General features: G+C 58.1%; 48 protein-coding genes, 1 tRNA gene and 2 pseudogenes (1 of these 51 running past the window's edge). 11 read left to right on the top strand and 40 right to left on the bottom strand.

Annotated elements, in window-relative coordinates:
- The 7 genes from HPY55_11155 to HPY55_11125 form a co-directional block, all read right to left on the bottom strand.
- On the bottom strand, positions 1-1,443 hold the 5' portion of the coding sequence (locus HPY55_11155) for a sodium:solute symporter family protein (protein ID NPV71180.1). The gene continues 132 nt to the left of window position 1, outside the view; the window shows 1,443 of its 1,575 coding nt (coding positions 1-1,443); the start codon lies at positions 1,441-1,443; the stop codon falls past the left edge of the window.
- A 19-nt stretch (positions 1,444-1,462) separates the two neighbouring features.
- Positions 1,463-1,609 carry a hypothetical protein gene (locus HPY55_11150; GenBank protein NPV71179.1) on the bottom strand — a complete coding sequence of 49 codons (147 nt, stop codon included), beginning with the start codon at positions 1,607-1,609 and terminating at the stop codon, positions 1,463-1,465.
- A gap of 65 nt (positions 1,610-1,674) precedes the next feature.
- Positions 1,675-2,478 (bottom strand): 3-oxoacyl-ACP reductase FabG, encoded by an 804-nt coding sequence (locus tag HPY55_11145; protein NPV71178.1) that lies wholly within the window; start codon positions 2,476-2,478, stop codon positions 1,675-1,677.
- A 60-nt stretch (positions 2,479-2,538) separates the two neighbouring features.
- On the bottom strand, positions 2,539-3,987 hold the full coding sequence (locus HPY55_11140) for a 4-hydroxybutyryl-CoA dehydratase (protein NPV71177.1): 1,449 nt from the start codon (positions 3,985-3,987) through the stop codon (positions 2,539-2,541).
- A gap of 75 nt (positions 3,988-4,062) precedes the next feature.
- The gene (locus HPY55_11135) at positions 4,063-4,926 is read right to left on the bottom strand and encodes a glutaconate CoA-transferase (protein NPV71176.1); all 864 of its coding nucleotides are present in this window, start codon (positions 4,924-4,926) and stop codon (positions 4,063-4,065) included.
- A gap of 15 nt (positions 4,927-4,941) precedes the next feature.
- Positions 4,942-5,877 (bottom strand): CoA transferase subunit A, encoded by a 936-nt coding sequence (locus HPY55_11130; protein NPV71175.1) that lies wholly within the window; start codon positions 5,875-5,877, stop codon positions 4,942-4,944.
- 284 nt (positions 5,878-6,161) lie between these two features.
- The gene (locus HPY55_11125) at positions 6,162-8,126 is read right to left on the bottom strand and encodes a sigma-54-dependent Fis family transcriptional regulator (protein ID NPV71174.1); all 1,965 of its coding nucleotides are present in this window, start codon (positions 8,124-8,126) and stop codon (positions 6,162-6,164) included.
- Between the two features lie 702 nt (positions 8,127-8,828).
- Between HPY55_11125 and tcmP the strand changes: the two genes are divergently transcribed.
- Complete coding sequence (gene tcmP, locus HPY55_11120; GenBank protein ID NPV71173.1) at positions 8,829-9,320, top strand: three-Cys-motif partner protein TcmP; 492 nt, start codon at positions 8,829-8,831, stop codon at positions 9,318-9,320.
- Positions 9,321-9,451: 131 nt separating this feature from the next.
- Here the strand turns inward: tcmP and HPY55_11115 are convergent, their stop codons facing one another.
- On the bottom strand, positions 9,452-10,129 hold the full coding sequence (locus HPY55_11115) for a radical SAM protein (protein ID NPV71172.1): 678 nt from the start codon (positions 10,127-10,129) through the stop codon (positions 9,452-9,454).
- A 249-nt stretch (positions 10,130-10,378) separates the two neighbouring features.
- Between HPY55_11115 and HPY55_11110 the strand changes: the two genes are divergently transcribed.
- Entirely contained in the window at positions 10,379-13,141 is a 2,763-nt protein-coding gene (locus tag HPY55_11110; GenBank protein ID NPV71171.1) for a site-specific DNA-methyltransferase, read from the top strand.
- The gene (locus HPY55_11105; protein ID NPV71170.1) at positions 13,138-16,248 is read left to right on the top strand and encodes a DEAD/DEAH box helicase family protein; all 3,111 of its coding nucleotides are present in this window, start codon (positions 13,138-13,140) and stop codon (positions 16,246-16,248) included. Before HPY55_11110 ends, HPY55_11105 begins: the two co-directional genes overlap by 4 nt.
- Before the next feature lie 82 nt (positions 16,249-16,330).
- Here HPY55_11105 and HPY55_11100 read toward each other — a convergent pair whose 3' ends face one another.
- The 7 genes and pseudogenes from HPY55_11100 to HPY55_11070 form a co-directional block, all read right to left on the bottom strand.
- A complete protein-coding gene (locus HPY55_11100) occupies positions 16,331-17,953 on the bottom strand; it encodes a hypothetical protein (GenBank protein ID NPV71169.1) in 1,623 nt (540 codons plus the stop codon).
- A gap of 81 nt (positions 17,954-18,034) precedes the next feature.
- Positions 18,035-18,610: an AAA family ATPase gene (locus HPY55_11095; GenBank protein NPV71168.1), complete on the bottom strand. Its 576-nt coding sequence runs from the start codon at positions 18,608-18,610 to the stop codon at positions 18,035-18,037.
- On the bottom strand, positions 18,585-19,319 hold the full coding sequence (locus HPY55_11090; protein ID NPV71167.1) for a hypothetical protein: 735 nt from the start codon (positions 19,317-19,319) through the stop codon (positions 18,585-18,587). Before HPY55_11090 ends, HPY55_11095 begins: the two co-directional genes overlap by 26 nt.
- Before the next feature lie 2 nt (positions 19,320-19,321).
- Positions 19,322-21,352, bottom strand: a complete 2,031-nt coding sequence (locus tag HPY55_11085; GenBank protein ID NPV71166.1) for a hypothetical protein — start codon at positions 21,350-21,352, stop codon at positions 19,322-19,324.
- Positions 21,353-21,843: 491 nt separating this feature from the next.
- Entirely contained in the window at positions 21,844-22,284 is a 441-nt protein-coding gene (locus tag HPY55_11080; GenBank protein NPV71165.1) for a hypothetical protein, read from the bottom strand.
- A 200-nt stretch (positions 22,285-22,484) separates the two neighbouring features.
- Positions 22,485-23,284 (bottom strand): annotated as a pseudogene (locus HPY55_11075) (AAA family ATPase).
- 67 nt (positions 23,285-23,351) lie between these two features.
- A pseudogene (locus HPY55_11070) lies at positions 23,352-24,568 on the bottom strand (DDE-type integrase/transposase/recombinase).
- A gap of 486 nt (positions 24,569-25,054) precedes the next feature.
- Between HPY55_11070 and HPY55_11065 the strand changes: the two are divergent.
- The 3 genes from HPY55_11065 to HPY55_11055 all read left to right on the top strand — a co-directional run bounded on the left by HPY55_11065 (position 25,055) and on the right by HPY55_11055 (position 26,279).
- Entirely contained in the window at positions 25,055-25,456 is a 402-nt protein-coding gene (locus tag HPY55_11065) for a hypothetical protein (protein NPV71164.1), read from the top strand.
- 64 nt (positions 25,457-25,520) lie between these two features.
- Positions 25,521-26,024: a hypothetical protein gene (locus HPY55_11060; GenBank protein ID NPV71163.1), complete on the top strand. Its 504-nt coding sequence runs from the start codon at positions 25,521-25,523 to the stop codon at positions 26,022-26,024.
- A gap of 170 nt (positions 26,025-26,194) precedes the next feature.
- Positions 26,195-26,279: transfer RNA gene (locus HPY55_11055), tRNA-Leu, on the top strand.
- Positions 26,280-26,430: 151 nt separating this feature from the next.
- Here the strand turns inward: HPY55_11055 and HPY55_11050 are convergent.
- The 7 genes from HPY55_11050 to HPY55_11020 all read right to left on the bottom strand — a co-directional run bounded on the left by HPY55_11050 (position 26,431) and on the right by HPY55_11020 (position 34,221).
- On the bottom strand, positions 26,431-27,309 hold the full coding sequence (locus tag HPY55_11050; protein NPV71162.1) for a hypothetical protein: 879 nt from the start codon (positions 27,307-27,309) through the stop codon (positions 26,431-26,433).
- Positions 27,310-27,419: 110 nt separating this feature from the next.
- Positions 27,420-28,412, bottom strand: a complete 993-nt coding sequence (locus HPY55_11045) for a TAXI family TRAP transporter solute-binding subunit (GenBank protein ID NPV71161.1) — start codon at positions 28,410-28,412, stop codon at positions 27,420-27,422.
- 131 nt (positions 28,413-28,543) lie between these two features.
- A complete protein-coding gene (locus HPY55_11040) occupies positions 28,544-30,490 on the bottom strand; it encodes a TRAP transporter permease (GenBank protein ID NPV71160.1) in 1,947 nt (648 codons plus the stop codon).
- Complete coding sequence (locus HPY55_11035; GenBank protein NPV71159.1) at positions 30,475-31,797, bottom strand: MmgE/PrpD family protein; 1,323 nt, start codon at positions 31,795-31,797, stop codon at positions 30,475-30,477. The genes HPY55_11040 and HPY55_11035 overlap by 16 nt, the downstream gene beginning before the upstream one ends.
- Positions 31,798-31,832: 35 nt before the next feature.
- Positions 31,833-32,054 (bottom strand): hypothetical protein, encoded by a 222-nt coding sequence (locus tag HPY55_11030; GenBank protein NPV71158.1) that lies wholly within the window; start codon positions 32,052-32,054, stop codon positions 31,833-31,835.
- A 27-nt stretch (positions 32,055-32,081) separates the two neighbouring features.
- Positions 32,082-32,717, bottom strand: a complete 636-nt coding sequence (locus HPY55_11025; protein NPV71157.1) for a corrinoid protein — start codon at positions 32,715-32,717, stop codon at positions 32,082-32,084.
- A 55-nt stretch (positions 32,718-32,772) separates the two neighbouring features.
- Positions 32,773-34,221, bottom strand: coding sequence for a trimethylamine methyltransferase (locus HPY55_11020; GenBank protein NPV71156.1), 1,449 nt, complete (start codon positions 34,219-34,221; stop codon positions 32,773-32,775).
- A gap of 228 nt (positions 34,222-34,449) precedes the next feature.
- Between HPY55_11020 and HPY55_11015 the strand changes: the two genes are divergently transcribed.
- Complete coding sequence (locus tag HPY55_11015; protein ID NPV71155.1) at positions 34,450-35,241, top strand: IclR family transcriptional regulator; 792 nt, start codon at positions 34,450-34,452, stop codon at positions 35,239-35,241.
- 285 nt (positions 35,242-35,526) lie between these two features.
- Here the strand turns inward: HPY55_11015 and dat are convergent, their stop codons facing one another.
- The 11 genes from dat to HPY55_10960 form a co-directional block, all read right to left on the bottom strand.
- On the bottom strand, positions 35,527-36,375 hold the full coding sequence (gene dat, locus HPY55_11010) for a D-amino-acid transaminase (protein NPV71154.1): 849 nt from the start codon (positions 36,373-36,375) through the stop codon (positions 35,527-35,529).
- A 72-nt stretch (positions 36,376-36,447) separates the two neighbouring features.
- Positions 36,448-37,617 carry a beta-aspartyl-peptidase gene (locus HPY55_11005; GenBank protein ID NPV71153.1) on the bottom strand — a complete coding sequence of 390 codons (1,170 nt, stop codon included), beginning with the start codon at positions 37,615-37,617 and terminating at the stop codon, positions 36,448-36,450.
- Between the two features lie 67 nt (positions 37,618-37,684).
- Positions 37,685-39,076 carry a Na+/H+ antiporter NhaC gene (nhaC, locus tag HPY55_11000; GenBank protein ID NPV71152.1) on the bottom strand — a complete coding sequence of 464 codons (1,392 nt, stop codon included), beginning with the start codon at positions 39,074-39,076 and terminating at the stop codon, positions 37,685-37,687.
- 350 nt (positions 39,077-39,426) lie between these two features.
- Entirely contained in the window at positions 39,427-41,565 is a 2,139-nt protein-coding gene (locus HPY55_10995; protein ID NPV71151.1) for a sigma 54-interacting transcriptional regulator, read from the bottom strand.
- A 142-nt stretch (positions 41,566-41,707) separates the two neighbouring features.
- Positions 41,708-42,703 (bottom strand): transposase, encoded by a 996-nt coding sequence (locus HPY55_10990; protein NPV71150.1) that lies wholly within the window; start codon positions 42,701-42,703, stop codon positions 41,708-41,710.
- Between the two features lie 216 nt (positions 42,704-42,919).
- Positions 42,920-43,075: a transposase gene (locus HPY55_10985; GenBank protein ID NPV71149.1), complete on the bottom strand. Its 156-nt coding sequence runs from the start codon at positions 43,073-43,075 to the stop codon at positions 42,920-42,922.
- 251 nt (positions 43,076-43,326) lie between these two features.
- Complete coding sequence (locus HPY55_10980) at positions 43,327-44,028, bottom strand: FadR family transcriptional regulator (GenBank protein ID NPV71148.1); 702 nt, start codon at positions 44,026-44,028, stop codon at positions 43,327-43,329.
- A gap of 27 nt (positions 44,029-44,055) precedes the next feature.
- Positions 44,056-45,333 carry a TRAP transporter large permease gene (locus tag HPY55_10975; GenBank protein ID NPV71147.1) on the bottom strand — a complete coding sequence of 426 codons (1,278 nt, stop codon included), beginning with the start codon at positions 45,331-45,333 and terminating at the stop codon, positions 44,056-44,058.
- A complete protein-coding gene (locus HPY55_10970; GenBank protein ID NPV71146.1) occupies positions 45,330-45,803 on the bottom strand; it encodes a TRAP transporter small permease in 474 nt (157 codons plus the stop codon). The genes HPY55_10975 and HPY55_10970 overlap by 4 nt, the downstream gene beginning before the upstream one ends.
- Positions 45,804-45,863: 60 nt before the next feature.
- A complete protein-coding gene (locus HPY55_10965) occupies positions 45,864-46,934 on the bottom strand; it encodes a TRAP transporter substrate-binding protein (GenBank protein ID NPV71145.1) in 1,071 nt (356 codons plus the stop codon).
- Between the two features lie 13 nt (positions 46,935-46,947).
- Positions 46,948-48,237 (bottom strand): FAD-dependent oxidoreductase, encoded by a 1,290-nt coding sequence (locus tag HPY55_10960; GenBank protein ID NPV71144.1) that lies wholly within the window; start codon positions 48,235-48,237, stop codon positions 46,948-46,950.
- Positions 48,238-48,401: 164 nt separating this feature from the next.
- Between HPY55_10960 and HPY55_10955 the strand changes: the two genes are divergently transcribed.
- On the top strand, positions 48,402-48,581 hold the full coding sequence (locus HPY55_10955) for a hypothetical protein (protein NPV71143.1): 180 nt from the start codon (positions 48,402-48,404) through the stop codon (positions 48,579-48,581).
- On the opposite strand, the gene HPY55_10950 is transcribed toward HPY55_10955, so the two are convergent.
- From HPY55_10950 to HPY55_10930, 5 genes are all read right to left on the bottom strand, one after another.
- Positions 48,550-48,840 carry a transposase gene (locus HPY55_10950; GenBank protein NPV71142.1) on the bottom strand — a complete coding sequence of 97 codons (291 nt, stop codon included), beginning with the start codon at positions 48,838-48,840 and terminating at the stop codon, positions 48,550-48,552. The genes HPY55_10955 and HPY55_10950 overlap by 32 nt on opposite strands.
- Positions 48,841-48,855: 15 nt before the next feature.
- The gene (locus HPY55_10945; protein NPV71141.1) at positions 48,856-49,029 is read right to left on the bottom strand and encodes a hypothetical protein; all 174 of its coding nucleotides are present in this window, start codon (positions 49,027-49,029) and stop codon (positions 48,856-48,858) included.
- Between the two features lie 186 nt (positions 49,030-49,215).
- Positions 49,216-51,117 (bottom strand): TRC40/GET3/ArsA family transport-energizing ATPase, encoded by a 1,902-nt coding sequence (locus HPY55_10940; protein ID NPV71140.1) that lies wholly within the window; start codon positions 51,115-51,117, stop codon positions 49,216-49,218.
- Between the two features lie 59 nt (positions 51,118-51,176).
- Positions 51,177-51,539, bottom strand: a complete 363-nt coding sequence (gene arsD, locus HPY55_10935) for an arsenite efflux transporter metallochaperone ArsD (GenBank protein NPV71139.1) — start codon at positions 51,537-51,539, stop codon at positions 51,177-51,179.
- Positions 51,536-51,976, bottom strand: coding sequence for a helix-turn-helix transcriptional regulator (locus HPY55_10930; GenBank protein NPV71138.1), 441 nt, complete (start codon positions 51,974-51,976; stop codon positions 51,536-51,538). The genes arsD and HPY55_10930 overlap by 4 nt, the downstream gene beginning before the upstream one ends.
- Positions 51,977-52,531: 555 nt before the next feature.
- Here HPY55_10930 and HPY55_10925 point away from each other — a divergent pair.
- A complete protein-coding gene (locus tag HPY55_10925) occupies positions 52,532-53,377 on the top strand; it encodes a transposase (GenBank protein NPV71137.1) in 846 nt (281 codons plus the stop codon).
- A gap of 508 nt (positions 53,378-53,885) precedes the next feature.
- On the opposite strand, the gene HPY55_10920 is transcribed toward HPY55_10925, so the two are convergent.
- The gene (locus HPY55_10920; GenBank protein NPV71136.1) at positions 53,886-55,145 is read right to left on the bottom strand and encodes a hypothetical protein; all 1,260 of its coding nucleotides are present in this window, start codon (positions 55,143-55,145) and stop codon (positions 53,886-53,888) included.
- A 344-nt stretch (positions 55,146-55,489) separates the two neighbouring features.
- Between HPY55_10920 and HPY55_10915 the strand changes: the two genes are divergently transcribed.
- Positions 55,490-56,512, top strand: coding sequence for a mechanosensitive ion channel family protein (locus HPY55_10915; protein ID NPV71135.1), 1,023 nt, complete (start codon positions 55,490-55,492; stop codon positions 56,510-56,512).
- Between the two features lie 66 nt (positions 56,513-56,578).
- Here HPY55_10915 and HPY55_10910 read toward each other — a convergent pair whose 3' ends face one another.
- The gene (locus tag HPY55_10910; GenBank protein ID NPV71134.1) at positions 56,579-56,944 is read right to left on the bottom strand and encodes a transcriptional regulator; all 366 of its coding nucleotides are present in this window, start codon (positions 56,942-56,944) and stop codon (positions 56,579-56,581) included.
- 139 nt (positions 56,945-57,083) lie between these two features.
- Here HPY55_10910 and HPY55_10905 point away from each other — a divergent pair, with 139 nt between their 5' ends.
- Positions 57,084-57,329, top strand: a complete 246-nt coding sequence (locus HPY55_10905; protein ID NPV71133.1) for a helix-turn-helix transcriptional regulator — start codon at positions 57,084-57,086, stop codon at positions 57,327-57,329.
- Positions 57,330-57,671: the final 342 nt, after the last annotated feature.

Raw genomic sequence — 57,671 nt, 5'->3', positions numbered from 1 at the left:
GAGGCTCTTCCAGCGCTCTTCCTCTTCAGGCGTTTTCCGGGTAGCGTACGACAGGCTGATGAGAAGCGCAAAGCCGATGAGTACCCCCCATATGGTAGGGTGCGGCTGGAACCACTTGTACTTGGTCCACGTGTACACCGCGAACACGGATACCGGCACGCTGATCCAGAGCGCGATCTCCACCGCTTTGGCTGTCAACCTGTCCCAGAATATCCCCAGGGCAAGGGCTGGGAAGTAGCCAAACGAGAACACCATGCCCGTGATGGTCCCGGCGATGACGAGCAGCCACGGCTTCTGAAACGCGATTATCGCCGTGGCTATGGCGATGAGCACGAGCCCTATCCTGGTGATGGCGATGATCTGCTGGTCCGTTGCTCTGGGGTTGATGAGTTTCTGGTAGAGATCCCGAGCGAGGCCCTGGGAACAGGTCATGTACTGGGCGTTCGCTGTCGTGGTTCCCGCCATGAATGCCCCCATCAGGTACAGGCATCCCAGCAACGGAGGGGCCACCTTTATCGCCGCGTGCACGGCCAGGTAATCCGGTTTGACTGTGCCCGGCTTCACAAGGCTCACGAGCGCCACGAACCCGAGGTAAAGGAAGAACGTGAGGGTGGTCCCCGAGATGAGCGTGCCTATGGCGCCTTTGTAGATCTGTTTAGTATCCTTCACGATGAAGGACTTGGCGATGAGGTGCGGGGACGCGCCCAGGATGATGACCCACGACAGGATGTTGCCCAGTTGCTGGGCTGTAGTCGCGCCGGACTTGCCAAGGAGCGTCCAATACGCGGCGCCGTGAAGGTTTGCGGCACCGGTTATCGCGGCGTGGAGTCCTCCCGCCATTCTCACCATGTAGATCGGCCAGAGGATGCCCGCCAGCATGAACGCCGTGAAGCCAAATGCGTCTATGACGACGACGGACCACTGGCCGCTGATAAAGATACAGACCATCACGACGAGGAGGTAGAGCACTACCGCTGTCTTATAGCTCAGTCCGAACATCTGCTCGAAGATGATCGCTCCGCCGGTTACCTGCAGGACGATGTAGAAATAGGTCCCGACGATGAGGGCCAGTACGGCCGCAATTCTAACCCTCTTTGAGCAAAACCTGTCCTGGAAGAAGTCGGGAATGGTCAGGTATCCTGCGCGCCTTAAGCTAGGGCCGAGTACGAAGGTAAAGAAAACGATGCCAGTGACGCTACCCATGAACCACGACTCGATAGAGAACGGACCCCACCCCGCCCAGACGAGGCCCGCCCCGCCCAACAGAGTCCACATGCTCATCCATGCCGCAGTTGTAGTGCAGGTGAATAGTACCCAGTTTGCCGTCCTGCCCATCACATAATAGTCGGACAGACCCTTTACGTACTTCTTTACGATCCAGCTCAACACGAAAGACATGACTATTGTGAGACCGATTGCGAACGGGTAGTACCATGCAGCCATGTTTTCTTCAACCTCCTATCTACCCCTTAGGTCTCCACACGCAATTCGGGTCATCGGTTCCCTTGGTCCTAAGCAGGATCGCGAACATGATGATCGTCAGGTACGTGATGCCACAGAAGAATAGCGGGCTGAAGAACGCCCAGAAACCGGGAAGGTTGTCGGCCACCTGCTGTCACTCCTTTCCTTGTGTGAATCATCGTGTGATTCGCAGGCGGGACTGCGGCCGTAACCCTAGAGGGTCAGCCACCCGCCATCAACGAAGATGGTCTGCCCCGTAACGTAGCTCGACGCCTCCGACGCAAGATAGATAACGGCCCCTGCGATTTCCTGTGGCTTGGCGAATCGTGCCATCGGCGTTTTGCGTATGAGATCCTCGTAGATTCTTGGAGCGGATTCCCTGATGGCGAGGGTCATGTCGGTTTCGACGTAGGCAGGCCCAATGGCGTTGACCCTGATCCCGTATCTCACCCAATCAACCGCCATCACTTTGGTAATGCCGAAGATGCCGTGTTTTGCCGCGCAATACGCAACCAGCCTTGGGAGAGCGACTGTTCCTCCGACAGAGGAGATGTTGACTATTGATCCCCCTCTCTTCTGGGATATCATCAGCCTGGCCACCTCGGTACTGCAAAGGAAGATTCCCGTCAGGTTCGTGCGAAGCACCTCATTCCATTCCTCCACGGTCATCTTCTCAGCGGACTTGAGGTAAGGGCTGATTCCAGCGCAGTTGACCAGCACATCCACCGTGCCGAAGCGATCCGCGGTGGTTGCCACGAGGCGGGTGACATCCGACGGGTCACCCACGTCCGTAGATATGCCAAGAGATCCCCCGCCCCCGGTCCCAATCTCGCCGGCTACCCTCTCCGCGTCAGCCAGGGTGCGGCTGGTGACAACAACCCTCGCTCCTGCGCTGCCAAGGGCGAGGCTGATAGCCCTGCCGATGCCACGCGTGCCGCCGGTTACTATGGCAACCTTGTTTCTGAGGCTGAACATGTCCAGGCTCATGTACTCACGTATCCCTCCTACGGAATTCACGCGGGACTTCCATCTGTGCCGCCAGGGCGACGAGAAAAGATCCGCCGCCCGCACAGGGTCTCAGGGCTCTGCTGGTTGCCGGATGCCGGCCAACGCTTCGGCGAGCTTCTTCTTAAAATCCAGGTTTGACTGCCTGAGGATCATGATCCGCTGCGCCTGTGGTGATCCCGCTCCGTGCATGGATTCGGCCAGTGCCGTGCCACCCGTCATGTTCTCGATCAGGCGGGCCATGCGGAACCGCTGCTCCGTGGGGATGTGCGCGGCTCCCCTGAAATACTTCTCGACGTACTTGCCGACCTCAGGGCTTCTGAGGTCCTGCTCCGATGGGAGGGTGGCTATGAAACCGCCAGCTATGTCGTGGGCTAGCCTGCAGATCTCGTAGATATACCGTGTGATGTTCTGCTTTACGGTGTTGGCGAGCAACGCATCCACGAAGTACGCTCCGGACGGGGTCCTCTGGCCTTCGCACGAGCATGCGATGGACCCGCCGTACAGGGTTTCGGCGAGGTGGCACATCTCAACGATCTTGTCTTTGACGTGAGAAGCTTTTGCGGCTCCGTTATACTCGGCGATTGCAGCGGTGGCGCCGATGATCACATCGCTGACGCCCACCTTGCAGCCGCCGTAGTTTTGCCGGTGGTAGGAGGCGAAGCGCTCCACCAGGAGCCCTGCGAACTGGTATTCACCGCACATGAATACCCGTTCCCAGGGGACGAACACGTCGTTGAGCACGGTCAGGGCCTCGCCGCCGACGATCCCGAACTTGGCATTACCCTGGTCGACGGTTCCTTCCATCTTCCTCGAATCGTTGGTCTGGCGACCGAAGATGTGTATTACCCCGGGCGCATCAACGGGAAGAGCGAACGCCACGGCGTAATCCCTGTCCGCCTCGCCGAGGGCGATGGTCGGCATGCAGATAAATTCGTGAGAGTTTACGATTCCCGTCTGGTGTGCTTTTGCCCCGCGAACCACGATACCGTCCGCGCGCTTCTCCACCACGTGGACGAAGAGATCCGGATCAGGCTGTTGACTCGGTGACAGCGACCGGTCGCCCTTTGGGTCAGTCATGGACCCTGCGCACATCAGGTCCTCGTCCTGCACCGTCCTCAAGTACTTGAGAAAACGCTCATGATACCTCGTGCCCAGCTTTTCGTCCATTTCGTATGTGACCGTGTACAGCGCATTGAGGGCGTCGAATCCCACACACCTCTGGAAGCATGTGCCGGTTCTCTGCCCGATCATCCGAAGCATCTTGACCTTGTTAATGAGGTCCTGGGTGCTCTGGTGAATGTGAGTGAACCGGTTGATTTTCTTGCCGGTGAGGTGCGAGGTCACGGTCATCAGGTCTTCATGTTCGGGTTTGAACGCGAGGTGGTGGGTCATCGCAGCTGCACTTACATGGGGTCTTACTAGCGGATGATCGATTAGGTTCTCGAGGCGCTTGCCAAATGCATAAACAACCGGTTCAAGCTTCTTGAGGCTCTCAACATACTGCTGTGCAGTCTTCATTCTGATTAACCCCCCTAAACATGCTGTGTCCAGCCGGCCGATCATCCCAAACCATGCGGGAGCATCATGGAACTGTCAAAACAGGCTGGCCAGCCTTTCAAAGGATGTCTCGAGCATTTTCACGTACCGTTCGAAGGAGAGGCTCTTTAGACCGCCACCCAGATAGATCTTCTCAAGGTCGATGGTGCGGGTGATCTCCAGCATCTCCACCGTCGGGGGCTTTGTAGTTTCCAGGTCTTTGGCAACCTTTAGATCCCATGACACCTCCTTGCGGACGTCATCGACAGTCACTCCGGGGTGTACGCTGGCGAGGTACATCTCCCTGGTCTCAGGATCAAAGCGGAATACGCACTTATTGGTGATCACTGCAGACGGTCCACCGCCCGGCAGTCCCACGGCTTCGCGGGAGCCGGGTCCTGTGATATACCCGGGGGAGGTTATGTAGTCGACTCTCTGGAGGAATCTTCGTCTCTGGAGAGGGACCATGATCACTGTGCGTCCGGCTGAGGAGGCGATGTCGTTGGCTCCCCCGCTGCCGGGGAGGCGCGAGGCGGGCTGGTAGTAGCTGCCTTCGCCGAAGATCGCAGTACTGTTGAGGTTGCCGTAGATATCTACCTGGGCTCCGCCTACCATTCCGACGTCGAAGAAACCGTTCTGTTGATCGGAGAAAAGCCTCCACAGCGACGTTGTGCACAGTGCCCGCTCCATGCAGGGGTTATCTCCGATGCCCAGGATAATGCGCCTCGCACTAGGGCCAATGCAACCGGCTTCGACCGCGATGATCGCTGTTCTGGCGTGCGTCAGCTGGGCAACCATTGCCCCCAGGCAGGGAATGCCCACGCCTGCAAACACCTTTTCACCGTCCTTGATCTCCCTGGCCGCAGCCGCTACCAGCAGTTCCTGGAGGCTATAGTCCTTCGCGTTAGCTATCTGGCTCATTCTTTTCCCTCCCTGCTATACAAGAGGTTTACAGAACTTTCGCTCCAGCCGGGTCAGTTTCTGTAGCCTGTCCCACCCGACCTTGCTGCAGTAATCCGCGTGGTCCTTGCACCCGTAAACCCACTTGTCCAGCCATTCCAGGAAGCCGTCCCTCGTTTCAATCTGGGCCATCTGCTCCATGTGAAATGGGATGTCGTACGCGTACGAGTATGGCATGTTCCACGGGTGACAGGCGTAGGGCAACTCGACTACAGCGTCAACGCAGTACTCGGGCAGAATAGTCAGATTCCCGGTCCTGCGCACCTCGTCGGTCGATATTATCTCTTCACAGGTGACGATGGTCCGCTTGGCTGCCCGTCCGATGTTCTCGAGGTTGGAGGAAAAGCTCAGCATCTGGGCGTTACCCCTCTTATCACACCGGTGCACGTGTACTACCGCCACGTCGGGCCGGGCGGCAGGGACCAGTGTGACCGGTTTCCCTGAATAGGGGTCACTAGTGGTCCTGATCTTCTCGTTATATTTCGGGATGTCGGAGCCCGCGAGAGACCGTGTGGGCATGAAAGGGATCCCCATGGCCCCGGCGAGGAAACGAAGACCCATAGTGTAGTTGGAGTATTCCTCGACCTCGATCGGGCGGGGCACGTGCTCCTCCACAGCGCGCCGGTAGTTGACCGCAAGCCCTGCCACAGCGTAGCCTATCCAGGCCACTTCCACCTTCTTTGCGAGTCCCGCGCCTATCAGCATGTCGGCTGCTTCACACGGGCTATCACCGATAATGGTGAGGTCCTTCTTGCCCTGGCGAATGATTTCGTAGGTTTGGGCCACGCATTGTTCTCCACCCATACCGCTGAATGTAATCGAGTCTCCGTCGTGCACGTACGCTGCGATCGCCTGGTCCAGGGTCATCCTTTTGTCCGCTCTCGACCTACCTTTCAGTGGCTCACCCTGCATGTGCACTTTCCTCCTCATGTCTGGAACTGCATTATTTAAACTGGACCGAAAAGCCACCGGCGGATCGCGCCGGATCGATAAGCAGGAGAGGGCTACCTGGGTCACGTGGTAGCAAGGTCAATGCCACCGGAGTTCAAGGAGGAGAGAACTCGCAAGAGGCCTGCAGACAGGGGGAAAAGAGCGCGCCCCCGCGGCGGGGGCGCGCTTTGAGGGCTGTATCATATTGCTGCACTCGAAACATGGTGTGTCACTCTGGGACAGAGGCGGCTCTTACCCGACGAGATCTATCCGATCCGGATGTCGTATCGCGCAAGTTTTCGGTAGAGGGTGCTTCTGGAGATTCCAAGCTCGGAGGCGACTCTGCTCATGTTTCCCTTGTGCAGTTGGAGCACCTCAATAATCGCGTTTCTTTCGAGGTTCTTCAGCGGTCTTGCCCCAGGAACATGCTGACGATGGTCACTCGTCGAAGGCAATCTTACTGCGTCCGGAAGAACGCAATTCCCGTTCGTAAGGTTGACTGCGTGTTCGCAAACATTCTCCAGTTCTCGAACATTCCCAGGCCATTCGTAGTCTCGCAACAGCGAAAGGGCATCCGGGTGAATCAGGTCCACGATCTTCCCCAGGCTCCTGCTCGCGCGAGAAATGAAATGCATCGCCAGCAAAGGGATGTCATCGACGCGGTCACGAAGCGGCACCATCTTGATTGTAAGAGTATTCAGGCGGTAGAAGAGGTCTTGCCTGAACCGGCCCTCTCTAACCAGATTGACGAGATCCCTGTTGGTGGCGGCAATGATCCTGACATCGACTGGCACGACCTCGTTGCCACCTATACGGACGATCCTCTTCTCGTCCAGCACCCTCAAGAGCGCGACCTGCATATCAACTGGCATGTCTCCTATTTCGTCCAGCAGGATTGTCCCTCCGTCCGCCAGTTCGAACTTGCCAGGGCTCCCACCTCGCTTTGCGCCGGTGAATGCTCCCTCACTGTAACCGAACAGCTCACTCGCAAGCAGCTCGCGCGGCAATGCCGCGCAATTGATCGCTACAAAAGGCCCGGCCCTTCTCACGCTCGCGTTGTGAATGGACTGCGCAAACATTTCTTTCCCGGTGCCGCTTTCGCCGAGCAGGAGGGCGTTTGAGTCAGTCTGGGCCGCCATGGCGGCCTCCTGAACGCACTTGAGGAATTCCTTGTTCTTTCCGATCAGGTCTCCAAACGAGAACCGCGCTCTGGCTCCCACCATTCTATTGACCAGCTGGTGGATGCGCCGAATCTCCCGCAGTATTACGATGTTTCCTACGATGTGATCGTTGAGCGCCCTGAGCGGTCGCGTACTTACGGCGCACTTGATTTGTCCCTGCTTGGTTTGCACGGCCACCTCTTCGTCGGTCAGCTCAACGACGTTTTTCTTGTTGACGCTGAACGAGAAAAACCTCGTGAGAAGCGGTGATTCAGCGAAGAACGGGCGGAGCTGAGTGCCGACGATCTGGTCCGACCCCATCCCAAACATCCTGCACGCTGCCTCGTTTGCCTGTGTTACAGCCCCGGTCTCGTCGATTGCGAGTACCCCGTCGGACATGGACTGGAGCATGATGGTCTTGTATTCGTCCGCGAGCTTGTATTGTTCCCACAACTTCCCGGCCATGAGGCTGTACTCTATTGCGTGTGCTGCGGCGACAACCATGCCGAGAGTATGAGGATGGACCTTCTCGACCGTGGCAGTCATGTCAATGACTCCGATCATATTGCCGTCCGGGTCGCGGATGGGGGCTGCAGAGCATGTCCAGTGGTGCGAGCACCTACAGTAATGCTCTCTCCCTACCACCTGGAGAGGTCTCCGTGTTATTATGCAGGTACCGACGGCGTTTGTTCCTGCGGTCTCCTCACTCCAGTCCGCGCCCTTGATGAAGTTTCCCCTACTCGCGGAACCCGCCACGTCTTCGTCCCCGACGACCCCAAGGAGATAGCCGTCTTCGTCCGCCAAGACGACGATGAAACCGGACCCTTGCACCAGCGAGTGCAGGTCCTCCATTAGCGGCAGCGATATGGATATCATTTGCTGCCTGCGCTCAAGTCGCCTCTTCAACTCTTGCTGTTCGGCGAGCACGGGCGCGACAACCTGGTAGGGGTCTACCCCGGCGAGCCTGCACCTGTTCCATGAATCCAGGATGCACCTTCTGACGCCCGGTGGCTCGGCAATTCTCCTCACCACATAGTCTTGCCACGCCCTCAAGAGTTCGTCCGAATTCACGTCGAGATGCACCTCCCGGCTGCGCCAGCCGCCGATGCGAAGGTTCGGACTTGCGTGCCGACTTGACGGCGAGTGCTATTTCTCCGACTCTTGAGGCTAATCCTTTACGGAGGGAGTCGGGTAGGAGGCGGGTTCGCCCCGCCGTCCTCCCACACCACCGGACGAGACCATTCGCCTTGCCTCGGGCAACTGTATCGATCTCTCCGTGCTATTCGCGAGCCTCTTGGAAAGCCTCTCGATGTAGCCAGAAATCGTGCTGGTCCCAGGCCATGCTCTCGTCGGATGGTCTGAGATGGGAACCAACAAGGTATTCTTTCTTGAGACAACCCTGATCGGTAGGGCTTCGTTCGACGAGGCATGCGCCCGTGGGGCTGAACTGATGCGCGGATTTAACCCCCAAGGCCAGGGTTATCGTCGCATCAATGTGACGCAATACCGAAACGCGGGCTTTCTGCCGATACACTAGACTCACTGCGTGGAGATTGGCGTGGGCCAAGGAATGCCCTCACCACCTACGCCTAGGAGGACCGCCATCCATCTTGCCGCATACCCTAACCGCGCTACCAAGGACACACTTCTCCAACTGCAGTTGTTGCACTGGGATCTCTCCAGAGTACGGCAGAACCCGGCCAAGACGCCCTAGACTGTTACGGACACGCCCGGCTCTACCTGGGGGACTGTAATATCATCATCCTGACAATCATGCACGACATCCACCCCGCCGCCCCGACACTGGTCGTGCTAGACCCCACCGGAGTCATAGGCCAGGTGCAATGGGCCACCATCGAGACTATTGCCAAATGGAGAACCGAGATCTTCCTCAACTTCCCGTATCACATGGCGGTCCAGCGCCTGTTGCCGAATCAACATGAGAAACTCACGGATGAAATGGCGAAGAAGCTCGATGACCACTTGCCGCCTGGCTGGAGATCGGTATACGACCAGTGCGTAGGAACCGACCGACGCTTCCTGGCCCGAGGGTTTCTGGAACTCTACCGAAAGGGACTCCAGGAACTCGGCTACACTTACGTTTTCGGGTCCAGCGTCTTCAAGACTGATGCGGGTCTGCCCTTGTACTATCTTATCTGGGCGGGCCGGCATCAGGTGGGTGCGAACATCGCGAAGCACGTGCTGTTCAAGCAGTTTGACCCACAAATCCGATTGCTGGCTCCGGAAGACGACTGGCTCGCGTGAGCCCTAGGGAGTACAGTTGCAGCGGTCGAACCGCCACCCTAGGGCGTGCCAAACCTCGTCAGTTTCCTTGCAGAGGGCTGGGGTCTGCCCCAGCCACTCTGCCGCTCGCTCGTAGATGGCAATCCGGGTGGCTATTGGGTACCGCATTCGGCCATCGGGCGATCTCTGCAAACCCTTTCGAGGAGCCTCCCTAGCGTAGTTATGGAGCCCGGGGTATTGGCGGAGTGTGCCCACGGTAACAAGCTCTGGCTGGGGATACCGGCTTCCTCGATGATAGGATCGAGGCGAATCCTGACCCGCCACCCAAGGTCCCGGAGTTTTGCAGCCTCGAGGAGTCTCTCTTCTCGAGATGGACAGAGTGGCTCGTACAAAGCCGAGGCAGCGGTGGAATTCACTGAAAAAGACACTATAATCTGTGGGCTTGGGTCACGCTGGGTCAGGACCCTTGTATTCGTGCTCTTGGTGACCAACAGCAGGTACTTGTTGGTCTGGCCTGCGAAGTAGTCTATGGCCGAATCCAGGAGGGGCGGGGTTACCGCCAGGCTATCAGCCAGCTCACCCGTCGAAAACACGCCACCGGGGGCGGCGTCAAGTTCGCTTTTCACCTGCTCCCACCCATTGTTGAACAATACCGGGGCCTTGTTCCCCCTAAAGGTCAGCCGGAGGTAGCAGTAGGTGCAGTCATATGGGCATCCGTTCGACAGGACCAGCTCGTGGAAATGGGGGCAGTTGACGCCCGCCGGGGTCTTGTCGAACAGCTTGACGAAACGGCTTTTTCTCTCCCGCTGAAGCGCCACGGCTGCAACCATCGTCCGATCCCTCCTGCCCCATAATTCGGTAATGTATCAGGTTTCACCTACATCCCGGTGAAGGCCTACCCTGACTGCACGTGATGCTCTGCTGGCAATGATTCCCTCCCAGTGCAGGAATTCTGTACGCGCGTGCGTAAGAAAGGGACAGTGTGCGCGTTACCGTAATGGTGACGGTTCAGGGGAAATGAGACCGCAATGAGGACGCCACCAGACTGCAGGCCAGAATTATTGAGGAGGCTGGGTCAGATGCCAAGACGCCCTACTGCAGGCACTGCCTCGCCTGAGAAAGCCGATAACTACCGGTACCCCACCGCAGACAGCCTGCTGCGGCCAGATGCTGGGACACAATCCCAGTTCAAGAAGAGGAAGCAGCCCGTTGTCTACCGCTACGATTCTTCCCTGTCGCCTGCTCTCGACTGGGACAGTCAGAACCCTGCCCGCGAACTAGGCGAGTGGCTTCTGGGCGCAATCGAAGAGGCGGCCCAACTGCCTCCCCCTCACCGATTCCCTGCCCCGAAGGAATTCGCCGGGGGGAGGTACAGGGTCCACGATCTCGCGGAGGCAGTCAGGATGCTAAAGAGCCTGGGCAAGCCGTTCCTGAACTGGGCGGGTAAGGCGGAACGTCTTTCGTTCGATGTTCCGACGCTGCCGCTGTTTGTCCACGAGCGGCTGTCAACCATGGGCATAATAGAGACTCTCAAGTCACACAGGAAGCCCGGCGTTTCGGAACAGCTCAGCCTGCTGAACCTGTTCGGGGATCCCCAGCATCCGGTAGTGGACCAGGTGCTTCGCGCGTACGAATACCGCGACGCATGGGTGAACCGCATGATCCTGGGTGACTCCCTCGTAGTAATGAACTCTCTCCTGCACTACGAGGGCCTGGGCGGCCAGGTGCAGATGGTCTATATGGATCCCCCGTACGGCGTGAAGTTTGGTTCAAACTTCCAGCCGTTCGTCCGCAAGAGGGACGTCAAGCACAACGACGATGACGACATGACCCGCGAGCCCGAGATGGTGAAGGCATACAGGGACACCTGGGAGATGGGTCTGCATTCCTACCTGACGTACCTGCGCGACCGCCTCCTGCTGGCCCGCGAACTCCTGACCCCAAGTGGCAGCATTTTCGTGCAGATCAACGACGAGAACGTGCACCACGTTCGCGAACTAATGGACGAGGTCTTTGGCGCCGACAACTTCGTATCGCAGATCACATTTCAGACTACGTCGGGTTTCGAGACCTCTACAATTGCATCTCTTGGCGACTACCTACTGTGGTATGCTCGCGACCGCGCCAGAATCAGGGCCCACAAGCTCTTCGATGAACAGCCCATCGTCCCGGGAGAGGGAAATGCAAGATGGGTCCTGCTCCCCGATGGGTCGTACCGGGGTGTTACGGCTGCCGAGCAGCGGGGGGAAGCGCAGATACCGGAAGGAGCGCGGCTGTATAAGCCCGATAATCTGCAGTCGCAGGGAGCCGCGGCGGAGCCGCAACCATTCGAATTCGAGGGCAAGACGTACTATCCCGGCCCGAACTCTCACTGGAAGGCCAATTACCCTGCCGGCATGCAGCGCCTCGCAGATGCAGGGCGAATACACGTCGCCATGAACAGCCTTCAGTACAGGAGATTCGCAACCGATTTCTCATTCACGGAGCGGGGGAACATCTGGACCGACACGATCACGGGTAGTTTCACCGATGAGAAGGTGTACGTCGTCCAGACCAACGTCAAGGTCATCGAACGCTGCGTCCTCATGACAACCGAGCCGGGCGACCTCGTACTCGATCCGACCTGCGGCAGCGGCACCACCGCATACATGGCCGAGAAATGGGGCCGCCGCTGGATAACGATAGACGTGAGCCGCGTCCCTCTGGCCCTTGCGCGGCAGCGGCTGTTGACGGCGACGTTCCCGTACTACCAGCTCAAGGACGAATCCCGCGGGCCAGCCGGCGGCTTTGTGTACAGGCGCAGGCAAAACCGCAAGGGCGAAGAGGTAGGCGGCATAGTCCCCCACATTACGCTGGAGAGCATCGCGAACGACGAGCCCCCAAAGGAAGAGGTGCTGGTTGACCGCCCCGAGGTGGACACGGGAGTCACCAGGGTCACCGGACCGTTCTGCGTCGAGGCGACGATCCCCACCCCGTTCAGCTGGGAAGAGGAGGACCTGCCGCAGATTGCTGCGGACAGCCGCGAGCAATATGGATCGTTCGCAGGCCGTATGCTCGAAGTGCTCAAAAAATCGCCGGTGATTCACCTTGGAGGCGGGAAAACAATTACGCTGGAAAACGTGCGCCTTCCGGCCAAGACGCTGTCACTGTCTGCCGAAGCGGTCGTCGCGAACGGTGACCGGAAGCCTGTGGCGCTGGTCTTTGGGCCGGAGAACGGTGCCGTGAGTGAGAGACTCGCCTTTGAAGCCGCCCGCGAGGCTCACGCCAAGGGGTATCATTCATTGCTGGTGATCGGATTCGCAGTGGAACCCAACGCGCGCAAGCTCATCAACGAGTGCGAGGCCGTCGTGGGGATCCCCGCGGTCTACGTCCAGGCTACCCCGGACCTGATGATGGGCGACCTTCTCAAGAACATGCGCAGCAGCCAGATATTCAGCGTATGCGGCCTTCCGGAGATTACTCTGCGCAGGGCCGCTGCGAAACCCGGCGACGATAAGCAGGTGTTGTATGAGGTCGAACTCCTTGGTCTGGACGTTTTCGATCCAGTGACAATGAAACCGGAGTCGCTCAAAGGCAGCGGAGTGCCCGCATGGTTCCTGGACACCGACTACAACGGGCTTTGCTTCCACGTGTGCCAGGCATTCTTCCCCAAGACCGGAGCCTGGGAGAACCTGAAGAAAGCCCTCAAGGGCACGTACGACGAGGGCGTCTGGGACCACCTGGCGGGGACTGTAAGCGCGCCCTTCGAGACAGGCGAACACAAGCAGGTCGCCGCAAAGGTGATCGACCTCAGAGGGAATGAACTGACCGTCGTGCAGCGCTTCGAGGAGGCCGGGGCATGAGCAGCTACGAGGTCCCCCAGCCAATACTCAACTCCCCCTACGAAGAGCCGCTTGAACACTGGTACATAAGCGAAGGCGCTCCCGCTGAAAGGAGGCCGGGACGCAGACCGGCCGGTTACTTCTACCGAGACCCGGCTGCCCCAGGCACGGATGCAGAGCACGAAGCTCACAGTCAGTGGGTCGAGATTCCCCTGGTTAACATGATCCGGCAGCGAATGAAGGAATGGCGCAGCCAGGGCTGGCCCGGGGTGACTCGTACAACACTCGAATTGCTGAACTATTGGCGCCGCGAGGGGCGGGAACACCGCCTCTTCTATGCCCAGCTCGAGGCGGCCGAAACCATCATCTTCCTCACGGAAGCAAGATCCGATTTTCTCCAGGGTATCGATGTGCCCCTCGACGAACCAGGCGACGAACAGAAGGCCAGCGGGTACAAGCCTTTCAGTCGCTATGCCTGCAAGATGGCCACAGGGACAGGCAAGACGACGGTCATGGGCATGCTGGCAGCGTGGAGCATTTTGAACAAGGTCAATGACAGGGGCGACCCGCGGTTTTCCGACGTAGTGCTGGTCGTTTGCCCAAACGTGACTATACGGAACAGGCTGCGCGAGTTGGACCCGGCCGAAGGTGAGGCCAGTCTATACCGCACGCGCGACCTCGTCCCCCGGCATCTCATGGCCGACCTGACCAAGGGCAGAGTACTCGTGACTAACTGGCACGCGTTCGAGCCGCAGGGCGTGCATGTCGGTGGGGTGGGCGCCAGAGTTACCAGAGCCGGCGTGCCCGTCAGGCTCAGGGAGACAATCACAATAGGACCGGAGACGACAACAGCGCGCGGAAGGCGCTATCTCACCCTGGCGGAGCTGAACAGGCAGGTCGCTGCCGACCTCCTCACCATTCTGAGCGAGGAGAAAGACAGGCACGGCAACCTGAAGAAGGTCCACGTCGAGTCAGTCAAATACGTTGAGAGCGATACCTCCCTGGTCAACAGGGTGCTGGGCCGCGAAGTCGGGGGAAAGCAGAATATCCTCGTATTCAACGACGAAGCGCACCACGCTTACCGGATCAGGCGATCCGAAGCGGACGAGTCCGAACGGGACGTGTTCGGCGAGGAGGACGAGGGCGAGGAGTTCTTCAAGGAAGCGACGGTTTGGATAGAAGGTCTTGACCGCGTCCACAGGGTGCGGGGGATCAACATGTGCGTCGATCTCTCCGCCACCCCTTACTATCTCGGGCGAGTCGGGCGCGACACCAACCGAGCGTTTCCGTGGGTGGTGAGCGACTTCGGGCTCACCGACGCGATCGAGTCGGGCCTGGTGAAAGTCCCCCAATTCGCCGTCCGGGACACTACGGGGGCCCCAATCTCGGGGTACTTCAACATCTGGCGATGGATCCTGCCTAAGCTCACGCCGGCCGAACGGGGCGGGAAGAAGGGTGGCCCCAAGCCCGAAGCCATCCTCAAGTACGCCAACACCCCGATCGCCATGCTTGCCGGTCTCTGGGAGGAGACTCTTCTCGAATGGAGGGAATCGGGCGACCCACGTCCTCCGGTATTCATCATCGTGTGCAAGAACACGAGGATCGCGAAGACGGTGTACGAGTGGTTGGCCGAAGATCGCCCACCGGTGGGCGTTGCGCGGGCAAGCATTGGAGGCTTCCACAACGAGAACGGAGTCTTGAACACGATCCGGGTCGACTCCAAGGTAGTCCACGAGACCGACAGCGGGGAGGCTAAGTCTGACGAGGCACGGTGGATGAGGTTCACCCTGGACACCGTAGGCAAGACGGAGTGGCCTGCGGACCGCCAGGGAAGGCCCATATACCCGGAAGGCTTCGAGGATCTCGCAAAGAAGCTTGGGAGGCCCCTGCATCCGCCAGGCCGCGATATCAGGTGCATCGTGAGTGTAGGGATGCTCACGGAGGGTTGGGACTGCAAGACCGTCACCCATATCATAGGGCTGCGACCGTTCATGTCGCAGCTCCTGTGCGAGCAGGTGGTCGGGCGAGGGCTGAGACGTTCTAGGTATGATCTCGATGGGCGAGGGCTGCTCACTGAGGAGGTCGCGAAGGTCTTCGGCGTGCCGTTCGAAGTCATCCCGTTCAAGGAGAACAAAGGCACAGTTCAGCCCCCTGTCAAACGCCATCACGTATGCGCATTGGCGGCCAAGGCTGCCTACGAGATCAGGTTTCCCAGGGTTGAGGCGTACTACCAGTCCATCCGCAACAGGATAACAGTCGACTGGGACTCAGTGGCCCGGCTGACCCTGGATCCAACGCGGATCCCTCCCGAGGTCGAAGTGAAGGCCGGCGTGCCCAGCAACAAGGGCCGCCCTTCCCTCTCGGGCCCCGGCAGGATCGAGACGGTCGACCTCAACCCGTTCCGGGCGGGTCACCGGTTCCAGGAGCTGGTCTTCGAACTCGCCGGCGAACTGACGCGAGTCTATGCTAGCCAGCCGTCGTGTGAGATACCCACACACGTCCTGTTTCCGCAGATGGTCGGGGTGGTCAGGCGCTATTTGCAGGACAAGGTCGTACCCATCCGTCCCGCCGAGGTCACGGACGTATTCCTCTCACCGTATTACGGGTGGGTAATCGAACGCCTGATGGAGGCCATCAAGCCCGACGTGTCGCTGGGTGAGACCCCGGAGGTCCCGAGGTACGAGGCTAGCCGCGGCCCCGGTTCAACGGCAGAGGTGGACTTCTGGACAAGCCGCGACGTCCGGGAGGCTGCCCGGTGTCATCTCAACTACGTTGTGCTGGACACGAAGGTTTGGGAGCAGTGCTCGGCATACGTTATAGACAGGCACGAAATGGTAGATGCGTTCGCCAAGAACGCCGGCCTCGGATTTGCCATCCCCTACCTGCACAACGGTCAGATGCACGACTACGTTCCTGACTTTATTATCCGCTTAAAGGGGGAACCCCTCCGCCACCTCATCCTGGAGACCAAGGGTTATGACGAGCTGAAGGAGGTCAAGGCACAGGCCGCGCTGCGCTGGGTGAACGCCGTGAACGCCGAAGGGATCTACGGGCGCTGGCTCTACGCCGTGGCATCTGGACCTGGAGAGGTCGCACGCACCATCGAGGCTGCGGCCAACTACGCATAAGGGGGAACTGCCCTTCGCACGGGCCAGGCAGTCGCTTGCAGCGCGTCCCCGGATGCGCCGCGGGCCCTCACCGGGCTTGAATCTAGGCAAATTCCCGCTCCAGCCGCCTCGCGAGCAGTCGTTGAAGTTTCTCCTTTGCCCGGCTGGCCGAAGCTCCAGCTCGAATGCTCATCTCCTCAATGGTGGGGCCCTTGCGAGGAGTCCAATTCACGAACTTCAGCACTCTGAGACTATGACCCTCCGGCGGGATCAGGAAGTCTAGCAGTCGGTTAGTCATGTCCTCGTGATGGCTTACGACAAAGATCTGCCTGCGAAACGCTTTCGTCGCCCCATTCGTGCCCTGCCCATCGCCGTAAGCAATGCGCCGCAACAGCGTCGCGAGCCTTGGGAGGTTTGTCATATCAAGAGCCGACGTGAAATCGTCGAATGCAATCACGTCGAACCACAGGATATCACGCAGCGCCGCGTTCAGCGCAATGACCATCGAGACCGCAATCTGGACTCTCTGACCATAGGAAAGGCTTGAAAAGCCTCTGCCATCGTTCGTTCTGACCTCCCATGGGGCGGTCTTCCCTCTTGATGATGACCTACCTTGGTAGAGATTGACCGGTAGCACTCCATCCACATTTCTGAGGTGGCCCAAGACATAGTTCACATCTCGCGAAAATTGCTCCCGCACATCCGGTGGCACAAGTCCCATGTTAACGAGCACGCCTTGCTTGCCGGTCTCTCTGTCCATCGCACGGGCAAGCTCTTCCGCGGTGGTCTTAATTCTGTTGTATCGATCGTCTCTCCGCAGCGTTTCCTCTCTGTCCAGAGCCTGCCGCTCGATTTCGATCCACCGGTTGACACTGGTAATAACCCCATCGATTGGCGCGCTGTCAAGAACAGGTTGGGCAGCTGCTCCGGACGACACCATCTCGGCTAGATCCCGTCCAGGTACCTCCTCGCGTCCTCCAGCGGCAATGTCTGCAAGAATGGCACGAAGGTTGGGCAGTCTCTCACTGGCGTCGTGCAGGCGTCTGGAAGCGCTGACCGACCTCGAGATCCGATCGATCTCCCCTGAAAGCCGGGCTTTCTCGGCTCCAAGCCTCATTCGGGTGTCCCTGACCTGCACCAACCATTGCGATAACGTATCATCGGCAGGGACGCCCCCTGAATCGAGCGCAGACACCGCCGCCTTGACCCAGTTGACGACGGCCTCTGGCGGCTGCATGAACGGATCCGAGCACTGGGGCAGCAATGACCAGGCAGGGCCGTTTGTCCGGATAGACCTCAGCACGTCCTCGAGGCCGACGCCCGAACCCGACCAATCCTGAAAGTGCCGTTCCAGAGACTGCATTTCGCTCAAATGGGTCGTGGCATCGGCCTCTTGACGATGGAGGTCATCTAATTCGCGCTGTTTGGCCTCCATCCGCTCGGGTGACACAATGATGGTCTCGTCCAGGATCCCGCCCAACAGTTGAGTCAAGTCTGCCTGACTAGCCCGCAAGGCAACGGTCTCCAGGAAGAGCCCCCGTGTGCGTTCCCAAAACCTCTTGATAGCCTGCAGTGCGCTCAACGGGTCGTCGCCAGCGGGCCCCGCTACCTTCTCGTCTAGGGAGGTAAGGCATTTCTGGGCGGATTTCGCGAGTATCCTCGGCCACGATTGCTTTAGACCAGCCCGCGAAGCGAAAAGCAACGAATCAAGAACCGGAGGCTCCATGCCGACTCTCTCCAACAGCCGGGACGCAGCCAGCCAGGCATCTTCAAACTGTCGGGCAGCCTCTATTCGGCGAGATTCGACCTACTGTTCAGTGGGTAGATCCCTCGATAGCCTGAGTCCTCCAATCTTAGCGTTCAGGTATTTCACTCCGTCCTTGATCGCACTCTGAATCGTGGAAATGCTCGCCGTGCCACCAAGCAGGTAATCCTCCAGCCGGATGAGAGGATCCTCTTCCTCGAACAGACGGTTCAGTGCGTCCTGATAGAAGAAACTCGCCCGCACGGCCACCTGTCTCTCCTCCGATGTGGCGAGAGCCCAGGGCGCATCGCCATCGTCGGAAGGGCGAACGGCCCCCGCATCAGCTGGTATCTCCAATATATACTCAAAATTGGACTGCTCCGAATCCGATGTTCTCATCCTGATCTGCCCAGGCTGGGGGGCACTACCTCTCCCAAAGCTGCAGAGGAAGGGCTCCCGATCTGGGTCGCGCACACCAGTGAGCGCCACGCACAGCGCATCGATCAGGCTTGTCTTCCCAAAGCCGTTTGCCCCTGCAACCAGTACGATATCGGCATCTGTGTTGACGGTTGTGGGGGTCACGAACCCTTTCACCCCGTCAACGGTCAGTCTCTTAACCCGGCTTATCCTGCTCGTCACGCCTCTCACCTTCTTTCTCGATCACAGCCCAGCGCTCGTCGACCCAGTGCCTGAATCTGGCCTCAGGACTGACTCCAGCCGTTTTCAGGCGGCCTCCCAGACCTTCCTGCTCGACGATCACGTCCTTCACCAGTTCGAGCAGATCCCGGTGGGAACCAGGACCAGAAGACCGTATCCTGTCATCCAGATTGCTGACGAGGGCATTGGGGGTAATCGGGTCCAGTCGACTGCGAAGGTCGTCGCCGCGGAGCTCGCCCAGGAGGTAGGCGGCAACCTGCAAAGCCTCGCGACCATCGGCAACCGGGGTAATCGTGAAGGCCCCTCTGTGCCAATCCTGGTCCGATGCGGCTTTCTCGATTTCTTCGCGCAGCTTGCCTTCCTCCCCCACACAAACCACGCAATGGCAAGGGAGTTCGAGTCCCACCTGCTCGGCGCAGCTGCTTACGCTTCTCAGCAGTGGGCCCAGGTCCCTTACATCGTGCCAGCTCGAACAAACACCGTCACGAGGTCCACTCTGATCCGATGCCCTGTGTACTACTACCACCAGAGCCACGTCACTTGCGTACACCCGGATCTCGAAGAACTCCTTGTGGTCTTCGACTTTCACGAACCACCCGTCCTCTATGGCAATTTGGTACTGCTTCAGCCTCCCCCATTCGTCACATGGGCCGGTCTGCGCCGAAACGAACTCTTCTTCCGCCTGCTGCACTGTCATCGCCTCCAGCGACGTTCTGCTCTGTCGGCCACCCTCACTCGTCCGCGATATGTGGTGTCTGCAGCGTTAAGGAGCCGATCCCTGATCTTCTCCGACAGACCACCGTAACCAGCCGACCGAACGACATCAGTGAGAGACACCTGGTACACCGTCGCCAGGCCTACTTCAGCCGAATTCACGTTCGGATCGTCCTCCGAGACACTCTCGTGACAGGGCACAAGAATCCTGACTTCCCGAGGCTTGGACCACTGCCCCACGACGACCTGCACCGCCCAACAACAGTCCTGGGGAAACCCATCAACTCTCTCCCAATCAGTGAAGGCGGATCCAGGATGGGCCAGGAACACCGGCACGTATCCTTCGTCCACGGAACCGCCGTTTGCCAGTCGAAACCAGACCCCGACACCGTTCTTGCGGTCAACCAGACCCTGAAGTTCTCTCCAATCCATCTGCTCTACGGCCTCCCCGCCGCCAGAGGCCGCTCGCTCGCCACGCCTACGTTCCCGTGCAAATGCCTGTGCAGCCACATAGAGCAGCACAAAATACGCCGGGATGAGCAGGTTCCTGTCTCTGACTGCAGCGTACCAGGCCACGTCTGGGCCCCTTGGGCACCTACGGTGTCGCACCCACCACAGGTCTTCGGACAATCGGGTCATGCCGCGGTCGTTCAGGTCGAGGAACTCTGGATACTTGCCAAAGTAGGGCCCCCGTCCCGGGCCCCGACCGTCCGGCGGCAGCAGCCAGTCCATCACATCAAGAAGCAGGGGGTAGCTTGCAGGGTTTACCCCCTGCAAGTACCTGTGGAACGGCGAGCCTTCGTCAAGCGCGCGCCGCAGGAGGCACCAGAACGCCGCCGTATAGACGCGGTTCCAGAACAAGTCTGCTGGGAGTTGGGACTGTGTCTTGGCACGGCGCTGACTCACCTCGATGATGGGCAGCAGCGCCTGCTTCCCAACGCACCCGTCGTTGTTGCTTGGTGAATGGTGTTCGGAAAAGAAGGACACTTCGCTACCCAAGAAACAGTTGCCCTCGCTCACGATCTCGGTCTCCGAGCACTTCACTCCGTGGCCGCTGGCATAAGCCGCAAGCATCTGCTTCTGCTCGAAAGTCAGCGCGTCAAATGCATGTACGAACAGCGCGTTCGACCTGTCCCACGCTGACGATGCTGAAGAGGTCGCAGTGGCTTCGTCACCCGAGTGATTTGCAGGCGACATCTCTTCCATGACCTGCAAGACGGTGAATCGAACCTGCGGTTCCGGGCTGCCAAACCCGGAAAAGACAATTGTCTTGCATCTCAACCTGTCCTTGAGCAAGTCCCTAGCCCAGTGTCGTTTTCTCCAGTCCTGCAGCTGCCGCTCGGTCAGCAGGATCCCTTCCACGTCCACCACAGCGCCTTTGTTTGGACGCAGACAGTCGGCGCACCCATTAGTGTGGTATACCTTCAGGTGTGGGTACGCTGCAGCCCTCGACCCATCGCTCTTCTCTTTCTCCCTGTAATGGTTCAAATAATAAATGAGCTTGTACGGTTGCCCGGCACGCTCGTACTCATCGTAAAAAGTCTGCTCGTACGCCCTTGAGACGCACGTGTCGAAGTTGGTAGTGATGATTTCGTCCACCAGGCCTTCTCTAGCGAGGAAGGCGATGTACCGATGCGCGGGTTGCGGAGACAAGTCGTCGAATTTGTGGATCTCCAAGATGTTCCTCACTAGGGTCTCGCGATTGTTCCCCGGGTGCTTCAATAGGTACTCCTCACACAGATGCGCCAGGGAGCCACGGTACCTGCATTTCGCCTGATCTGGGCATTTTTCTTTTCCATCTCTGTTGCACTTTGCCGCTTTATCTGGGTATACTTCCCTACAAACACGAAAAGCCATCACCCCAGTATCCGCGATGTGCTTGCCCTCACATTCAGCACAGTACGAAACGCCAGCGCCCAAAAACGGCACGACAACACCGTCAAGCACTCTTTGAATGAGCCTCTTGAACTTGCGTGCAGTGTGCGCCCACGCCTCGTCCACAGTGCTCATGCCGCCCTCCGATACGGGTCTCTTTCGTCAACCAATTCTGAACACCCTGGGATTTTCCTCTTTCTGGACAGTCACACGTGACTCCGATCATAAGCCTCATAGCCGCGGCCATATCAATGACCGGCAATCATATCAAGATCCTTTTCTCGGGCCATTTTGTCTCAGTTTTTCATCCCTGACAAGCCTGGCCAGAAGGCGGCCGGCTTGCCTGGCCCCAGTCTACACAGTTCGGCGGTTTCGGCCCGGGTAATTCGAAACACATGCGAGGCTCCAACCAATCAGCATCCCTTCGGAGGCAAGGGCTAGGTCGGAGAGGGGGTCTGCGGGCAGTTCTTAGTTGAGATCGTGAGACATGGCTAGGTAAAGCGCTTGGTTTAGGCCGAACCCCAGTGGACTGAACCGTGCCCGGCCCAGGGGCATGGACAACGTTTTTGCGAGCCCAAATGTGGACCACCCAATGCGGCCGTCCCGTTTCGAGGGACAAAGCCCTGCTAGGTCAGTACTGGAGGGTTCTGATTCAGGATTTTGACCACCATCATCGGCACACTGTCTTCCCACCGCTTCTTGGCCAGTGCGCGAATAGAATCGGCCACCTCACTGGGACCAACCAACACCCAGCCGCGTTGTTCGAAGTAAGCGCGTATCCTTGGCTCGTCAGATCTATAGACCTTGCCCGCAACAAGGACGTATTGAACAGTGACGCCTCCTGTGACGAGCCCATCCCGGGTAAACAGATCGAGCAACCGCCGTGTCACTATTTGGCGGTAGCGTTCATAGCTAAACAACTTGTACCGGCCGTTCAGGCTATTGTATGTTTTGCAGGCATCTTCGTACTTGACCCCAGGAGAATCCAGGTAAGACTTGACCTCGATTATTAGTAGCGTGTTGTCCCCGGGCTTGAAGGCGACCAGATCGAGTTCAGGCGTAGGCATCGAGGGTTTACCTATTGTTGTCTTGCACAATAAGTGTCTTGCGTTTTTTCAGACTTCTTGGGTCAGGCAAGCCGCCTGATTCTGCAAGCTTTGCGGGCTGTGTGGCACATGGGCCTGGCGCGGTTGCAGGATTAGTGACTTGCAGAGTGTCTGGCGCTGAGCAGGGTTGGGCCGGCCCGCGGGGAGCCGGCCCCGACGCGTCACAGGCCATGTTCGACAGCCGCCAGGCGGACCGCTTCTTCGTTGACCTGCTTGAGTCCTCTCTGGCAGCCATAGACCAGGGCAGTAGTAGCAAGGTTGTTGATCAGGCGAGGTAGGCCACGGCTGACTGTGGCAATAGCCTCCAGGGCGGACTCGGAGAAGATGGGATAGTTCGCCCCAGCGAGTTTCATCTGGTGGTCGATGTAGGCGTTGACCTCCTCCTTCCCCATGGGCTGCATCTTATATCGCGTTATGATCCTCTGGCTTAGCGGCTGGTGGTGAACAAGGGAGAGTTTGGGCCAAGTTGAGGTAGTCCGCAGAGAACGAGCACGAACGGATTCGCTGAGTCCATTGCGTAATTGAAGAGCAGATGGAGGTCCGAAAGGAAGTCCGTACTCGCCAGGTGCATCTCATCCAGGACGATGAACGGTGTGACTTTCTTGCCCTGGTAACCTGACAGCACGGCGCCCTGGATCTGGTGGAACACGTCGATTCTCCGGGAGGCCGGCTCGATATTCAGGCTCAAGGCCAGGCCACGGTAGAAATCGCGGACGGTGACAGTGGATAGCGGGAAATAGATCGGATTGTACAGCGCTGGGTTGAGGGACGAGACGAAGGCCCTCAAAGCGGCTGTCTTGCCCGAACCTGGCTCACCGACAAGCAAGCCTATGCCCCTGTTGTCCCTGAGGTAGCCGAGCCTCGCCTGGCATTCCTGCTGCGAGGATGACGGGAACATGTCGGCGGCCTTGATTTCCTTGGTGAACGGCCTGCCGGCCAGGGAGTAGAAGGCCCTATACACCGCCTGCTCCCTCCTTCCTCTTCAGCGCCTCACAGAATGAGAGCAGCGGCATGTCCGCCGGCGGAGAGGTTCGGTTTCTCTTCACCAGCGCGTTGTCGGCGATTCTCACCGGAGTCCCCGTCCCCAGGAACTCGTCGTCACGGTACAGGAACACCTGCTCCAGGTCGTTGGGGTCGAAGCGGATATCGATGCGCTGGCCCACGAGTTCAGCAGGAACCTCGAAGAAGGCCCCCATGACGGATATGGTGGAGTCCTTGTTCACCCGGCGAGCCTCCCTTTTCAAAAACAACTTCCTTACAGCGTCGGGGTCGGAGACCAGTTTGATGCTGTTTGCCTGGGACAGGTATTTATCCAGGGGTGACATGCCCAATGAGGAGTGGACCCGGCGGTGGTAGTCCTCTTCGAGCCATCGCCAGAACGCCTGGTTGAGGTCCTCGATTGAACTTGGTTCGCCGATTGTGGGAAGGAATCTCTCCCTTACCGTCTTGAAGAAGCGCTCAATCTTTCCCTTGCTGGCTGCGTCGTACGGCTGTGTGTGCGCAATGATCGTGCCCATCCTGGCCAGCGCCTCATGGAACAGTTTGGAGCGGTAAACCTTGGCGTTGTCCAGATAAACGGTCTGGGGATGCCCCGCCGGACGACAGCCTCGATGTACACCCGCTTGAGCGCGTCGAAATCCTGGTCGATGTCGAACCTGCCAAAGGGCACGAGCCGAGAGCAGTCGTCGATGAATGCGAACAGGCTGCTCGATTTCCTCCGCCCATCCACGAGTATGTATGGACCAACCATCATGTCGCCCTGCCACAATCGATTGACCTGCTCGAAGGCGAACTTCTTGCGCTCCCTGGTGGACGCGGGCGCGTCGGGAACCCTCACCAAGCCGTGCTTTCGAAGGAGCCTGTATACCGAGTAGTAAGAGGCGTCGGCTCGGAGGAGCGCTCCGGAGCGGAGGAGTTCCTCGTAAAACAGGGTGACAGTGGCCAGGGGACTCTCCCGCCTGGCGGCAAGTATCTTATCCTGCAACGGCTGCGGGATGGAGCGGAAGGAACCGGAGTCCTTTCTCCTCTGTGGCTTCAGGGCGTCCAGCCCGTCCCGCCTGTACTCCCAGAGCCAGCGCCTGACAGTGCGAGCGCTATACTGTCGCCGGCCGTAGTGAGGGACGTCGTACATGGTCGAGGCGACTTCATCGAGGTACGCCTTGACGTCGTCAACCTGGTTATTCAGGATCGGCGCCAAAAGGGAAAAACGATACAGGGCCACGTCCGTCTTCTGGTCTTCGCTCAGGGGCAATTTGAACACCTCCAGCCAATTCGTAGGAGTTTCTGGAGGTTAACCGGTTAACCCCACGCACAAAGACATTGTAAGGGCGCAGCCTGTACGACCGCCACGCAAATGTTGTGTGGGGAAACCCCACTTGCCAAGATGGTGGGCCGGTCTGTTACAATGAAAGCGCCATGAAGTTGGTTAGGATCCGGATGGAGAACTGACCGTTACCGACTGGGGAGTCTGGCAGCGTCAGCATGCTCAACCGGTCCACTAGCTTTATGGCCCTTTCGTTCTCGTCGTCGGGCAGGCGCTCGCGGCAGCCTGCGTCTCTCAGTGCAGAGACGATGGCCAGGACATTGCGCTGAAACCTCTTTCTGTAGTGATAGGCGCTCTGGCGGTACGGCAATAACCGTCGCCTTGAGAACATCACCCGCAACTTTGCAGGATTACCTCCCGGGTATGCTGGAAACGGGGCAGGAGGAAGGACGGCAGAAGGGAAACCGTGTGGCAGCAGGATTTGCAGAGGTACCTCATGATGGATATGCGGTACTCAACGGCGCACGGCAGGGCGTTGCGGGGATAAAAACCATGGCGTTCCAGCGGAATGCCTGCTCCGCACACAGGACACTCGAGAAGCAGCGGAAACACAATGGAGCTAAAGTTCTCGACATATTCCTTGATTCCCACCCCGAAGTCCCAAACGATCTGCATGTGGAATCGAATACCTCCCCAGAAGCCAAAGATACTGAAAGAATCCTAGCACACTGGAGAGTCTTGCCAAGCGCCTCCGGTGACAACCAACCTGCAACCGGTAGCCCCGGATCAGGGTCATCTACCGTGCAAGGCTACACCCCGTTACCGATATATCGGAATAATGTTGTTGACATTATCGCCAGACACTGGTAGCCTGACTAGGCTGAACGGCGATATCGCGCCGTAATCAATCTAGATGGCTGAGGGAGGGCTACCAATGACTGAGAAGGCGACTTTCGAGCAACTACTAGCGTCAGTCGGCCAAGGTGACCTCGAAAAGTTGGAGCTCAAGCGGACCAACTATCTCCAGGAGAAAACCAAGGTCCAGGAGAAACTCGCCAAGATCAACAAGGAGCTGCAAGAGGTCGAGTACCAGATTAGCGCCCCGATCAAGAACGCGATCAAGGCTGCCCAGCTACTCGGGATCGACATACCGGAGAAGTACAAGGCCATGAACGGTAGCGCCAACGGTGAGAACCGGAAGGTAGTGTACTACTGGGAGACGAGCGGCCAGATCCCGTTCCAGGCCGAAGTGAGCCGGGCAATGTGGAGGCTATCGAGAGGGTCGAACGGTAAGGCTGGGAAGAACGGCGAGGGCGTTCTGTCGGCGGAGGAGTTCTGGGCGCTCACAGGGCTCGAAGAGGCCAAGATTCAGGTTGGCGACAAGCATACCGTCACCCTGCCAAATGGCAAAGAGGTCATGTTCCAGCGCATGGCGTAGAGCGTAGCCCCTCTATTGGGCGCCCTGGGGTCAACCCCGGGGCGCTCGCTGTTTTCTGGACTCTGGCTCGACTGTGATTTGACTCAAACTACCCCCGGACGTGTGGGGTTAGCAGACGGTGAGAAGCTCATGACAGACCCAAAACCCAGAATAAACCGGCCATTGTACGTGTCGGGATGGCGGAATTGGCAGACGCGTACGTTTGAGGGGCGTATGGTGAACACCGTGCGGGTTCAAGTCCCGCTCCCGACACCATATCGAAGATTGGCGGGGTTTCGGTCAGGATGATGGCCGAGACGCCGTTTCTGTTTTGTTGGGGCGTTGGGGTCTGGGAGCCTCTCGCTCTAAATCACCACGTTCTCGGACTATTCAGGGTCTGGCCGAAAACCGTATTCCATAAGACGCACTACCCGAGCAAAGGCTTCACGCGTTCAAGTCCCTGGGGACCGAATATCATGCTAAGGTAGAGGTTTCTCTCAGGGTACGCCTCCCTGATAGCCCTGAGATTTGAATACGGCTCGAAGCTGCCGAAGTCAATGTCATACCCCACACACTCAGGAAGTAAGTATGCGAGTTTTTGAGACATCCACGCTTCGAGGATGACCTGTATCCCTGCATCGTCAGCCACCTTAATCATATCCCTCAACGCCCGGTTGGCTGCACTGATGCGTGAGTCGCTTGATTCATTCATGGCTACAGGCTGCGATATGATGAACGACGCGCCTACCGCTAGCTTGCGTTCCAGTTTCTCCATTTCTTCTTTTGGCGGTTCGTACTGGTTGAACGCCACTCCGATCGTAAACTGACCCGGATACGCACTCCTGATATACTCGATAAGCTGGACCGAAGTCACCGCCCTTATCGTCGCCGGGTCATAGCCGAGGTCCTCGGGTCTCAGCCTCGGCAACCTCTCGCTCCCGTCCCCTGACACGCACAGCAGGTACTTAACCCCCTGCCGAATCGCATGCTGAAGCAGGATGTCCAAGTCCTGCTCGTTCTGATCCACCGCCGGGTCATATTGCTCGTCAGTCTTCCTGTGAAATGTGTTGAGGTGGATTATGAGATTCTCCGGGCCAACCGGCAGGTCGAGCATGCCGATGACTTCGGGGCCGGTGTAAGAGAGATTCCCCATTGGATTATCCGTTATCGATATGACGTAGTCGTTTACAAGGAACAGGCGATACCTTTGCTCGAACTTCGCCAGGTCGCCTTCTATGTCGGCCGAATTCTGCCTCGGCGTCAGCAGTTCCATGAAATGTTTGTCAATGACCTTCTTCGCGCTCATCTCCCCGGCCTCCCCTCGCCCACAAGTCCGGCGCCCCCGGGTCTGCGACCGGCACCGGAAACGGCGGACCTCCCGCCGACGGGTGGTCCGCCGTTCACCCTCGTTTGTGGCTATTTGAGCAATCCTGCTTCCTTGAAGAATCTCTCGGCACCCGGGTGTAGCGGGATTCCTTTCAATCCGTTTAGCGCCGTCTGCAAGCTGATATCTTTGCCCCTTACGTGAGCTTGTTCAAGCATCTTCTTGTTATCAAAGATGGCCTTGAGCAGGCTGTAAACGAACTCATCCGAGAGGTCTGCGCGTCCGATTAGAATCGCGGGGATGGCTATTGTGGTTACCTCCGTATCGAGGCCCTTGTATGTCCCGCCCACTATCTTCATCACGGTGCAATACGGTAGCCGCTGGGTGAGGTCGTTAATCCTGGCTTCATCTATTTGTACCAGCGATATCTTGTTCTGCGACGTGAGGTCCATTATGCCCGCTGTAGGCACCCCTGCCCAGATGAACCCTGCGGCGATGGTGCGGTCCTTCAAACCGTTGGCAGCCTCAGAAAAGCCCAGGTAGTCTTCCGTAATGTCGTCATAGGTCATGCCGTATAGTTTGAGGATCTCACGGGCCATCAACTCGGTGCCGCTTCCCATGTCGCCCACGGCCACTTTCTTGCCCTTCAGATCATTCACTGTCTTGATGCCCGAATCCGCCAGGGTCACGATCTGTACGGCCTCCGGGTAAAGGCTGAGGATGGCTCTGGCGGACTCGACTTTCTGGTCCTTGAACGCTCCGATCCCCTTCACCGCATCATAGAATACGTTTGCTGCCGAGAATGCGAGGTTCGCGGAGCCGCCCTTAATGAGGTGAATATTGGCAACCGACCCTCCGGTAGTCTCCACCGAGCAATTTGCATTCTTCATCTTGGTGTTTATTACGGAGGCTATCGCACCTCCGAGGGGGTAATAGACTCCCGCCACTCCGCCCGTTGCGATCGACAAACGAAGGGGACCGGACTGCTCTTTCGGCTTCTCTGCTGGCTTGGTGCAGCCACCTACCCCGGAAAGCACGAAACACACCATGCTCAGGGCCAATAGTGCCGCGACCGGCTTTCTCATTGCACTAACCCCCTTATAGAGTACGCCATACTGGAGAACGGCCCTCACTGCGAGATCCCCGCCTCACGCTTCGTCGGCATTCCCACCTCCTCGCCTACCCGGAGTCTAGCCCTCCTGTCGTTTCACCGGCGCTATAGAGTCGCTCCGCAACCTGCACGATGGTGCCTGTTTACTCGGCCCTTCTGGCTCAGGTACACCAGGAGAAGCAGTACCAGCCCCACGAGGTCCGTTACTATTCCGAAGCTGATGAGAAGAAGGGCCGCAACAAACGCAGCCACTCGTTCGTAGAACAGGCAATCCGTTAGCCAGTAACCGCCAAGACTCACACCCAGGCCCACGATGCCCAGGAGAGAGCTGATAACCGCCAGGGCCATGTCCGCGATCGTCACGTTGAGCATGAGCAATGCAGGATGGTACACGAACATGAACGGCAGCAATAGACCTGCGAAGGACAACCGTAGCCCCTGAAGCGCTGTTTCGACGCCGGGGGCGTTGGCTATCGCCGCCGCGCCGTATGAAGTCAATGCGACCGGTGGAGTCACCTCCGCGATAATCCCGTAATAGAAGATGAACATGTTTGCCGCTATCAGCGGGACGTCGAGGGTTACGAGCGCGGGGACGGCGATCGTCGCCAACACGATGTATTTCGCGGTGGTAGGCAGGCCCATTCCTAGAAGGATAGAGGCGACCATGGTTAGCACCAGGGTGAGCGCCAGATTCCCTCCGGAAGCCTGAAGCAGCAGGTCGGCCAGCTTCAGCCCAAGGCCCGTGAGGGTGATGACCCCTGTGATAATCCCGCAGGCGGCACAAGCGCTGGTTACCGCAATGCAGTTCAAAGCCGCCTTTTCCAGGGTTTCGACCATCTTCCTGAACGTCAAGCGCGTTTCTTTTCTGAGGCAAGATATTACCAGTACAACCGCGGTGGCGTAGAGTGCGGCCTTGAGAGGCGTGTATCCCCTGACCATCAACCCTATGATGGTTACGATCGGGAAGATCAGTTGGATGCTATTCTTCAGCGCATCCGACAGTCTCGGCAGGTCTTCCGGCGGTATTGGCCTTAAGCCAAGTCGCTTGGCCTCGAGGTGAACCATCACGTAGATCGAGGCGTAGTAGAGGACGGCGGGCAACGCGGCGGACTTGCATATTTGGAGGTACGGTATTCCGGTCATTTCCGCCATGATGAATGCCGCCGCTCCCATTACGGGGGGCATGATCTGACCACCCGACGACGAGGCTGCTTCAACCCCACCGGCGAATGACGGTTTGTACCCCACTTTCTTCATCAGCGGTATCGTGAATGTCCCGGTTCCGACCACGTTAGCAAGGGAGCTTCCCGATATGGTTCCCAGCAGCCCGCTCCCGATGATCGCCGTTTTGGCTGGTCCCCCCGTAGCCTTACCGGTAAGTGCATAAGCAAGGTCGATGAAGGCCTTCGAGCCGCCGGTGCTGTCAAGAAACGCCCCGAAGACTATAAAGGCGAAGACATACGTAGTCATCACCGACATTGGGATACCCAGGACGCCCTCAAGCGTCAGATACAAGTGAGACGCAAGCCGCGCTACTGAATAACCTCGGTGACCGAGAAGACCCGGGAATATCGGGCCGAACGCACCGTAGAACAGAAAGACCAAAGCCACGATGACTAGCGGCCAGCCCAACGTGCGCCGGGAGGACTCAAGTACAAGCAGGACTACGATAATGCCGAGCGCTACATCCACAGGCTGCGGAGCTCCCGCCCTATGCACGAGTACCCTGAAGTTCAGCCACAGGTACACTACGCACGCTACCGCCAGCGCCGCCAGGAAATAGTCGTAGATGCGGATGGCCCTGCGATCCGCTTTCCGAAACCCGTAACCCAGGAACGCCAGCAACAGACCGAAGCCCAGTGTGACCGACCTCTGGATCATTGCGGGGAACAGACCAAAAACACCAGTGTAGACCTGAAAACACGTCCACGCCACAGCTACTACGGAGATAATGGCACGCCACCACTTCGAGACATACCTGGTCCTGACGAGCGCTGATTCATCTGTGACGGTGATCTCAGCCGTCTCCCGATCCGTCAAATCCCCAGGCACTGTCGTTCCTCCTCTCCATCGACGACCTCGCGCAGCTCGCTGCGTTCCAGGCCATCGACCAGGCGCAGGGTCAGCCGTTGTTGGTGTTCGGTGAGAGCTCCAGTGGTGAGCCTCAGGAATTTCCCTATCATCTCCTCCCTCGTGAAGGGATTATCCCAGTCCCCCCTCGCTTGGATGACGGGTGATTCCAGAAAGGCTCCATCACGCTTTACGATCACAACTCTGGCGGTACACTTGTCGGGAAAGACCTTTTCCCTGTCAGGGTCGAGGATGAGTCTCACTCGCCGAGCGACATCAAGAAGACGCGCGTCGTGGATACTCTCGGGCGAAATGTCGCGCGGTGTGACATCTCCTCTGACGAGGAGCGCCCCAACTGTAAACGGTATACTGTACTGCGCGTGGTGTACCGTCTTCGGACGGTAGTTGGCGAGGGATAGCGCCTTTGCAAAGGTATAAACCCTGACTTCCTGGACCTCGTCGGCCCCCAGGGGATGATGCCTGAGTAACGCGGTGATCGCGTCCAGCACCGGGTGCGACCATCGACAGCTGGGGTACTGCTTAAAGTAGACACGCTTTATGTAATACTCATCGCCCCAGCGCTGCGGTTCTTTCGCTTCATCGAGGACGCTCTCGACTCCTTCGAATCCTTCCCGAGCCAGCAACGCTGCGCTTACGCCGGTTACAGCCGCCCAGCCGAGGCTTTCTTTCACCATGGCGCCGCTGGCGATGCTCTTCATCACCGGAGTCAAGGGGGCGTGCGCTTCGGCGATACCTATAGCCGCTGATGATTGCGGCCTGGAGAGCCTGAGCAGCCGGGCGGATGCCGCAGCCACGCCGATGGCCGCCCACGTGCCCGATCCGAAGAATCTCTCCTTGCTTTGAGAATAGATGATCTCCCCCGCCCGCACTCCGACCTCATACCCGACTATTATCGAGGCAAGCAGCTCCTTCCCGCTGCTCCGCAGCATCCCCCCCACTCCCAACGCGGCGGGTATAATCGCTGCCCCGGGATGGCCGAGCGCCGCGCGGTGACCGTCGTCAATGTCCAGTTCAGACGCGGCGATAGCATTACAGAAGACTGCCCCCAGCAACCCCATTCTCTCACGGCCGCCCAGAGCGGATGTTTGCGGTCCGCCGAACCATAGTGACGCGAAACGTCTAGCCGCCTGAGTGGCTTCAGTCGCAGACCCTGCGCGCATGCACGCAAGGTAGTCGAGCAAACACATCTTTGCGTGCTCAACGACATCCTCAGGGATGCAATCCCATTCCAGGCCGGTAATGAACTCGCTCGCGCTTTCCGGACTCACTGCAGCGTTCACCCCCTTTGCGCGAGAAAACGGCTTCAAATGTCCAGTTTACCATCCCGATAAGCCCACAGGTAGTCGGTGCAGTAGTGGTCCCTGCCGAGGAGGGCGTCGGCGGCCCTCAGGAGAACCATCAGTCGACCATCAAGGGGGTCAAGGATGGCAGCATCCAGCCCCGCCGCCATGCACGAAACCAGGAAAGCCTGGTTGAGCAGGTGTCTGCAGGGCAGCCCGCCACGTTCCTCCCAGGTCAATCCCAAGAACCGGTTTCCGTGGCTCCACCACACCTAGCCCCTGACCAGTATCTTAGCCATATCAACCGCCACGACGGCATTGGGAGCGTATCCATCGGCGCCTATCGACTTTGCGAAGTCACCGGTGACAGGGGCGCCTCCCACCATTACCTTGATGAGGTGACGAATGCCTGACTCCCTCAAGGTATCGATCACGACGGCCATGTTCCGCATCGTAGTAGTGAGCAGTGCAGACAAACCAAGAATCTGAGGATGATGGGCCTTTATCGCCTCGATGAATTTCTCCGGCGGCACGTCCGTCCCCAGGTCGATCACGTTGAATCCCGCAGCTTCAAGCATCATCCGTACAAGGTTCTTGCCGATGTCGTGCAGATCACCCTGGACAGTGCCGATAACGACCGACCCTTGATTCCGTACGTCGCCGCCCATCAGGTGCGGGCGCAATACGTTCATCGCCATCTGCATGGTGCGTGCTGAAAGGAGAACCTCGGGAATGAACATCTCTCCAGTCCTGAACAGGGAGCCAACCCTGTCCATGCCGGGCATAAGACCGACATCTATAGTCTCTTTGGGCGATGCGCTACAACGCAATGCTTCTTCGGTCAGCCGCATGATGTTATCGATGTCTCCTGATACGACCGCCTCTGAAAGGGCTTGCATGACCTTCAACACGACCTGTTCGCCTCCACTTCTGTACTGGGTTGACCTGTCTCGTTGACCCATCTCATTCGTGTCGGGGCAGCCGCAGATTGGGCAGGGCCCTAGCGAGCTCTTCCTCAATGTTCTCAGGCACGACCCGTTTGGCCGGTTCGCCCAGGATAGCCCTGGCCTTTTCGTTTGCCCTGGTCCGGGTGTCTTTGCTACCCGATTCAATCCATTCCTCGTAAGACCGGCGGTCGCTCAGCCGCGGCATGTACAACTCCTTCCGCAAGTGCTTTACGGTGTGGACCTGAGCGAGGAAGTTACCTCCCGGACCGACCTCCCGGATCACGTCCAGGGCGAGGTGCTCTGCATCCGCGTTGATGCCGCTCAGAACCCTGGTTACCATCCCGTTGACCTCGTTGTCGATGACTACCTTCTCGTAGCTCATCGTAAGCGCGAAGTCTAACAGCCCTGCCGAATCGTGTAGGTAATTGGCGCCCGCCATAGCAACAAGGAGGGTCGTCAGGGCCGACTCGTAACCACACTGAGCATCCGGGATTTTGGCGTCGCTCATCCCGGCGGTGCCGTAGAAAGGCAGACCCCAGAATTGCGCAAGTTGAGCGGCAGCCGCATTTAAGAGACCCATTTCGGCCGCACCCGCCAGATACCCCATTGTCCGCGGGTCAGTCACTGTCCCCACGTACCCACATATGACCGGGCTCCCGGGACTGCAGAGCTGGACAAGCGTGACCTGCGCAAGTGTTTCCGCACAGTACAGTACGAGATTGCCTGCGAGTGTCATGGGCGCAGTCGAGCCACACTGCGGTTCTGTGGGTACTATGACGGGAATCCTGTTTGAGGCGATCTCCAGCAGCATCTCGCCGTACAGGTCGTCTATCTTCAACGGAGTGATAGCGAGAACCACGAAGGAGATGATGGGCTTCTTTCGAAGGGTCTCCGCCCCGCCGGACAGTATCTCAGCGGCGCGAATTGTCTCGCGTACCCCCTTTACCGAGTACACTCCGCCCGTGATGTGCTTAGTGGTGCTTGACAGCCCTGCGTAGAACCTGTTAACGTCCACGTCCTCCGCGGCAAGGTCGTGGGGATAAACCGGCAGCATGTAGAAGTGAACGTTCTCCATGGCGTCCACCAGCCTGCCCAGCCGCCTTACATCATCAAGGCTGGACGGCCGACGTTTCCCTTCGAGGTCCAGTACGTTGACCGCAGTGCCTCCAGTTCCTAGATGAACCCTGTTCTTCTCCAGGGTAAGGTCGTGACCGGCTTGCCTCCCACATAGAGTCACGGAAGAGGGAGCGGAGTTAATAGCCCCTTCAACGAGTCTTCTGGGGATCCGCACAACGCGCCCTTGCCAGTCGACATTAGCCCCGGCCTCCGAAAAAATCGCGATGGCCCGCTGGTTGTTGACTTGAATTCCGACTTCCTCCAACAACCGCAGGCCACCGTCGTAGATGCTCTCCAACGCAGTCGGCGTCAGAGGTTTATACTGTCCCCCGTAACCAGCCAGTGCCATTACCCACCCTCCCATTTGCCACATCGTGGAATACTTATTCCATAATGTGATATTCTCGGTTCTGTGGAATAATCCTGCAAGAGCGGGGCGGGATGCCATAATGTATAGCCCAAATCGACTTGCGCGCCGACTCGCCAAGCATGAGCCGATACGGTATTATCTGTACAGGCAGTCATAAAGGTATCTTGTGAGCACGGGGAATGACGGCTCAAAGGTGGAGAAGGGTGTATGGCGCAAGGCGGGATTCTGGTCCTGGACAAGGCGTTACGACTCTTAACTGAACTGGCTCCGGTGGAAGGGATGCGGGCTCACGGAGTCGTTGAGCTGGCTGGCAAGACAGGGATGCCGGTGGCCACGACTCACAGGTTGCTGCAGGTGCTGAAGAATCACGGATTCGTTTCCCAAACGGCCGACAAGCGCTACAGAATAGGCCTGAGAGTTCTGGAGCTGGGGATGATGGTCTGGCGGGCGTTAGATGTGAGAGCAATCGCCCGGCCCTACATGGAGTCCCTGGCAAAAGAGCTTGAAGAGAGCATTTATCTTACCCTTCTCGACGGTTTGGACGGCGTTCACGTAGAAAAGGTTGAAAGCCCCCTGAACTTGCGTATTACAGAACCCATCGGTATGAGGCTGCCCCTGTACCGGGGAGCGTCCAGGTTAGCGATGCTGGCGTTTCACGAACCCCAGCTCGTGATTGACGTCGTCTCCAGAGGGGTGGCGAACCGCGACAACGTCTCTCTGGAGACAATCCAGACTGTCCTGGAACAAGTGAGGAAGACAGGGTTCGCTTTAACTGTGGGCGAGGTTACCAAAGGCACGGCCGGTGTCGCCGTTCCCATTAGGGGTTACTGGGGCAGGCCCCTGGCTTCATTGAGTGCAGCGGGCCCTGACTGGAGGTATCCGCACGAACGAGTTGTACAAATTGCAGACAGGCTGAAGCAAGTGGTGGCCCTAATCCAGGAGGAAATGGGGGTGCCTCATCCCTCAAATATTGGGGAGTCGACCGACGCGTACGTTTGAGGGGCATATGGTGAACACCGTGCGGGTTCAAGTCCCGCTCCCGACACCAACGAGTATTAGACGGGGTTGATTGAGGTGATCCCAGGTAAGCTACGAACTCCAGCACCACCGCCTCTTTCCCTTCCCTGAACCCTCTTCCAACCTGACGGACTCCGTTCGACTTGGCCCTTGGCCTTACACAACGCGACCGCGTCTTAACGTCACATGAGGAGGCGGGGAAACCCGCCTCCTCCACACTGCTCTGATTGGTGGTGATTTCGTCCGCCCTGAGACAGGTCTTCGGCCCTACAGCACCGGCTCACCTTCACGGTATGCCAGGTCCATGTATCCTTCAAACAGGCACGACGCCACCGGGCCGGGGCGGCCGTCGCCCACCGGGCGGCCGTCGATGGATACCACCGGCATGACCTCGGTCGTGGTGCCCGTGAGGAATACCGCTGTCGCCGCGAAAAGCCGGTCCACCGAGACCGGCTCCTCCCGTCGTGGAATCGCCAGCCGTGCGGCCAGGTTGAGTACCGCTCTCCGCGTTACACCGGGCAGGATGTAGTTGGTCAGCGGCGGAGTGACGATGGCGCCGTCCTCGACTACGAACACATTGGTGTTCGTCCCCTCAGTTACGAATCCGTCCCTTACATAGATGGCCTCGAAAGCGCCTTGTTTGTGGGCCTTCTGTTTGGCCAGGATGTTCGAGAGCAGCGAGATTGACTTAATATGGCACCGTGCCCACCTGTCATCCGCGACCGATATGACGCTGACCCCTTCCTGCCTGAACCGGGCGGGGTGCATATCCATCTTCCTGGCGGTCATGACCACGGTAGGCGCCAGGCCGTCGGGGTACTGGTGCCTCCTCGGGCAGGCTCCCCGTGTGACCTGGATGTATATAATGGAGTCGGGAAACCCGTTCCTCGTCAGCAGCTCGAGCGCATCCCGCCTGAGCGCTGTAAGGTCCGGCAGAGGCAGGTCTATCGCTGCCGCGCTGCGGGCTAAACGCTGCAGGTGTTCGTCCAGCATGAACACCTTACCGCCGTATACGCGGATGACCTCGTAAATCCCGTCGGCGAACTGGTATCCCCTGTCCTCGATGCTTACGGTGGCTTCACAGTATCTCACGAACCTTCCGTTCACATAGACGATCGGCTCCGGCCCCGCCAACGCCAACCACCCCCGGCCTGATCTTAGATTTTCCCCCCGTCTGTCTGGCGGGACTTATTCGAAAGTCCCCTTCACCACGCATTCTCCGTCCATCACCATGAGCCTCCCTCTCGCCCACACCTGCGCGATCCGCAGTCCGCTGTCGAGCACCACCAGATCGGCGTCGCTTCCGGGCGCGACGCAACCCTTGCGGGGGTACAACCTGAGCGCCTTCGCCACGTTACTGGTGATGACCGAAGCGGCAAGGCCGAGGGGGATGCCCTCTCTGGTGACGGAATCGACGAACTCAAGATACAGCGATTTGAGGGGGGCAACAAGCAGGCGCTGGAGATTGCCTCGCTCGTCGAAAACCGGCATGCTACCATTGCCGTCCGAGCTCATCGTAACGAGCTCCGGTGCGACCCCCGCCTCGAAGATGTCCCTGAGCGCGGTGCTGGGCTTGATCGCCTCGCCGAAACCTTCATCGGGGCTGACGCCCGTCGTCACGTCGAGGTACCCGCCGCGCCTTCCCCATCCTATGGCGCTGTCGAGCAGGGGAGCGCACCTGTTCACGTGGGTGGGCATGAACTGGGAGATGGGGATCTCACTGGTCTCGACTATCTCGATTAGCGGTTCGAGGGTTCGACGGCCGCTGCCGACGTGGACATTGACGATTCCCGCCTTGCCGGAGAGCATCCCGCCGGTCCGGCTCTCGGCGGCCAGGGCCTTCAGCTGCTGTACGGAGGGCTGTGAGGAGCGATGATCCGAGATCGCGATTTCGCCTGCGCCTATCACTTTATCGATAAGCACGATGTCGGACCGGATGCTGCCGGTAAGGGTTACCGGGGGCACCTGGTACGACCCTGAATACATGTACGCGCTGATCCCCTCGCACTCCAGCCCTCTTGCCTTGGCAAGCAGCCCTGCCAGGTGCCTTGTCACCCCGTCAGTGCCGAGGCAGCCGACTACGGTCGTGATCCCCCACCGGGTGACGCCGCTGAGGGTTACCTCGGGCGTGCGAGTTGCGAACCCCGCCTCGCCTCCTCCCCCGATAAGGTGGACGTGCTGGTCGATGAACCCCGGTAGTATGCAGGCACCGTCCAGGTCGTACACGTCCGCCTGAATGCCACGAGGCGCTTCGATAGACGGGTTCATCGCGGCGATGATCTCCCCACACAGCAGTATGTCATGCCTCCCCTGCTCGTCGGGACTGAACACCCTGCCGCCTTTCAGCAGCTTGAACAAGCCCATCGAGACCCCTCCCGCCATATCCTGGTCCGGGCTCTTCCGGAGCCCGGACCAGCTTCCTCCACTATTCCCTCCAGATGGCCCGCCCCGTGAAGCCATAAACCCACGCCACGACAAATCCAAGATAGCACATCACGGCCCACGGCAGGTACTGCAGCGTGGAGACACCAAGCGTGGAGGTCATGTAGACCCCCGCCGCCGACCAGGGGATAAGGGGCACCAGGACAGTACCCGAGTCCTCCAGCGTCCTGGACAGCACGGACCGTTTGATCCCGAATTCCTTGAACAGCGATATGTAAAGGCGTCCCGGGACGATTATGCTCAGATACGAGTTCCCCGTGACCATCCCCGTGAGGATCCCCGTGAGAGACGTTGAGAAAATCAGATTGCCGGTCTTGCCCTTGATGAACGACGCCTTGATGTGGTCCAGGACCTTTCTAAGCATTCCTGTATACTCCATCTCGCCGGCGAAGACGTAGGCCATGAACACGATAGCCAGCGACGATATCATACTGGTCATACCGCCGCGGTTGAGCAGGTTGTTGAGGGCCGGAATATCCGTCTTGAAGGAACCTCCCGAGTACATCGCCTGTGCGACAGCCTTGAACGTGGTCCCTTGCACGGTGACGGCCAGGAGCATCGCCGCGACTGTCCCCACCCACAGCGTGGGTATGGTGGGGACCTTGCGGTACGACAGATAGACCACTACCAGCGGTGGAAGTAGTAAGATGGGGTTAAGCACGAACACCTGTCGCAGGCCCTTGAGGATGCCTTCCACTTTAGTGTAGTCGATTTCGCCCGACGCCCCCAGCCCGGCAACGGTGTACACGACCAGCCCCACCACGAACGCCGGAAGCGTCGTCCAGAGCATCGACTTAATGTGGTCGAACAGGTCGGTCTCCGCGCTCGCGGCGGCCAGAATCGTCGTGTCCGATATCGGGCTGATCTTGTCCCCGAAGTACGAGCCCGCCACGACCGCGCCGGCCGCCGCCGGCAGCGGCACGCCCAGGCCATAAGCGACCCCCATCAGGGCAACTCCCAGCGTAGCCGCCGTGCCCCACGAGGTGCCGGTCATGGTGGAGCAGATGGCACACAGGATCGCCGCCGAGACGAGAAAAGTCCTGGGCGTGAGGATCTGTAGCCCGACGTAGATGAAATACGGGATCGTGCCCGAAACCATCCACGCGCCGACGAGGGGACCGACTATTATGAGGATGAGTATCGCGCCCATCGCCCTGTCAATGGTGGGCCTTATCCCCTTTTCAAGTAACTCGTCCCAGGAATGTCTCAGGCAGAATACCGCGATTACGGTGACCACCATCGATATGAGAAGCAGGATAACAGCCGCATTGAGCTTCAGGAAACCGACGCCGTATACCAAGAACGAAATCGCGATCAACAAAGCGGTCAGAGACAACTTAAGACTCGGTTCCGCGGGTTTTTCGCCGCCGTTCATTCGTACGCCCTCCTTTTCCTCCGATACTGGCCGGTGACGGCAGGATGGCCTTCTCGACGTAACGCGCAAAACAGCCTATTTACACCCCCCTTTCAATCCGAGAGGAGTATCGACCGGTCCCCCCGGTAACTCGCCGCCCACCGGATACACCATCTGTCATAGCAGGAATCGTGCCAATGACAGAAAGCCGCGGACAACTGACAAGAGCAGGGGTTTCACACAGCCGTAGTCAGGCGGCGGGGCATATGGGGTGGAAATGGGACGTAAATGGGGTCAGTGTCGGTGGCGGCTGCAGGGCACATGCGCCATATGCGGGTAGATTGACGAACGCGAAGGTGCGAATAGGAATCTTATTGGGAGCGTGATGCGGCCTTATCGCCGAGCACGCTGGCCCCCAACTCGGAAACCCTGATCCCGCCCCTGCCCCTGGAGACCTCGATGAGTCCAGCGGTCCGGAGATAGCTGAGGCACCGTCTGAGTGCCCCCTCGCTCACGGCGCGCCCGTGGGCTCTTGCGGCGGCGATCAGCGTCCTCCGGCCGAGGCCGGAGCCGCGCTCAGCGGCCCTTTGCGCCTCAGACAGAACCCACAGGGCCAGGTCTCTGTCTGCGGAGAGGAGCCCCAGGATGGCTGGGGCGCGCAGGCCGGAAGACAGGTTCAGCACCGTCATGATGTCTTGTGGCTTTGCGACGCCATCCAGGCACACATTGGAGAGGTACTCCATTACGTTCTGCAACTCCCTCACGTTTCCCGGCCAGCGGTGTTCCATAAGCAACCGCATTGCCTCCGGGGATATCTTCAGCCTGCTGCCGGAGGCGTGCAACCTGCCCAGAAAGACCTCTATCAGGAGGGGAATGTCCTGCCTCCTTTCCCTGAGAGGCGGAGTTTTCAAGGGTAACACGGCCAGCCTGTAAAACAGGTCTTCCCGGAACAACCCCGCCCTTATTAGGGACCGCAGGTCCTTGTTTGTGGCCGCCATCACCCGGACGTCCACGGAGATGCTCTTCGTACCCCCCACCCGGCGTATTCTCTTCTCCTCGAGGACCCTCAGGATCTTGGCCTGAAGAGCAGCGGAAGCGTCTCCGATCTCATCGAGAAATATGGTTCCTCCGTGCGCCTCTTCGAAGAGTCCGGGCTTACCGCCTCTCCTGGCACCCGTGAACGCCCCTTCCTCGTACCCAAACAGCTCGGATTCCAGGAGGGTCTCGGGAAGCGCGACGAAGTTGACTGGGACAAACGGCCCGCGGCGTCGGTCCGAGAGACCGTGAATCGCGTGTGCGAACAGTTCCTTTCCTGAGCCGCTCTCCCCGCATATCAGCACAGTGGAATTGCCTCTGGCAATCCGAGTGGCAAGCTCGATCGCGCCCCTCATCGCCGGGCTGGTTCCGATGATGTCGTCCGCACTGTATTTGGAGGTGTACCCCTGCTTCACGAGCTTACTGTAAAGCTGGGACTCGAGGCGTCTGATTTCGGTTATGTCCCTGAAAGTAAATACCGCCCCGACCGGCTGACGTTCCCTCATGATGGGCGCCCTCGTCGCCACGAGGTCCTTTTCATTCACCGATATGAGACCGCTTGAGCGGGACGCGTCGCGGTCGGCCTCGAGCCCCGGAGCGCTTCCCGGCAGCAAGTCGCCCGTTTTCTTCCCGAGCACGTCCTTCAGGTCGATACCCAGCAGCCGTGCCGCGGCGCGGTTACAGGTCATGATTTTCCCGTCGATATCCGTCCCTATGATCCCTTCGTCGACTGATTCGAGTATCGCCTCAAGCTGATTCTTAACGTTGCCGGCATGGAGCGCCTGAACCCTTGTTTCGCGGAGCAGACCAACGATATACCGCATCTGGCGCGCCGATACGACATTCGCCTCGGCGTCGAGCAGGTCCAGGGCGATCAGGATCTCCACTATGCTCGTGATGTCGATAAGCCTGACCCCAATGTCGATACACTCCTTGACATAGTCGGGAACCAGATGGGGCTCACCCGCAGTGATCGCGAGCGTCGTTCGTACGGGGGACGGATGGTCCGGGGCGTGTGGCGTGAGGTTCAGGTGACCGATTCCCGATTCCTTCAAGAGGTCGATTGTCTCGATAGCGGCAGCGTATGCGTCGTTCACCAGGATGGCGTCGGTCTCGTTGGGCAGGTCGAACAGCGTTTTCAGGTTGTTGTAGTCGAGGCACCTCCGCGCGACGATGGTCCTGCAGCCCTCGGGCGTATACTTCCTTGCGTCCGTGGCGATAATCCGGCTCGACACGACCACCACGTCGTCTGAGACAGGTCCGTCAATCCCACCGTCGAGATACAGCCCTCGCACCCGCGCCTTGCCTTCGAGGATCCCTCGCAGTTGCCCGACCAGAGCACGGCAGGTGTTCCTGCCCTTCGCAATTACGGTGACTCCCTTCACGAGCTCATCATCCCCCACCGGTCCGGTCGGCTGTATTGCTCGGCCGCAACGCCGTACGCTCGCTTGATGATCGGATTCTAAGACGACCATACTTTTCCCTCCGGAAAGCCCATGCGCTTGCAGCCTACTTCGGCGATCGCCGTCAGTCCTCCGGTACTTCGTAGACCACCTCCTCTCGCTGAGAAACCTGCTTGACCTGGCCCCCGACACTGCCTGCAGCTATCTAACCGTGTTATGCCGCTCCATCTTGCCTAATCTCCTGCTTCTCAACTTCACAGGCGGCCGCCCAGATGAACCCCAGCAGCTCCCGAGCCACCGCGGTGACGGCGACCTGCGGACTCTTTCCCTTGCTGATAAGATGCTGGTACTTCTTACATAAACGCACCTGGGCCTTCCACGATATCGCCTGGACTCTGGCGGGCTGGCCTTCCTGCCGCTTTCTGATCGCCTCGGACATCCACGCCTTGTGCCGGTAACTCCACGCGCATTTGATCAGGATCCGCCTCAGGTGGTTGTTCCCCGCCTTCGTGATCCTCCCGCGATGGGTCCTTGCCCCACTGGAGTACTCGCTCGGCACCGTCCCCGAGTAGCCCATCACTTGAGGCGCCTTCTCGAACCGGGAGAATTTCCCTACTTCCGCCACTATCGTTACAGCCGCTGTTTCCTTGATGCCTCGAAAAGCCTCTAGCGCCTTGATCACCGGCGTGTGCACGCTCTTCTCCGCGTGCTCATGGATCTCGCTCTCCAACCTTTGAACCCGTCCCTCCATCTCCTCGATAGTCAGCCGGTACTCGTCGAGAGTCGCCTGAAGCGCCCTCGACTTAAACCGAGGAGACCTCGATCCCGTAGATGTCACGCAGGTGGCCTTCAATGTCCCTGATGGACATCCCTTTGCGTATATCGCGACGATCTGGTCCTCGAGCTCGCTTGCGTTCCTCTCGTACTTCTTGACGACCCGGGGTTCGAACTCACCGTTGCGATCGCGCGGGACCTCTACCTCCACTTCACCCTGGCGCGTCTTGAAAGTCTTTCTGCTGTACCCGTTCCGACTGTTCCCCGAGTTGTCTCCCTCAGGACTGTTCTTTGTATAGCCCAGGTGATCCGTCATCTCGGCCTCCAGAACCTCCTCGAGCGTCGTCTTGAAGAGATCCTTCAGCGCGTTCTGTACGTCCTGGAACGTCTTACAGTTCTTAGCCAATTCCTTGGCTAATTTCCTCGCTGTCTCCAATATTAATGGTCAACCTCCCCTAATTGGAAGTATTGACCATTTACACACAACTTATTACGCTCTCGTCGCTGCTACTGGACCACTCTTCTCCCTGCTGACCATGTACTTCTTACTCAGCCTGACCTGCGCTTTCCATGCGATTGCACAGATGTCAGATGTCTGCCCTTCTTGTCTTTTCCTGATAGTCCCCGTGACCCCGGGGTGATACCGGTAACTCTAGGCTGACTCAATGACTATGCGCCGTACGTGGGGATTCCCCGTCCCTATGAGCTGCCCCGGATTCCGAAAGCGCGAGAAGCACCCGATCTCAGCCACAGGCGTGGCCGCCGTCACTTCCTTGACACCCCGCAGCGTCTGAAGCGCCCGGATCACCGGACTATGTACGCTCTCCTGGGCCTGTGCGTGAATGTCGGCCTCCAGCCGGCGTGTAGCTCTGCGCTGGTGCGCATGCACATCCAGTGTAACCTACCTCAGCGCAATCTGGGGGCCGGCCTCGTTCATTATAACTAGGCCAGATCCGGGCTAGATTCCTCACTATGTTCCGCTCAAACAACTCGCCCACCGGACTCTACCCCCTGATAGACTATGAGGGCATCAAGAGCACATCGGTGTTCCGCGAGCTCTCACTCACCATTACATAGGGTGCCCTCCACCGCCTCCAAATGCTCCAACATCAACCTCGCAGCCTCCTCGGAATGACCATCTCTAAGGCTGACAAGTAGTTGGTCGAATAGTGGTAATGCGGCTTTGTACAACACTGGGATCGTTCTCTTGAACCTGTCCGATTCCTTGTAGATCTCATCAATGAGAGCTTTCATGAACTCGAGTACGGGCTTGTTCTTGGCCGCAGTTACTATAGCAAAGTGAAGGTTCAATTCCTCAGTGAAGTAGAATGATTCGTCGGTATAGCGAGCCTTTAGTTTACCCAGGATACCTTCGATTGCTGATATATCCTCTTCCGTAGCCCGCTGAGCAGCAAGCCTGCACGCCAGCACTTCAATGTACTTCCTGGCTTCCATAAGCTCTGCTAGAGGGGATCGGCTCAAGGCCCTACCCCAGTCTATGCCCCTTTGAACGCAGGATAGTGCAGTTGGGGACACGTATCTTCCCGATCCCTGATGTGAGTCGATCAGCCCGACGTATTCGAGCGCACGCAGCGCTTCCCGAAGGGGGGACCGGCTCACTCCGAACTTCTTGCACAGCTCACATTCGGTAGGGAGTCTATCACCCGGTTTCAGGACCCCGGACCTTATCAACTCAACGATCCTATCAGCGACAATCCCCGTAAGTTTCTGGCTCTTCACCTGCTCAAGCGAATCTAGCACTCTCCAGCCAATCCCTTCACTTTACTTTTATTGTCTCAACAGGACAAGACTCAGAGACGGCACATAGCTTACGACCAACACCATCAAAAACACATACGCCGTCAGCCACAGCATTGGTTTCATCACTTGACCCACGGATACCTTCGAGACTGAGCACGCCGCGAACAGGGCCACACCAACCGGTGGAGTAGCCATGGCCATGCTGCAGTTGAACGACATCAGCACCCCAAAATGCACCGGGTCTATTCCCATGCTCTTGGCTACCGGGAAGAGCAGCGGCACCAGGATGATCATGGCAGGCAAGGTGTCCATCAGCATGCCAATTATGAACAGGATGACCTGGGTGAGGAACAGGAACGCTATTCGACCTAGTCCGAGACCCAGCATCGCCTTGACAAGCATCTGCGGTACCTTGAGGAGCACCATGAAATAGCTAAATAGGCCTGCGGTAGCGACCATCAAGAGTGGGCCGGCCGCTATAGAGGTAGTCTGACGGAAACTCATGAACAAGCCCTTCGCCGTGAAACTCCGCCGTATAACGCCAACAAGGATAGCGTACGTAGCTGCAATTGCCGCAGACTCAGTCGGTGTGAATTTGCCCGAGTAAATGCCTCCAAGTATGATGATAGGCATTGCTAAGGGAATAATGGCCTGGGCGCAAGTGCCAATTGCTTCCCGGCCCCGAACCGGTTCTGTAATTGGATAACCTGATTTCAAGGCGTGGATATAGCTGATTATCATCAGTCCGATTCCTGTCACCACGCCAGGTAGAACGCTGCCGATGAACAGCTTCCATACTGAAACCCCAGCAAGGTACCCTACAACAACAAGGTTGATACTCGGAGGAATGACCGCCCCAAGGCAGCCGGCGGTTGCTATCAGGGCTGTTGAGAACTCCCGGCTGTAACCTTCCCTGATCATGGCGGGCATCAGTATGGTCGCCACAGCCGCAGCATCCGCTGTGGCGGACCCAGTAATCGCTCCGAACATCATAGCCGTGGCCACGGCTGCCAAGAGGAGTCCTCCTCTTATGCGGCCCAGCAACAGCTTAGAGAAGTTGACCAGTCTGTCCGTCATCCCCGCCTCACCCATCAACATTCCGCCGAGGACGAAAAGCGGAATCGCAACGAGGGGAAAAGAATCCACACCCGTTGACATCACCTGAGCATATGTGGAAACGGGAACGGGTGAACAGAGCAACATGCCCACTACCCCTGTTATGCCGAGGACGAAGGCGATGGGCATGTTCATGAAAAAAGTCGATACGAAAACGCAGAGGATTACCAATGCATTAGCTGGCGTCATAACCCGCATCCCCTCTTCAACCAACTCCCGATCAGGAGGCGCAACGAGCCAAGTGCAATGATAGAAGAGCCGACCGGCAGAAAAGTGTACTTCCATCCATTTGAGATACCCGTCAAAGGCATCTTGGAAGGCCACGTCTCAGCAACAAGCTGTACGCCAGAGAACAGAATGAAGAGGGAGAACACGACTATCGAGAGCTGAAGAACCCAGTTGATAGCGTCCGCAACCCTCTTCCGCCTAGCCTCAAGGACTTTAATTACAAGATCGAACCCGATGTGGCCTTCTTCGAGATGCACCAGCGCAGAACCCAAAAAGATCATCACCCCAAATGCCAGCGCACACATCTCCGGAAGAAATGCCATGGGTCTTCTCGTAACATACCTGCTTATGACCTGAAGAATAGTGGTAGCCCAGACCACCAAGACGGCGAAAGCGCTGATATATCCAAGTATCCTGGTCAGGAACTTCATAGTGACTTCCCTCCCTAAGCCCTCCGGGGACCCAAGCCCCCGGAGGGCTGCCTAAAACGCTCAACGTGCGGAGTTGATGGCATCGAATATGTCCTTGCCGAGTTTCTCAGCATACTTGGCGTTCACGGGCTTCACCTTCTCTATGAAAGCCTCCTTCTTGACGTCCTTCACGACCACTGCTTTCTTTTCGATCTCCGCCAGCGCCTTCTCGGTTTCCTCCCTGGCTATCTTGCGCACATAAGGGACCGTCTCCTTCGCGCAGTCCAGCACGATCTTTCTAAGGTCCTCAGGAAGGCTGTTGAGGACTTTAACACTTGCAACTAGAGGCATAAGCTCGTACGTGTGCTCATCAAGCGAGTAGTACTTGCACACCTCGTGGAACTTATACAGGAGCACATCTGTGGGTGCGTGCTCGGCCCCGTCAACAACTCTCTGCTGCAGAGCGGCATAGAGCTCGCCCCATGCAATCGGCGTCGGGATGGCCCCCAGAGCGGAGAACGCTTCGTTTGCCAGCGGCGACTTGGTGGTACGGAGTTTCAGGCCTTTGATATCGTCGGGTGTCTTGATGGGCTTCTTTGAGTTGTAGAAACTCCTCATCCCGCCACCGGTTAGAGGCGCGACTATCTTCAGACCGTTATTCTCCAAGCCGGCGAAGATTTTGGCTGCTATCTCGCTGTCCAGGACTTTCTCGGCGTGAGCAGCGTCTTTGAACAGGTATGGCATAACGAAGAAGTCGACTTTAGGCTCCCACGCGCTGAGTACTGAGACCTGTGGAAGGGAAAACGCTATCGTACCTGCCTTGGCGGCCTCGACTTCGGCCTGCTGGTCTCCATAAAGCGTGCCGTTAGTGTAGACTTCCACCTTTATTTTCCCGTTCGTTTTCTGGCCCACCAGCTCAGCGAACTTCAACAGACCCTTGACAGCAGGGTAGTTGTCCTGGTCACCGCTTGAAGCCTTAAGGACTATGGGTGCGGCGGGTTGAGCCGGTGCTGGGGAGGGCGAAGCCGGTTTGGTCTCCTGAGGCGCTGGTTGAGGCTTCGCACCACCACCGGTGCAGGCCGCCAGCTGGCATGCGACCAGAACAACAACTACCCAAAGCAGCACGCGCTTGATAGGCTTGTTCGACCTCATTTCACTTACCCCCTTAGATAATGGCTCCTGATTTGACTAGTTCGTGCTGAAGCTCGCTAACATCAACCTGGCTAAAATCGACCCCCTTCCGGACGGCCAAAGCTGCAGCAGTGCCTGCTGCTTCGCCGGTAACCATGCAAGCCGGTATCAACCTAAGGTACTCCTGCGCATAGAAATCGCTGGACACGAAGCGCCCAGCGGCGACCACGTTCTCAACCCCTTCGGGCAGCAATGCCCTGTAAGGGATCTGAAATGAAATACCGTACTCAGTATCCAGCCCGGCCCGACCGATCGAGTCAGGGAAGGACACCTTTTCCCGGATGGTGGCCTTCGTAACAGTGTGCTTTCCCTTGAGTATTCGAGTCAACCGTATCCCTAGTTGGGGCGCCACCTGCAACAAATCGGCTTTCTCAAAGCCCGGGATGTGTTTGCGATAATCCTCGACTGCCTTGACAATTCTGCTGCGCATGTCGATCTCTGCCTTCGAAAGCTCGTCGATATCGAGCTCGTTCATCGCATAAAACCGGTTGTTGAACCAAACGACACCACTGCACGTGGTGCGCATAAAATACACCGAGCCGTGAACATCTTTCAACCTTGCCTTGAACTCCTCCGGATTACTGTATTGAAACTCGAGGGCACGGTCTATGTCAACATTCCCAACCCAGAACACCAGCCCAGTCCCCCGACTGTGTTCGCTGAAAGGAGCTCCGGCCCAGGCTATCATGTCGCCATCGCCTGAGGCGTCGACAGTCACCTTCGCCAGCACAGCCCGTCTGCCCGACTTGCTCTCAAAGATCGCGCCTCTGACCCTGTTGCTATCCATGATCACATCGGAAACCCAGCTATGATAGATGATCCGCGCTCCCGCTTCGCGAAGCATAACATTGCACTCATGCTTCATGAACTCGGGATTGACGTTGAGCACCAATCGAACCCGCTGATCGGCCCATCCTACTGAGGCCCAACTCTTCCACTTCTTGATAACCTCAGGATCAACGGAATTCCAGTCAACACCGGGCATCACCGCCTCGCCTTTTATCACCAGGCGCTTCGCCAGCTCGTAGGCAATTCCACTTACAATCTGGTTACCCGCGCCGTCATCGTACGGTTCGAAGGCCGTAACCAGTCCGCCGGTAGCAAGCCCCCCCAACCATCCGTACCTCTCCACAATCGCGACAGACAGGCCCCTCCTAGCTGCTGCCAGCGCTGCAGCAAAGCCGGCAACACCTCCGCCAACGACGAGCACATCGACTTCTGCATGCACCGGCACCCAACGTCCCCGCTCGTAGACAGCTTGCACATGTCTCCCCTCCCCAAGGCAGATGATCCAAGTTGTATGATGAGATTATCACATGCTAGTAATATTCGCGGCGGATTCACCGTCTCCTGCATGCCTCCAGCACTTGAGAACAAAGGCAAAGAAGGTCAATAGTTCTCCCGATATGAAGGCCGCTTGCCTGAACAATACCACCGGCGGCCGAGGACCATGAAAGTGTTGAGCGGCTCAACCAGGAAGTCCGCAGTCGTGGGCATGTGGTCCGGATCTTTCCCAATGAGGAATCGGCTCTACAACTGACCCCCGAGTTCGACAGTTTTGAGGCACATGTATGTCCTACCCGAGGAACCACAAGAACGCCATGTTGAGCCGGCACTCTCCCTCCAATCTCCTCTCCGAGCTAATTACGTAGAGATAGCCGATGAGGCTTATCTTGGACACCACGACAGGATCGACTGATGGTGCACCAGTGTGACTGTAGAATGGGCGTGCCAGGCCGCGGATGAATCCAAAGTCGACTGCGCTACTGATGATCCAGAGGATGTGATCAGCGAGGACCTTGTCGTCGATGGAGAAGCCGTACAGCAACTTGCCCTGAAAGTCCTTGACTCCCATCATGCCCGTCACCTGCCGCTTTCCCCCTCAACTCTGGTTGATTTTCTCCTTGACTGCAAGGACGGCTTGCCCAATGGCGCTTCTGATGTTGTTGACCTCTTCCTCCGATTGTCCGATAGGTCCACAACACGAAGACCGTGGGCCACAGGGAAACTGCTGGGGCATGGTGAAGACCCTCACGGTCCTGCTACTGGTCGACATAGGACTGCCTCCTTATTCATCCGTGACAACCTCATCCGCAACAACCGGGCCCCGCTTGCGGCCCACACCCGGATGGGCTGCCTCCACCCCTTCTGTGCGACGCTAGCCTGTACCTCAGCCCTGTTTCCGCATTCCGTGCAAATGTAATCGTATGTCGGCATATTCCCACCTCATCACTGCTTGGAATCAGGATCGTCTCGCCGCTACCCTATCCCCGTAAAGCCTCTCACCGAGCTCAACCAATACGTCCAGCCCTCTCACCTCGTGGGGCAAGAGGGGCACCGTCAGGACAGGCGCGCCGAATCGCTCCCCTATTTCGGCCAGGTATTTCTCTTGCATGGACCGGCGCGCCCGCGCGTAGGGCGTGGTGCAAACCTCCGGCGGAAGCACCTGGTTGGCCACCACCAGCCCCGGTTCAATCCCCACCGTCCGCAGCTCCTGGGCCGCACGGTAAGACTCGACGATGGGCGTGCTTTCAGGGTACATCACGAAGGCGAATGTGCTGCGCCCCGGGTCCCTCATCATTTCGATTACCTCACCGAACCGCCGCTTGGCGACATCATCAGCGGCGGATGCATCCACCGAGGCAAAGATCTTCACATCCAGCTGCGCGCTCCAGTCGATGGGCAGTTCCAGGAGCCGCAGGGTGTGGCCGGTTGGCGCCGTGTCGAACACGACCACGTCCCAGCCCTCCTGTGAAGCGTAATCGATGAACTTGTCGAAGGCGGCCATCTCTTCCGTGCAAGGGCTGTTGAGCTCCTCTGCCATGCTTTCGAGCGCCTCCTGCGGACGGCCCCGTTTTCTGGCATCATCCAGAATGCGATCCTTATAGGCCTCAGCAGCGGCCTTTGCATCGATCTTGGTGACCCATAGCTGCGGCACTCTCCCAACCCTCGCGGGTTCATCGGATACGGGCACTTCCAGCACATCGCCTATGTGCTCGGCAGGATCAGTCGTAAGGAGTAACGTCCGGTACCCCTGTCGGGCCAACCATACGGCCGTGATGCATGAAACCGCGGTCTTCCCCACGCCGCCTTTCCCCGCGAAAAACAGGGTGCGGCGGTGGCAGTCGGGGGTAATCCGGGCCAAGATGCCGGGCGTTGACGAGCGCCGACTGTCTCCGCGCACTTGAGCCTTGAGGCTCCCCTCTCCGGCCGTCTCCGCCTTAACCGATGCCGGCCTCCTCCGTCCGCGATCCGTCAGTCCGTCAAACAGCATCTCGCCTACATGGCGGAGCCGGCTTGCCCCCTTGATCTCGCCATCCAGGAGGAACATGCGCCGAGCCGGGAAAGGCAACTCCCGCGCAATCCGATCCACGTAACCCTGCTGCATTCTAATCCGTTCGGCAAAGAAGTCGTTTGCGGCCTCGCCCGGCGGGATGATGCCATTGATGATCAGTTGATAGGCTCGGACCCCCAACTTGCTAAGCTCGACGATGGCGCGTTTCGTCTCCTTGATCGCTGTAGCCTCCGGGTGCAGGACGAAGGTGAACGTAGTGCTTTCCTGGTCGCGCATGGCGGCGAGGGCCCGTTCGTACTTGGCCTTGTGCTCTTGGATGGCGGCTGCGGGGCCGATACACGTCTGCCCGCTGCCTCCGGCAGCCTCCTGGATGCTGCGGCTCCATTCGGCCGGCAACTCCAGTAAACGGAGGGTGTGGCCCGTGGGCGCCGTATCGAAGATCACCAGGCCGAAGGACTGGCCGTCCTCACCAGCAGTATCGATGAAATCAGTAAAGCGGTCGAAGGCCGCCACCTCCGCGGTGCAGGGGCTGCTCATCTGCTCTTCCATAACCCGCACTACTTCTGGGGGAAAGATCTCGCGGATCGGGGCCAGGGCACGTTCCTTGTATTCGTGAGTTGCCCGGTCCGGGTCGATCTCCATCGCCCACAGATTGGTCACGCCTTCAATAGGAGTAATCTTATGGCCGATCGGCTGCTCGAAAACGTCGGCCAGGTTCGAAGCCGGATCCGTCGTGACGATGAGGGTCTGCCTACCCTCGTCTGCGCTGCGTACGGCTGTGGTGCAGGCCATGCTGGTCTTGCCGACGCCGCCCTTTCCGGAGAAGAACTTGAACTCAACTGCCGACACCGCGTTTGTCCCCCTTTTTCCTTATCTCAATCCTCTGGCTCACAGCAAAGATCGTCGTGTCAATCCGCAGCTGAGCCGTTGAGGGCCGCGCGAACCTCGTCCAGGGTCGGGTAGGCTCCGACCTTGAACACCTTCCCATTCACCGCTGTGATGGGGAGCGCCGCCAGCTTGCGTTCCTGCACCAAGCGGTACACCTCGCGGTTGGTGAAGAACGCCCGTGGCTGGGAACTCAGCGAATACCGCTCCACCCGAACCCCTTCGGCCTTCAGATTGAGTACCATTTCGTTGACGTCCACCAGAACCGGGTCGATTGTCGGCCCGCACATCCCGGTGGGGCAGCACATAGGCGGGTCGTAGATCTCCACGCGCGCATCTACGCGCCCGGTCTCTGCTCCATTGGCTTGGCGTTGGGTTTCGCTCATGATCGTTCCTCCTTGTCTGAATCTGCAGGCGTCGAATCCGTCAGCCCTGCATGGGCAAGCGCTGAATTCGCAAGCGGATGACCAGGTCCCAGCACACACTGCCCCTCCTGGCGCAGTCCCAGGCGTACGCGGAGGCGTTGGAGATCGCGCTCGAACCGCGGGCCGGTGATCCGCCTGCGCACCATCTCACAGATGTCCACCAGCAGGGGAGATTCCCGCGACGGTGCGTAATCAACCCATGTCCCCCTGCGATCGTCAACCACTAAGCCAGCCTGCCTCAAAATCGCCAGATGCTTGGAGACATGGTAGAGGGGAAGTCCAAGGGCATCGGCCAGCTCACAGACGCAAACCGGATGGCCGGCCTCGAGGATGAGTCTCAGGAGGCGTAGACGCGTCTCGTCCGCCAGGGCTTTGAACATCACGGTGTATCTCCTCACCGGTCCCCAACCTCCTTTCCACTGCACCACATTATACGCCTGATTGCCCAAATAGGCAATCAGGCGCCTGGGCGATGCCCGTGTTCCTGCCGGTAGCTCGATTATCACTCCGCCTCGTTCGAGGAGCCCGGCCTTCTCTGCTGCGTCAATCATGGCTAAACCGCCGGACAACATCTCAACGACCGGGTCGGGCAGGTTCCCGTGATCCAGGTGTCCAATCTTTGCACCCCCTTTTCGACAAGCAGCCTGGCACTCACTCTGGAGTTGTCCCCGATCGTGATAGCCCTAGTACCTTGGCCTCCGCAGCTATCACGACGTCATTGCCGACTGCCGGATGCCGTTCCGCCGAGGGCAACCCGCTGCACAATGACCTCGCGAAGAAGTAGAGTCTCCTCCGGCATAACCGGTGAGCCATCCCACGGATTCAGATGGCATGAAGCCCCGGGTAATAGAACAACACCTCAATGACCAAGGCATGCGTGCAATCCGACACGCTCCAGTTTTGACATAACCAGGTTGTGGAATCTAATTTCTTCCTCAGGGGTTTCGGAATTCGTGCTGGACACTGGGTTTAACTCGCCGCAGAACCGGCGCGTTCTGCAGGGGGCGGGTGACCACTACATCATCGAGGAGAAGATGCGCTTGGGCCGCGATGGTCATGCCGCCCTGGCGCTCAAGCGCGCCGGATGTTACCGGAAGCTCGACTGCGGTCTGGAGATCAAGGAAGTGGTGATGGGCGGCGACAGTACTTCCAGGCGCCGTTTCGTAGTGGTGTTCAACCCCGAAGAGGCGGAGCGGGACCGCAGGAAGCGCGAGAGCATCATCGCTGAGGTTGAACGCCGTCTGGAGGAGTTGCGCCAACTGGAGGGGGAACCACATACTCGCGCTGCGTGTGCGTTGCGGGCGCATCCGGCCTATGGCCGCTACGTACGACAGACCAGGACGGGAAAACTGGCCTTGAACAGGGCTCGCATCAAAGCCGAGGAGGGCTTCGATGGCAAGTTCCTGGTCAGCAGTTCTGACGATGGACTCTCTGCCCAGGAGATCGTGGATGGGTACAAGCAGTTATGGCAGGTCGAGCGCACGCACCGGGACCTGAAGCACGTGGTGGACATCCGCCCGGTGTACCACCGGCTCGAGGATCGCATCCGTGCGCACGTGCTGCTGTGCTGGCTGGCTTTGCTGCTAATCCGCATCATCGAGAACAGCACAGGGAAGGCCTGGCGCCAGGTGAAAGATGTATTGGCCGATCTGAAGGTCGGGATTCACCGGACGCAAGCAGGTGAAGTCTGGCAGACCAGTCCGCTAACCACCGCCCAGCGGGAGGTCTTCACCCAGCTAAGGGTGGACCCGCCGCCAAGGTATATGGCCATCAGTGTAACGAGCAAGGCTGCACAGTAGACACAACGCAATCGCTGCCACCGTGGGTCAAAAACAACCCCCATGGTGGTCTTTTTGTGTCCAAGTTGTTACCACCAACTGTTCAACGCCAGCCCGGCAAATCTGGCTTGACTTTGATGATACCGTGGTCACCGTATTCGGAACCCAGGAGGGCGCAAAAGTCGGCTACAATCCAAGATATCGCGGGAGAAGGTCGTATAAAATCAAGGTTGGCTTTATTTCCCAGACCGGGGAATTAGTAAACGCCGTCCTGTACAACGGTCAAACCCACAGTACTTCATTTACTTCGAAGACAACTGCATGGAATATGTCTGCAAGGCCAAGTTAACTTCCGGTGTGCGCAAGATCATCGCCTATCTTGATGATCAAAAGGCATGGTGGAAGCTGGACGACACCTACTCCGTCGCTGTCTATGCGGACTGTCGAGGTCCCGGTATGGGCGGACTACTGTTGTTTAGGTAGTCATGGCTGCTTCTGAAGTGATGCATCACCGCAACCGTCGGTCACCCTAGTCACCGCCAAGCGTTGCACAGCAGAGTTCCTCCCAGGTCTTCCGACACTCCTGGAACTCTCGATAATGAGTCTGTACCAACCTCTGGTAGTGCTCAAATTCATGACTCACCACAGAAAAATCGCGCCCAAGGGCTTCGCTCAGGACTGGGACAGACTTGTAGAGATTGCGGCGTATCCTCTCAATCTGGGTTTTGAACTGTGTTTTGTCGGTGATGTAGAGGAGTAAAGGTTTGTATCTTGCCCATCCGACGCAAGCACGGCAGAACCTGTCCACTACCGAACTGCTCTCCGGCGTCACCGGCTGCAGATGCGCGGGCAAGACCCCATGCAACAGCCTCTTGTACTTCATGAAACCGTCGTGAAATGTGTAGCACGGGACCTTAACCACGTCAAAATCGGATAGGCAAGCGCTCAGGAAAGTGTCCTCCCCCCTAGCGCCGGGAGGGTTGTAGAAAGGAGGGATAACCCTGCCTCGATAGAAATTCGTCAGGTTCAAGCCAAGATTCGAACCGGAAATGAACTTCAAACCGCAGACCTCCTCGACTGAATACGGGCCGTCGGAAAGTACCTTCGGGCTTGCGTAATCGATTCCGCCACGCTTCATCCGTTTGGACACTGCGCTCCAGCTTACTATTTCGTTACTTACGGCCTCTATGAATCTTCGGAAGACCTCCCTGGGCAGGCCGTTCTCCAACTCAATCATGGGTATGGGAGAAATGTATCCGCAATGGTGGCCGTGAGTGAGGTCGGCCCTGTGCAGACTTGCGAGGTGAGTGCCGAGCACGTTCTGGGATTTCCACAGGGTTCTGCCCTTGTGCCTGAATACCGCTAACGGGTATTCATCATCATCTATGAATATCAGGTAATCCATTAGCTGTTTGACGGCAAAGTGAACAACAGCGTTTCTTCTCCTGGCATAGCCTTTGCCAATCACGGACCTCACCCTGTCGGTCCGCAAGCCGGTACGATCTGCCAAATCGGCAATTTCCCGTTCGATGGTCGAATCGTCAATGAACAGCACCGAATCGACAACATCCAAGACCTCGTGGTGAATGCTCTCGAAAACCTCTGGATTCACCATGTTGTAGGCAGTATCATAGGCAACTAGCAGGTGGAAACTGACCTTCTCCTGGTTGAGTTCAGGATTGTGTAGCCAATTGTGAGCGTAAGTTCTCAACAACTCTGGGAAGTGGCGTCTTCCAGTAACAAAGCCTATTCCAACATTAACCTTGTTACTCTGGCCATTTGCCTTCATGGCAGACCCTCCCGCTGGTATGCTCCTTCCTATTACGCTTAGATACACACGCGGGAAAACCTTCCGTAAATATTATCCTGGGACCATGCGCTCTTTTGACATTTCCCCTGCGAGCAGGAGGGTGTTGATCTGACGTTGATTTGCATCGGGTCAATGAGTCTCGTCAGATAATCCCGGCGGAGAGGAATCACGGAGACTCTCCTGGAAGAACGCCCAATGACAGGACTTGAAGGGGCAACATTCGGTTGCCCGACGTGGCTGTACACTCTGCCATGATGGAGGGGGTCACGATAGTGTTTGACTACATCTGGCTAGGAGTATCCGTCAGGGACTGGCTGACAGCCATGGCGATTTCGGCGACGGTGGCTCTCATTCTTGCAGCCGCCAAGCGGTTCGTCGTCGTGTCGCTGACCGCTGCAGTTGAGCGCCATAGATCGGGCTTTGGAGACCTCGTCACCGGCCTTGGTACGAGAACGCGAGCATCTACCATTTTCACGGTAGCCTTACTGGCCGGCATCTCTCTACTCGATCTCCCTTACAAGTGGATCCACATGGTCGAGACGCTAGGGATCATGGTTGTCCTTGCGCAGACTGCCACCTGGGGCAACGTCGTCATCTCTTTCACGGTAACCCGCCTGGTTAGAAGCCGGATCGAGCGCGATCCGGATGCCGCAACGACCGTGGGCGTGCTTGGCCTCATTGCACGGATTGGGTTGTATTCACTGGTGCTCTTGATCGCGCTCGACAACATACCAGGCCTGGAGATTACCACTCTTCTTGCAGGGCTGGGGGTTGGCGGGATCGCCGTCGCCCTCGCCGTTCAGAACCTGCTGGGCGACCTGCTCGCTTCTCTTTCTATAATGCTTGACAAGCCGTTCGTCGCAGGAGATTTCGTCGTGATAGACGACTACTCGGGCACTGTCGAGCATGTAGGATTGAAGACGACTCGAATCCGGAGTCTGTCCGGCGAGCAGCTCGTATTCTCAAACGGGGACTTGCTGAACAGCCGGATACGGAACTACAAAACCATGCAGGAGCGGCGAGTATCTTTCTCGTTCGGCGTGGTGTACGAGACGACGTCGGAGAATCTTGAGGCAATACCGGGGATAGTAAAAGCGGTGGTCGACCAGCTACCGCAGGCCCGCTTCGAAAGGGCTCATTTCAAGAAGTTTGGCGATTTCTCCTTGAACTTCGAGGTTGTCTACTGGATGACCACGCCCGCCTATGGTGCGTACATGGATACTCAACAGGCTATTAACCTCGGGCTTTGTCAAGAGTTCCAGGCAAAGGGGATACAGTTCGCTTACCCGACCCAGACATTGTTTGTCCGGCCGGAACCCGGCCGTTCGTCCCCGCGCCGTCCATAGTCATGACCAGCTGTCCACTCGAGTCTACCGTGTAGGTGAACCGAGTCATACACCGAAACAGACGAACTACTCTTTCCTCCGGTACTTGTGCCGGAGGTAGTTTTTGTATTGCTCCAATTCCTTCTTTGCCTCCTCCGGCAGGTCGTCCTCGTACTCGTCGGTGCGGGGATCCCGGGCGATCACGCTAGCAGGCTTCTGTCCAGCCCAGTCTTTGGGCGTATCCCGAAGGTAGCCGGCAACGCGTAGCAGATCCTCGTAGCTTACGCCCAGTGGTTTCGCCAACTTGTCCAGTATCTCGGGAGACGGCGCGCCCCGTTGACCGGTCTCAATCTGGGATAAGTAGGCATTGGACACCCCTGACAGCATAGCCAGTTGCCGAATTGTGAAGCTCTTCCGTTGTCTCAAACGCCTGAGGTGTTCCCCGAATCCCATTGTTACCGCCTTGCTTGCATTTGTTAGCACCATACTACCCCAATCATCTTCCGAAAGGAATGGTAACCACTCCACAAAATGGTTGCGATGGCAAGCAGCAGGTGCTATAATGCTTGCAAGCGCAAGCGAGGTGGCTTAGATGCTATTGGTCAAGACTAAGCAGCTTGCCGAGACGAGGATACGAGCGGGGCTGTCCCAACGAGCCCTCGCGAAGAAGTGCGGCTTGAGCGGTGCATACCTCTCGCAATTGGAACGAAGCCAGCGCGCACCCAGCCCGCAAGTTGCGAGGCGGCTGTGCGACGTGCTCCAGGCGGAGTTTGACACGCTGTTTGAGATCCGAGAATGTCCGAAGCACGTTTTGTTCCAGCGGAGCCTGCCGTCCTGAGATCGCAACGCGTACCCATGATCCCCAGAAAAGGAGTGGAGCATCCGCTGATGACAGCGATGAGCAGCAAGTGCAACGTGAGTGGGACCCGACGGAAGGTCCCACCGCCACTGCACGAGAGGGCTTTTCTGAGATGGAGGTAACGCTTCCACCCTACTTCTAGCACTCAGGGGTCGGGGAAAGGAACACCTTCCGTAGTCAACCGCCATCCATCTTGCGTTCGTTACAATAAAAGTGATCCAGTAATGCCGCAAACGCTCGTCTTAAAGTGATCCACCCCGACCACTAATCCTGTATCCTCATACTTGGCAGAACGCGGATGCAGGAGGTTAAGGAAGTGAT

It is taken from the genome of Bacillota bacterium, assembly GCA_013178305.1.
Classification (GTDB): Bacteria; Bacillota; Sulfobacillia; order JABLXB01; family JABLXB01; genus JABLXB01.
Note: the sequence above shows the minus strand (reverse complement) of the source record. Positions and strands in the feature narration are given on the sequence as shown.

What these genes read in the sequence shown, in the direction of transcription:
- nhaC (NPV71152.1), bottom strand. Translation starts at nt 39,076, where the DNA reads ATGAACGGCGGCGAAAAACCCGCGGAACCGAGTCTTAAGTTGTCTCTG.
- HPY55_10995 (NPV71151.1), bottom strand. Translation starts at nt 41,565, where the DNA reads ATGGTCGTCTTAGAATCCGATCATCAAGCGAGCGTACGGCGTTGCGGC.
- HPY55_10965 (NPV71145.1), bottom strand. Translation starts at nt 46,934, where the DNA reads ATGAGGTCGAACAAGCCTATCAAGCGCGTGCTGCTTTGGGTAGTTGTT.
- HPY55_11140 (NPV71177.1), bottom strand. Translation starts at nt 3,987, where the DNA reads ATGAAGACTGCACAGCAGTATGTTGAGAGCCTCAAGAAGCTTGAACCG.
- HPY55_10970 (NPV71146.1), bottom strand. Translation starts at nt 45,803, where the DNA reads ATGAAGTTCCTGACCAGGATACTTGGATATATCAGCGCTTTCGCCGTC.
- HPY55_11085 (NPV71166.1), bottom strand. Translation starts at nt 21,352, where the DNA reads ATGAGCACTGTGGACGAGGCGTGGGCGCACACTGCACGCAAGTTCAAG.
- HPY55_11050 (NPV71162.1), bottom strand. Translation starts at nt 27,309, where the DNA reads ATGAGCGCGAAGAAGGTCATTGACAAACATTTCATGGAACTGCTGACG.
- HPY55_10905 (NPV71133.1), top strand. Translation starts at nt 57,084, where the DNA reads ATGCTATTGGTCAAGACTAAGCAGCTTGCCGAGACGAGGATACGAGCG.
- tcmP (NPV71173.1), top strand. Translation starts at nt 8,829, where the DNA reads ATGCACGACATCCACCCCGCCGCCCCGACACTGGTCGTGCTAGACCCC.
- HPY55_11080 (NPV71165.1), bottom strand. Translation starts at nt 22,284, where the DNA reads ATGCCTACGCCTGAACTCGATCTGGTCGCCTTCAAGCCCGGGGACAAC.
- HPY55_11135 (NPV71176.1), bottom strand. Translation starts at nt 4,926, where the DNA reads ATGAGCCAGATAGCTAACGCGAAGGACTATAGCCTCCAGGAACTGCTG.
- HPY55_11015 (NPV71155.1), top strand. Translation starts at nt 34,450, where the DNA reads ATGGCGCAAGGCGGGATTCTGGTCCTGGACAAGGCGTTACGACTCTTA.
- HPY55_11115 (NPV71172.1), bottom strand. Translation starts at nt 10,129, where the DNA reads ATGGTTGCAGCCGTGGCGCTTCAGCGGGAGAGAAAAAGCCGTTTCGTC.
- HPY55_11045 (NPV71161.1), bottom strand. Translation starts at nt 28,412, where the DNA reads ATGAGAAAGCCGGTCGCGGCACTATTGGCCCTGAGCATGGTGTGTTTC.
- HPY55_11020 (NPV71156.1), bottom strand. Translation starts at nt 34,221, where the DNA reads ATGGCACTGGCTGGTTACGGGGGACAGTATAAACCTCTGACGCCGACT.
- HPY55_10910 (NPV71134.1), bottom strand. Translation starts at nt 56,944, where the DNA reads ATGGGATTCGGGGAACACCTCAGGCGTTTGAGACAACGGAAGAGCTTC.
- HPY55_10945 (NPV71141.1), bottom strand. Translation starts at nt 49,029, where the DNA reads ATGTCGACCAGTAGCAGGACCGTGAGGGTCTTCACCATGCCCCAGCAG.
- HPY55_11105 (NPV71170.1), top strand. Translation starts at nt 13,138, where the DNA reads ATGAGCAGCTACGAGGTCCCCCAGCCAATACTCAACTCCCCCTACGAA.
- HPY55_10920 (NPV71136.1), bottom strand. Translation starts at nt 55,145, where the DNA reads ATGAAGGCAAATGGCCAGAGTAACAAGGTTAATGTTGGAATAGGCTTT.
- HPY55_10915 (NPV71135.1), top strand. Translation starts at nt 55,490, where the DNA reads ATGGCGATTTCGGCGACGGTGGCTCTCATTCTTGCAGCCGCCAAGCGG.
- HPY55_11110 (NPV71171.1), top strand. Translation starts at nt 10,379, where the DNA reads ATGCCAAGACGCCCTACTGCAGGCACTGCCTCGCCTGAGAAAGCCGAT.
- HPY55_10975 (NPV71147.1), bottom strand. Translation starts at nt 45,333, where the DNA reads ATGACGCCAGCTAATGCATTGGTAATCCTCTGCGTTTTCGTATCGACT.
- arsD (NPV71139.1), bottom strand. Translation starts at nt 51,539, where the DNA reads ATGAGCGAAACCCAACGCCAAGCCAATGGAGCAGAGACCGGGCGCGTA.
- HPY55_11100 (NPV71169.1), bottom strand. Translation starts at nt 17,953, where the DNA reads ATGGAGCCTCCGGTTCTTGATTCGTTGCTTTTCGCTTCGCGGGCTGGT.
- HPY55_11130 (NPV71175.1), bottom strand. Translation starts at nt 5,877, where the DNA reads ATGCAGGGTGAGCCACTGAAAGGTAGGTCGAGAGCGGACAAAAGGATG.
- HPY55_11060 (NPV71163.1), top strand. Translation starts at nt 25,521, where the DNA reads ATGACTGAGAAGGCGACTTTCGAGCAACTACTAGCGTCAGTCGGCCAA.